This is a genomic window from Streptomyces angustmyceticus, from assembly GCF_040701845.1.
In the GTDB taxonomy this organism is placed as follows: Bacteria; Actinomycetota; Actinomycetes; order Streptomycetales; family Streptomycetaceae; genus Streptomyces; species Streptomyces angustmyceticus_A.
Window position 1 is genome coordinate 84,818 of sequence record NZ_JBFBHQ010000001.1, and the last position, 57,249, is coordinate 142,066.

General features: G+C 72.4%; 48 protein-coding genes and 2 pseudogenes (2 of these 50 only partly in view). 31 read left to right on the plus strand and 19 right to left on the minus strand.

Going from position 1 to position 57,249, the window contains the following annotated elements:
• Together AB0411_RS00395 and AB0411_RS00400 are read left to right on the plus strand one after the other, a co-directional pair.
• On the plus strand, positions 1–485 hold the end of the coding sequence (locus tag AB0411_RS00395) for a hypothetical protein (protein ID WP_366414944.1). Its footprint begins 937 nt before the window's first position; the window shows 485 of its 1,422 coding nt (coding positions 938–1,422); the start codon falls outside the window, past its left edge; it ends in the stop codon at positions 483–485.
• A 217-nt stretch (positions 486–702) separates the two neighbouring features.
• Entirely contained in the window at positions 703–1,671 is a 969-nt protein-coding gene (locus AB0411_RS00400; protein ID WP_366414945.1) for a hypothetical protein, read from the plus strand.
• Here AB0411_RS00400 and AB0411_RS00405 read toward each other — a convergent pair.
• Entirely contained in the window at positions 1,565–2,149 is a 585-nt protein-coding gene (locus AB0411_RS00405) for an NUDIX hydrolase (RefSeq protein WP_366414946.1), read from the minus strand. The genes AB0411_RS00400 and AB0411_RS00405 overlap by 107 nt on opposite strands.
• 219 nt (positions 2,150–2,368) lie before the next feature.
• Here AB0411_RS00405 and AB0411_RS00410 point away from each other — a divergent pair, with 219 nt between their 5' ends.
• A complete protein-coding gene (locus tag AB0411_RS00410) occupies positions 2,369–3,187 on the plus strand; it encodes an SDR family NAD(P)-dependent oxidoreductase (protein ID WP_366414947.1) in 819 nt (272 codons plus the stop codon).
• 156 nt (positions 3,188–3,343) lie between these two features.
• Positions 3,344–4,543: a GDSL-type esterase/lipase family protein gene (locus AB0411_RS00415; protein WP_366414948.1), complete on the plus strand. Its 1,200-nt coding sequence runs from the start codon at positions 3,344–3,346 to the stop codon at positions 4,541–4,543.
• A gap of 100 nt (positions 4,544–4,643) precedes the next feature.
• Here AB0411_RS00415 and AB0411_RS00420 read toward each other — a convergent pair whose 3' ends face one another.
• From AB0411_RS00420 to AB0411_RS00430, 3 genes are all read right to left on the minus strand, one after another.
• Positions 4,644–5,105, minus strand: a complete 462-nt coding sequence (locus tag AB0411_RS00420) for an ASCH domain-containing protein (RefSeq protein WP_366414949.1) — start codon at positions 5,103–5,105, stop codon at positions 4,644–4,646.
• A gap of 17 nt (positions 5,106–5,122) precedes the next feature.
• A complete protein-coding gene (locus AB0411_RS00425) occupies positions 5,123–5,518 on the minus strand; it encodes a DoxX family protein (protein WP_366414950.1) in 396 nt (131 codons plus the stop codon).
• A gap of 133 nt (positions 5,519–5,651) precedes the next feature.
• Complete coding sequence (locus AB0411_RS00430; RefSeq protein WP_366414951.1) at positions 5,652–7,469, minus strand: ABC transporter ATP-binding protein; 1,818 nt, start codon at positions 7,467–7,469, stop codon at positions 5,652–5,654.
• A gap of 139 nt (positions 7,470–7,608) precedes the next feature.
• On the opposite strand from AB0411_RS00430, the gene AB0411_RS00435 reads away from it, so the two are divergent.
• The 3 genes from AB0411_RS00435 to AB0411_RS00445 all read left to right on the plus strand — a co-directional run bounded on the left by AB0411_RS00435 (position 7,609) and on the right by AB0411_RS00445 (position 11,706).
• Complete coding sequence (locus AB0411_RS00435) at positions 7,609–8,067, plus strand: MarR family winged helix-turn-helix transcriptional regulator (protein ID WP_366414952.1); 459 nt, start codon at positions 7,609–7,611, stop codon at positions 8,065–8,067.
• A gap of 32 nt (positions 8,068–8,099) precedes the next feature.
• Complete coding sequence (locus tag AB0411_RS00440; RefSeq protein WP_366414953.1) at positions 8,100–11,033, plus strand: FAD-binding and (Fe-S)-binding domain-containing protein; 2,934 nt, start codon at positions 8,100–8,102, stop codon at positions 11,031–11,033.
• A gap of 205 nt (positions 11,034–11,238) precedes the next feature.
• A complete protein-coding gene (locus AB0411_RS00445; protein ID WP_366415597.1) occupies positions 11,239–11,706 on the plus strand; it encodes a GNAT family N-acetyltransferase in 468 nt (155 codons plus the stop codon).
• Positions 11,707–11,709: 3 nt separating this feature from the next.
• Here the strand turns inward: AB0411_RS00445 and AB0411_RS00450 are convergent.
• Positions 11,710–12,005: pseudogene (locus tag AB0411_RS00450) on the minus strand (IS630 family transposase); the annotation flags it as partial.
• 188 nt (positions 12,006–12,193) lie between these two features.
• Entirely contained in the window at positions 12,194–13,564 is a 1,371-nt protein-coding gene (locus AB0411_RS00455; protein WP_366414954.1) for an alpha-amylase, read from the minus strand.
• A 330-nt stretch (positions 13,565–13,894) separates the two neighbouring features.
• On the opposite strand from AB0411_RS00455, the gene AB0411_RS00460 reads away from it, so the two are divergent.
• On the plus strand, positions 13,895–15,328 hold the full coding sequence (locus AB0411_RS00460) for a Gfo/Idh/MocA family protein (protein WP_366414955.1): 1,434 nt from the start codon (positions 13,895–13,897) through the stop codon (positions 15,326–15,328).
• Positions 15,329–15,409: 81 nt separating this feature from the next.
• Here AB0411_RS00460 and AB0411_RS00465 read toward each other — a convergent pair whose 3' ends face one another.
• Positions 15,410–16,837 carry a cation:dicarboxylate symporter family transporter gene (locus AB0411_RS00465; protein WP_366414956.1) on the minus strand — a complete coding sequence of 476 codons (1,428 nt, stop codon included), beginning with the start codon at positions 16,835–16,837 and terminating at the stop codon, positions 15,410–15,412.
• Positions 16,838–17,130: 293 nt separating this feature from the next.
• Complete coding sequence (locus AB0411_RS00470) at positions 17,131–17,898, minus strand: hypothetical protein (RefSeq protein WP_437040986.1); 768 nt, start codon at positions 17,896–17,898, stop codon at positions 17,131–17,133.
• Positions 17,899–18,122: 224 nt separating this feature from the next.
• Here AB0411_RS00470 and AB0411_RS00475 point away from each other — a divergent pair, with 224 nt between their 5' ends.
• The 3 genes from AB0411_RS00475 to AB0411_RS00485 all read left to right on the plus strand — a co-directional run bounded on the left by AB0411_RS00475 (position 18,123) and on the right by AB0411_RS00485 (position 22,707).
• Positions 18,123–19,928, plus strand: a complete 1,806-nt coding sequence (locus tag AB0411_RS00475) for an ABC transporter ATP-binding protein (protein ID WP_366414958.1) — start codon at positions 18,123–18,125, stop codon at positions 19,926–19,928.
• A complete protein-coding gene (locus tag AB0411_RS00480; RefSeq protein ID WP_366414959.1) occupies positions 19,925–21,706 on the plus strand; it encodes an ABC transporter ATP-binding protein in 1,782 nt (593 codons plus the stop codon). The genes AB0411_RS00475 and AB0411_RS00480 overlap by 4 nt, the downstream gene beginning before the upstream one ends.
• Before the next feature lie 179 nt (positions 21,707–21,885).
• Positions 21,886–22,707, plus strand: a complete 822-nt coding sequence (locus tag AB0411_RS00485) for an APH(3'') family aminoglycoside O-phosphotransferase (protein WP_366414960.1) — start codon at positions 21,886–21,888, stop codon at positions 22,705–22,707.
• 27 nt (positions 22,708–22,734) lie between these two features.
• Here AB0411_RS00485 and AB0411_RS00490 read toward each other — a convergent pair.
• Positions 22,735–23,076: pseudogene (locus AB0411_RS00490) on the minus strand (transposase); the annotation flags it as partial.
• A gap of 294 nt (positions 23,077–23,370) precedes the next feature.
• Entirely contained in the window at positions 23,371–24,162 is a 792-nt protein-coding gene (locus AB0411_RS00495; RefSeq protein WP_086721037.1) for a metal-dependent hydrolase, read from the minus strand.
• A gap of 1,428 nt (positions 24,163–25,590) precedes the next feature.
• On the opposite strand from AB0411_RS00495, the gene AB0411_RS00500 reads away from it, so the two are divergent.
• Together AB0411_RS00500 and AB0411_RS00505 are read left to right on the plus strand one after the other, a co-directional pair.
• Complete coding sequence (locus tag AB0411_RS00500) at positions 25,591–28,104, plus strand: DEAD/DEAH box helicase (protein WP_366414961.1); 2,514 nt, start codon at positions 25,591–25,593, stop codon at positions 28,102–28,104.
• A 52-nt stretch (positions 28,105–28,156) separates the two neighbouring features.
• Positions 28,157–29,026, plus strand: coding sequence for an acyl-CoA thioesterase (locus AB0411_RS00505; protein WP_366414962.1), 870 nt, complete (start codon positions 28,157–28,159; stop codon positions 29,024–29,026).
• On the opposite strand, the gene AB0411_RS00510 is transcribed toward AB0411_RS00505, so the two are convergent.
• Together AB0411_RS00510 and AB0411_RS00515 are read right to left on the minus strand one after the other, a co-directional pair.
• The gene (locus AB0411_RS00510; protein ID WP_366414963.1) at positions 28,957–29,853 is read right to left on the minus strand and encodes a DUF6397 family protein; all 897 of its coding nucleotides are present in this window, start codon (positions 29,851–29,853) and stop codon (positions 28,957–28,959) included. The two genes, AB0411_RS00505 and AB0411_RS00510, sit on opposite strands and share 70 nt — an antisense overlap.
• Positions 29,854–29,932: 79 nt before the next feature.
• Entirely contained in the window at positions 29,933–30,340 is a 408-nt protein-coding gene (locus tag AB0411_RS00515) for a roadblock/LC7 domain-containing protein (protein WP_366414964.1), read from the minus strand.
• 165 nt (positions 30,341–30,505) lie between these two features.
• Here AB0411_RS00515 and AB0411_RS00520 point away from each other — a divergent pair, with 165 nt between their 5' ends.
• Positions 30,506–30,934 carry a PPOX class F420-dependent oxidoreductase gene (locus tag AB0411_RS00520; RefSeq protein ID WP_366414965.1) on the plus strand — a complete coding sequence of 143 codons (429 nt, stop codon included), beginning with the start codon at positions 30,506–30,508 and terminating at the stop codon, positions 30,932–30,934.
• A gap of 51 nt (positions 30,935–30,985) precedes the next feature.
• Here the strand turns inward: AB0411_RS00520 and AB0411_RS00525 are convergent, their stop codons facing one another.
• On the minus strand, positions 30,986–31,600 hold the full coding sequence (locus AB0411_RS00525) for a GTP-binding protein (RefSeq protein WP_366414966.1): 615 nt from the start codon (positions 31,598–31,600) through the stop codon (positions 30,986–30,988).
• Positions 31,601–31,985: 385 nt separating this feature from the next.
• Here AB0411_RS00525 and AB0411_RS00530 point away from each other — a divergent pair, with 385 nt between their 5' ends.
• Both AB0411_RS00530 and AB0411_RS00535 read left to right on the plus strand, forming a co-directional pair.
• Positions 31,986–33,470, plus strand: coding sequence for a purine-cytosine permease family protein (locus AB0411_RS00530; protein WP_366414967.1), 1,485 nt, complete (start codon positions 31,986–31,988; stop codon positions 33,468–33,470).
• A complete protein-coding gene (locus AB0411_RS00535) occupies positions 33,467–34,114 on the plus strand; it encodes a class I SAM-dependent methyltransferase (RefSeq protein ID WP_366414968.1) in 648 nt (215 codons plus the stop codon). Before AB0411_RS00530 ends, AB0411_RS00535 begins: the two co-directional genes overlap by 4 nt.
• A 111-nt stretch (positions 34,115–34,225) precedes the next feature.
• Here the strand turns inward: AB0411_RS00535 and AB0411_RS00540 are convergent, their stop codons facing one another.
• Both AB0411_RS00540 and AB0411_RS00545 read right to left on the minus strand, forming a co-directional pair.
• Entirely contained in the window at positions 34,226–35,128 is a 903-nt protein-coding gene (locus tag AB0411_RS00540) for an oxygenase MpaB family protein (protein ID WP_366414969.1), read from the minus strand.
• A gap of 176 nt (positions 35,129–35,304) precedes the next feature.
• Positions 35,305–35,739, minus strand: a complete 435-nt coding sequence (locus AB0411_RS00545; protein ID WP_366414970.1) for a hypothetical protein — start codon at positions 35,737–35,739, stop codon at positions 35,305–35,307.
• A gap of 89 nt (positions 35,740–35,828) precedes the next feature.
• Here AB0411_RS00545 and AB0411_RS00550 point away from each other — a divergent pair, with 89 nt between their 5' ends.
• Positions 35,829–36,611 (plus strand): hypothetical protein, encoded by a 783-nt coding sequence (locus tag AB0411_RS00550; RefSeq protein ID WP_366414971.1) that lies wholly within the window; start codon positions 35,829–35,831, stop codon positions 36,609–36,611.
• 361 nt (positions 36,612–36,972) lie between these two features.
• Here AB0411_RS00550 and AB0411_RS00555 read toward each other — a convergent pair whose 3' ends face one another.
• Complete coding sequence (locus AB0411_RS00555) at positions 36,973–37,155, minus strand: hypothetical protein (RefSeq protein ID WP_366414972.1); 183 nt, start codon at positions 37,153–37,155, stop codon at positions 36,973–36,975.
• A gap of 789 nt (positions 37,156–37,944) precedes the next feature.
• Positions 37,945–38,865, minus strand: coding sequence for a LysR family transcriptional regulator (locus AB0411_RS00560; protein WP_366414973.1), 921 nt, complete (start codon positions 38,863–38,865; stop codon positions 37,945–37,947).
• A 258-nt stretch (positions 38,866–39,123) separates the two neighbouring features.
• Here AB0411_RS00560 and AB0411_RS00565 point away from each other — a divergent pair, with 258 nt between their 5' ends.
• The 11 genes from AB0411_RS00565 (at position 39,124) to AB0411_RS00615 (ending at position 51,788) form a co-directional block, all read left to right on the plus strand.
• A complete protein-coding gene (locus tag AB0411_RS00565) occupies positions 39,124–39,219 on the plus strand; it encodes a putative leader peptide (RefSeq protein WP_366414974.1) in 96 nt (31 codons plus the stop codon).
• A gap of 185 nt (positions 39,220–39,404) precedes the next feature.
• Positions 39,405–40,565, plus strand: coding sequence for a dimethylsulfone monooxygenase SfnG (gene sfnG, locus AB0411_RS00570; protein ID WP_366414975.1), 1,161 nt, complete (start codon positions 39,405–39,407; stop codon positions 40,563–40,565).
• A gap of 49 nt (positions 40,566–40,614) precedes the next feature.
• Positions 40,615–41,832, plus strand: a complete 1,218-nt coding sequence (locus AB0411_RS00575) for an acyl-CoA dehydrogenase family protein (protein ID WP_366414976.1) — start codon at positions 40,615–40,617, stop codon at positions 41,830–41,832.
• Positions 41,833–41,929: 97 nt separating this feature from the next.
• Positions 41,930–42,484: an NADPH-dependent FMN reductase gene (ssuE, locus tag AB0411_RS00580; RefSeq protein WP_366414977.1), complete on the plus strand. Its 555-nt coding sequence runs from the start codon at positions 41,930–41,932 to the stop codon at positions 42,482–42,484.
• Positions 42,485–42,547: 63 nt separating this feature from the next.
• On the plus strand, positions 42,548–43,753 hold the full coding sequence (locus AB0411_RS00585; protein WP_366414978.1) for an SfnB family sulfur acquisition oxidoreductase: 1,206 nt from the start codon (positions 42,548–42,550) through the stop codon (positions 43,751–43,753).
• A 44-nt stretch (positions 43,754–43,797) separates the two neighbouring features.
• The gene (locus tag AB0411_RS00590; protein WP_366414979.1) at positions 43,798–44,961 is read left to right on the plus strand and encodes an LLM class flavin-dependent oxidoreductase; all 1,164 of its coding nucleotides are present in this window, start codon (positions 43,798–43,800) and stop codon (positions 44,959–44,961) included.
• Positions 44,962–45,078: 117 nt separating this feature from the next.
• Entirely contained in the window at positions 45,079–48,117 is a 3,039-nt protein-coding gene (locus AB0411_RS00595) for a glycoside hydrolase family 2 TIM barrel-domain containing protein (RefSeq protein ID WP_366414980.1), read from the plus strand.
• Between the two features lie 179 nt (positions 48,118–48,296).
• Positions 48,297–49,217, plus strand: coding sequence for a homocysteine S-methyltransferase (mmuM, locus tag AB0411_RS00600; RefSeq protein WP_366414981.1), 921 nt, complete (start codon positions 48,297–48,299; stop codon positions 49,215–49,217).
• Positions 49,218–49,358: 141 nt separating this feature from the next.
• Complete coding sequence (locus tag AB0411_RS00605; RefSeq protein WP_366414982.1) at positions 49,359–50,156, plus strand: basic amino acid ABC transporter substrate-binding protein; 798 nt, start codon at positions 49,359–49,361, stop codon at positions 50,154–50,156.
• A 10-nt stretch (positions 50,157–50,166) separates the two neighbouring features.
• Positions 50,167–50,952 carry an amino acid ABC transporter permease gene (locus AB0411_RS00610; protein ID WP_366414983.1) on the plus strand — a complete coding sequence of 262 codons (786 nt, stop codon included), beginning with the start codon at positions 50,167–50,169 and terminating at the stop codon, positions 50,950–50,952.
• Positions 50,949–51,788, plus strand: a complete 840-nt coding sequence (locus tag AB0411_RS00615) for an amino acid ABC transporter ATP-binding protein (RefSeq protein ID WP_366414984.1) — start codon at positions 50,949–50,951, stop codon at positions 51,786–51,788. Before AB0411_RS00610 ends, AB0411_RS00615 begins: the two co-directional genes overlap by 4 nt.
• Before the next feature lie 73 nt (positions 51,789–51,861).
• Here AB0411_RS00615 and AB0411_RS00620 read toward each other — a convergent pair whose 3' ends face one another.
• Positions 51,862–52,725, minus strand: coding sequence for a hypothetical protein (locus tag AB0411_RS00620; protein WP_366414985.1), 864 nt, complete (start codon positions 52,723–52,725; stop codon positions 51,862–51,864).
• A gap of 135 nt (positions 52,726–52,860) precedes the next feature.
• Here AB0411_RS00620 and AB0411_RS00625 point away from each other — a divergent pair, with 135 nt between their 5' ends.
• Positions 52,861–53,826: an acetylxylan esterase gene (locus AB0411_RS00625; RefSeq protein ID WP_366414986.1), complete on the plus strand. Its 966-nt coding sequence runs from the start codon at positions 52,861–52,863 to the stop codon at positions 53,824–53,826.
• 46 nt (positions 53,827–53,872) lie between these two features.
• On the opposite strand, the gene xylA is transcribed toward AB0411_RS00625, so the two are convergent.
• Complete coding sequence (gene xylA, locus AB0411_RS00630) at positions 53,873–55,036, minus strand: xylose isomerase (protein ID WP_366414987.1); 1,164 nt, start codon at positions 55,034–55,036, stop codon at positions 53,873–53,875.
• 127 nt (positions 55,037–55,163) lie between these two features.
• Here xylA and xylB point away from each other — a divergent pair, with 127 nt between their 5' ends.
• Together xylB and AB0411_RS00640 are read left to right on the plus strand one after the other, a co-directional pair.
• Entirely contained in the window at positions 55,164–56,594 is a 1,431-nt protein-coding gene (xylB, locus tag AB0411_RS00635; RefSeq protein WP_366414988.1) for a xylulokinase, read from the plus strand.
• A gap of 58 nt (positions 56,595–56,652) precedes the next feature.
• Positions 56,653–57,249 carry the 5' portion of an ROK family transcriptional regulator gene (locus AB0411_RS00640; RefSeq protein WP_366414989.1) on the plus strand. It continues 678 nt past the right edge of the window, so the window shows 597 of its 1,275 coding nt (coding positions 1–597); its start codon is at positions 56,653–56,655; its stop codon lies off the right edge, out of view.

Consider the following 57,249-nt stretch of genomic DNA (forward strand, 5'->3'; position numbering starts at 1 on the left):
GCCGCGGCAACCCGGCCCCTTCCGCGGCGCACACCGCGCGGGCGGTGGTGGCGCTGGACCGGGCCGCCCGGGTGCTGGGCGAGGACGCGCGGCAGCGCACGGTGCGCGAGGAGGGGCTGCGCTGGCTGCTGGCCGGCCCGGCGACACCGACGGGTGGCGTGAGCGACCTGCAGAACTGCCAGGAGGAGGTGCGACGGCCGGACCAGGAGGATCCGCTGCATCAAGAGCTGCTGTCGGTACGGCACTTCGCGGCCGCATGGGTGGCCCGTGCGCTGATGACGGACGGCGCCCGCAAGGTCGCGGCCGAGGACGCGGGGCCGGCGGCATGGGAGGCACAACTGACCACTGCCGTGACGCGGGTGCACGGCATGCAGCGGGGCGGGGTGTGGCGGTGGGACGACGGGCCCATGGGGCACCCGGTGTGGATGGCCTACCAGGGACTTTCGGTGCTGCGGCGGCACGCGTTGATGGTCTATCGGCCCTGAGGCGGGGTGGGTTGCGGGGGGGGCGGGGGCGGAGGCGCGGGGGCGTGGTGCCGTTCGCGACCCGGCACGGGGCGGGGCGCGGGGCGGCGCGGGGCGCGGCGCGGGGCGGGGCGCGGCGGGGCAAGAGGGCTGGCCGGTCACACGGGCCGGCTGGGCACGGGGGGACACAGGGAGAACGGGGGCGGACAGTCGGGGGCGGCAGAGGGGAGTCAGGCTCATGCAGGTCGAGGAAGCCCGGCGGCTGCTGGCGGAACGGCTGGGCGGCGGGCCGGAGCCGCCGTCGCCCGAGTCGGCACGCGCGGTGACCGCCCAACTGGCCCACCCGGACACGCTCGGTCCCCTGGTGCGGCGATTATCCGCCGGCGATCTGGACCTGGCGGAGTGCACCCGGCTCTCGTACCGCCATGTGCTGGGCTTCGACAAGCTGTTGTTGCTGGCCGGTGCGCCGCGGTTCATGCTGCGGGTCCACTTCTGGCACGGCGGGACCGGCGCGGCGCCCGAGGACATCCACAACCACCGGTGCGCGATCGCCTCGGCGGTGGTGCGCGGCCACGTCCGGATGGAGTGCTACGAACCGGCCGCGAACGGCGTGCCCGCGACCGCCTACCGGGAGACCATCGACGGCCCCGGGGGCGCCTGGCGGCTGCGGCGGGTCGGGGACGCCCGGATCCGGCTGATCTGCGCGGAGCGGTACGGCGCAGGGCGGAGCTACGGCCTGGCCGCCCGCACCCTGCACCGCGTGGTGAGCGAGGAGCCGACGGTGACGCTGTTCCTGGAGACCGCCCCTCAGCGCTCGGTGACCGATGTCTACGTCAGGCACCGCAGTGATGTGGCAGACAGCGGCGGCCTCACGGACAGCAGTGGCGTCAGCGGCCCCGGCGCCGGGCGCGGCGGCACCACCACGGACGGCGGCTCCGCCACGCACGACGACGGCAACCGGATCGGCGACGGCAACGGGACGGGCGACGGGGACCGGGCCGTCACCGAGCGCCGGACCGGCGACGAGGACCGGATCGACGCCCGCCACCGGACCGGCGCCGGCAACCGGATGGACCCCCGCGACCGGCCCGGCGGCCCGCTCAGGACCGGCGGCGCCGAGCGGGCGGATCCGCCGCCCAAGACTCCGCTGCCACCGGCCGCCTACCTCGCCGAACTCGATTCTCTGGCAGGCTCTTTGGGCTACTGAACGGGGGTGGCGCCAGGCGCCCGTAGCGGGCCGTCATGGCATGGAGCCCGACGGCGTCCAGCCGGCCGCCGAGCGCCTGGCGGATCACCTCCAGGTTGTAGGCGTCCACCCCGATCCCGGCCAGCTCGGCGGGCCGTGCCCAGCGATGGGCCTGGTCGGCGCTGGGCAGTACGACATCCAGCGTCAGAGGGCGGACGAGGAAGTTCTCCTGATGGTTGTGGACGCGGCGCCCCTGGTAGTCGCTCGGGAAGCTGGAGGATCCGGTGTGCACGACGATGGTGCCGAGGATGCCGGTCTCCTCCTTCAACTCCCGCAGGGCGCCGCTCGCGGCGGACTCCCCGCGATCGAGCTTCCCGCACGGCACGCCCCACGCGCCGGGCAGAAAACGCTCACGGTAGCTACGGCGCACGATCAGCACACGGCCGTCGTGCACCACCACCGCCGCGGCCAGATAAGTGTCGGCTGCAATCTGGTTCATCGGACATCTCGCAATCCGAAGAGACGGGCACAGGCCCGTGGCGGAGGTCCACCGTACCGGCGGAGTCCCGGCGAAGGACCGGTTCCGGGGGAGCGCGCCGGAGCACCGTACGGCGCCCCCTGCCCCGTCACCACCGCGGCGGCCTCCGGCGTCTGGTGGTGACAACACCAGGCTCAGCACACACTCCCGTCACCGCGCCGCGCCGTCAGACTGATCGTCATGAACCCACGCACGACCTTGATCACCGGTGCCACCCAGGGCCTGGGCCGCGGCCTCGCGCTCGATCTCGCGGCCCGTGGCGGCACCGTCCTGCTGCACGGCCGTGACCGCACCCGTCTCGACAGGGTGGCGGACGAGGTGCGGGCCGCCGCGCCCCGGTCCACCGTCCGCACCTACCTCGCCGACCTGGCCGACCTCGACCAGGTGCATGCGATGGCCGCCCGGATCCGTGCGGCGGAACCCCGGCTCGACGGCTTGATCAACAACGCCGTCGCGGGCGGCGGCGCCGAGCCGCACACCCGCGAACTGAGCTACCAGGGCCATGAGTTGCGCTTCGCCGTGAACCATCTCGCGCCGTACGCCCTCACCCGCGATCTGCTGCCCCTGCTGACCGCCTCGGCGCCCTCCCGCGTGATCAATGTCGCCTCGATGGGGCAGGAGGCCATCGACTTCGACAACGTGATGCTGGAGCGGGACTACGAGGGGCTGCGCGCCTACTGCCGGAGCAAGCTCGCGCTGATCATGGCGACCTTCCACCTCGCCGCCGAGCTGGCGGGCACCGGCGTCACGGTGAACACGCTCCATCCGGCCCACCTGATGGACACCCACGGAGTGCGGGAGTACGGCCTGACGCCGGTCACCGACGTCGAGGAAGGAGTCCGCCCGACCGTCCGGCTGCTCCTCGACCCGGACCTCGCCGACACCACGGGCCGCTACTTCGACCAGTTCACCGAGGCGCGGGCCCACGACCAGGCCTACGACACCGAGGCCCGGGAACGTCTGATGACGCTGACCGACGCCCTCGTCGAGCGGGACTGAAGGACGGGAGGGCCAGGTGTCCCTGGCCCTGGAGGGTGTCCCTGGCCTTGGTAGGCACCGGGTGCGTACCAAGATCAGAGGTCTGGGCAGCCTTCTCGCCCGCTCGCAGACTCTCCGTTGGCGCCGTCCGGCGAACCACAGAGAGGAACGCAGCGCATGAACCACCACCAGATCTCCCCCTCCTCCCCCTCTCCCTCCCCCTCTTGGAAGGCCGGCTGGGCCGCGGCCGTCCAGCGCCCCAGTGAGGGTTTCCACAAGAACTGGGCGCTGGACGGGTTCGCGGACCAGACCGTGCGCCAGGTCGTGCGGGTCACCGGCTCCGGCACCTCGGCCCGCATCAAGCTCTCCCACCGCTACGGGACCGCCCCGCTGGAGGTGGCGGGCGCCACGATCGCCCGTACGGACCACGACGCGGCCGAGCGGGCCGGCACGGTGCGCCGGCTCACCTTCGGCGGGGCCGACGGGGTGCGGATCCCGGCCGGCGGTGAGGTGTACAGCGATGCCGCGGAGGTGAGCGTGGCACCGTTCGCGTCGCTGACGGTGTCGCTGTACTTCGCCCGGCCGACCGGCCCCGCCTCCTTCCACGCCCAGGCGTACGCCACCGCCTACCGGGCCGCGGGCGACCAACTCGCGGCGGCCGACCCGGCGGTGTTCGGCGAGACCACGGTGTCCTGGTACTACCTTGCCGCCGTGGAACTGGCGGACGGCGGCCCGTCGCGTGCCGACACCGTGGTGGTCTTCGGCGACTCCCTCACGGACGGGTTCGCTTCGACCGTCGACGGCAACCGCCGCTACTCGGACGCGCTGGCCGAGCGACTGGCCGGCCGGGGCACCCCGCGTCCCGTGCTCAACCAGGGCATCGGGGGGAATCTGCTGCTCGCCGACTCGGCGTGGTTCGGCGAGCGGGCCACTGCCCGCTTCCGCCGCGATGTGCTCGACCAGCCGGGCGTGCGCTCGGTGGTGGTGCTGGTGGGCCTCAACGACATCGGCTTCAGTGAGGTCGAGCTGCCGACGTACCGGCCCAATCCGGATCGGACCGCCGCGGAACTCATCGCCGGCTACCGGGAGTTGATCGGTATGGCGGGCGCGGCGGGGGTGCGGGTCACAGGAGGGACGATCCTGCCGTTCAAGGGGGCGGAGTACCACACGCCGGCGGCCGAGGCGAAGCGCCGCGAGGTCAACGACTGGATACGCGCCTCGGGCGAGTTCGACGCGGTGGCCGACTTCGCCGCGGCGCTGGCCGATCCGGCGGACCCGGACGCGCTCGCTCCCGCCTATGACGGCGGCGACCACAAGCACCCCAATGATGCGGGCTACCGGATCATGGCCGAGGCCGTCGACATCGCCGCGCTCTGACGCCCGTCGGCCCGGCGCTGACGGAGTCCGGCGTCGGCGGCCAGGGTCCGGCGACCGAGGCACGGGGCAGCGGAGCCCAGGCGCCCCGTCCGCCGCCACCTCAGCTGCCGGGCGCGGCACCGCTTCCGTCCGGCAGGCGCTCGACGACCCGGAAGCGTTCGAGCACCACCGGGGTGTCGTCGTCGACGCTGAAGTCCGCATCCCCGAGTTCCCTGCGCAGGTCCGGGCCGTGCCAGAAGGTCTCGTGGTCGGCCCGCCAGGCGGCCACGGTGGTGTGGCCCTCGCCCTCGGCCCGCGCATGTGCCGGGTCGACCTCCGCCAGGCGCACCACCCGCACGCCGGTCACCTCGATCACGGCCACCGGCCGGTCGGCGGAGTCGGGCAGGACCGCGCGCCGGCCGGCCCTCGGCAGCGGTTCGCCGCCGCGCTCGTACTCGGTCAGCAGGCTCGTCGTGGTGGTCTTGGCGCCGCAGAGCACCGCGGAGACCAGCCGGTCCCGCAGCGGACCGGGGAAGCCGAGGGTGAACTGCGGGAGGTCCGAGTGTTCCTGAGGCCTGGTCATGCCGTGCAGCGTAGGCGCTACGGGCGGGGTGCGGGGGTGGTCTCGCGGGCCGTGCGGGCGGTGTGCAGGGCCCAGCCGATCAGCGGGAGCTGGCCGGGCAGCCGCGCGTAGGCCACGGCCTTGAGCGGGGCCGGGCGGTGGCGCCAGTCGTGGGCCATCTTGAGGTTGGCCGGGAAGACCGCGACGAAGAGGCCGGCCGCGGCCAGCGCACCGGCCCGGCGGGTGCGCGGCAGGGCGACGGCGGCGGCGACGGCGAGTTCGGCGACGCCGCTCGCGTAGGTCCAGGTGCGGGCGCTGCCGGGCAGGTGCCGGGGCACGAGCGCGTCGAACGGCTTCGGGGCGAGGAAGTGGAGGGTCCCCATCCCCGCCAGCAGACGGGCCAGGGCGCGGGCGGAACGGTCGTCAGCTGTCACGAAGGCCTCCCGGGTCGGACGGAGCGAGGACGGAAGGGACGGCGACGGCCGGCCGGGCCGCCGGGAAGTGGGTGCGGCGGCCACCCCGACCATTGAACTGGCCGCCGCGACTCCGACCTTACCCGCGGGTCACTTACGGGGCCATGGCTTGATCGTCCGCCGGGGTGAGGTGTGCGTCACGCCGTACCAGCGCCGCGTAGCGCCCGTCGGCGGCGAGCAGCTCGTCGTGGGTGCCGCGTTCGGCGATCCGGCCGGCGTCCAGCACCACGATCTGGTCGGCGTCGCGGACCGTGGAGAGGCGGTGCGCGATCGTCAGGGTGGTGCGGCCCGCGGAGAGCTCGTCGATGGCCTGCTGGACGGCGTGTTCGGTGCGGGTGTCCAGGGCGCTGGTCGCTTCGTCCAGGACCAGGACGGGCGGGTCGCGCAGGATGGTGCGGGCGATGGCGAGGCGCTGTTTCTCGCCGCCGGAGAAGCGGTAGCCGCGCTCGCCGACGAGGGTGTCGTAGCCGTCGGGCAGGGCGGCGATGTGGTCGTGGATCTGGGCGGCCCTGGCGGCGCGGGCGATCTCCTCGTCGGTGGCGTCGGGCTTGGCGAAGCGCAGGTTGTCGGCGACCGAGGCGTGGAAGAGGTAGGTCTCCTGGGAGACCACGCCGACCGAGCGGGCGAGGGTGTCGAAGTCGAGGTCGCGGACGTCGGTGCCGTCGAGGGTGACCCGGCCGCCGGTCACGTCGTAGAGCCGCGGCACGAGGTGGCTCAGGGTGCTCTTGCCGCTGCCGGTCGGTCCGACGACGGCAAGGCTGGCGCCGGCCGGGACGGTCAGGTCGATGCCGTCGAGGGTGGGGGCGGCCTCGGGGTCGTAGCAGAACCGGACGTTCTCGAAGCGGATCTCGCCGCGCGGCGCCGGGATACGGACCGGCTCGGCGGGCTCGGTGATGGCGACCGGCAGATCGAGGTACTCGAAGATGCGCTGGAAGAGCGCGAGCGAGGTCTGCATCTGCACGCCGGTGGACAGCAGCGAGACGGTCGGCCGCAGCAGGCCCTGCTGGAGGGAGACGAAGGCGACCAGGGTGCCGAGGGAGAAGGCCGGGCCGCCGAACTGGAGGACCATGCCCGCCGCCCAGTAGATCAGGGCGGGCATGGCGGCCATCACGATCCCGATGGTGGCCATCCGCCAGCGGCCGGCCATGTTGGCGCGGACCTCCAGGTCGACCAGGCGCTCGGACTCGCCGGCGAAGCTCTCGGTGAGGGAGTCGGCGCGGCCCATCGTGCGGCCGAGCAGGATGCCGCTGACCGAGAGGGATTCGGTGACCATCGCGGACATCGCGGCCATCTGCTTCTGCCGCTGGGTGGTGATCTTCTTGCGTTCGTTGCCGACCCGGCGGCTGATCCAGACGAAGAGCGGGAGCAGCAGCAGCGAGACGACGGTCAGCCGCCAGTCGAGGGCGAGCATGGCGCAGACGGTGGCGATGACGGAGGTCAGGTTGGAGACCAGGGAGGTGGCGGTGGAGGTGACCGTCGCCTGCATCCCCCCGATGTCGTTGGCGATCCGGGACTGGACCTCGCCCGTGCGGGTGCGGGTGAAGAACGCCAGCGGCATCCGCTGGAGTTTGGCGTAGACCGCGGTGCGCAGGTCGTGCATGACGCGCTGGCCGACGGTGGTGGACAGCAGGGTCTGCAGGACGCCGAAGACGCTGGTGGTGATCGCGGTGACGATCATGCCGAGGGCGAGCAGGGTCAGCAGCCCGGTGCGCCGGCCGGGTATCGCCACGTCCAGGATCTCGCGGAGGAGAAAGGGGGAGGCGACCGAGACCAGCGAGGAGGCGCCGACGAGCAGGCCCACGAGGGCGAGCCGGGCGCGGTAGGGACGGAAGAGGGCGAGGATCCGCCGCAGCTGGACCGGCTTGGCCGGGTCCTTGGGCGGTGGGGTCCACTGGGGTTCGTCGCTGCGCATGGGCTCCTTCGAAGGACGTACGGATTCACGGGTCGGAAACCACCGACGCGGGCGGACTCGGGGCGAGCATCGTGGAGCTTAGCTCATTGTTACCTATGCTCACAATGAACGAAGTCCTGTCATCCGCTATCCTCGCGCCATGCCCTCCCCCGAGCCGACGGTCAGCACCACCCACCTCGCCGAGCAGCTGGTACGGCTGACCCGCCGGGTGCACCGCGCCCAGAAACACCACCTGGAGCACCTGGACATCGCCTTCACCCCCGCGCAGTCGCGGCTGTTGCGGATCGTCGACCACCACCGCGACACCCCGCCGCGGATGGCCGACCTCGCCGAACGGCTGGAGGTCGTCCCCCGGGCGGTGACCACCCTGGTCGACGCGCTGGAGGCGCACGGCGCGGTGCGGCGGGTACCCGATCCGGCCAACCGCCGGGTGGTCCGGATCGAGCTGACCGATGCCGGCCGTTCCACACTGCGCGCGTTGCGCAGCGCGCGGCGGGCCGCGGCGGAGGAGATCCTGGCCCCCCTGACCGCCGATCAGCGCGAGGTGCTCGGCGACCTGCTGACCACCCTGGTCGACGGGCCGGACCGACCGCATTGAGCTGACGCGGAGTCAACCGGAGGAGAGCCGCCATGCCCCTGCTGGAGCCGGATCCCCGGGCCCTGCGCCCCACCACCGCGGCGCGCCCCGTCCACGACCGGGTGGCCGACCACCGGGCCACGGGCACCCCCGAGCCGCTGCGCGGCGAGCTGATCGCACTGCTCGGCCCGGACAAGGTGCTCCACAAGGTCTCCGACCTGGTCCGCTACGCCTCCGACGCCAGCCCGTACCGCTTCGTCCCGCAGGTCGTGGTCGTCGCCGAGGACGTCGACGACATCTCCGCGGTCTTCTCCTACGCGCACGGCAAGGGCCGCAACGTCGTCTTCCGGGCCGCGGGGACCTCCCTCAACGGCCAGGCGCAGGGCGAGGACATCCTCGTCGACGTCCGCCGCCACTGGAGCGGGGTCCAGGTGCTCGACAACGGCGCCCGCGCCCGGATCCGGCCCGGCACCACCGTGCTGCGCGCGAACACCACCCTGGCCCGGTACGGCCGGCTGCTCGGGCCCGACCCGGCCAGCGCCGTCGCCTGCACCCTGGGCGGGGTGGTCGCCAACAACGCCTCCGGGATGACGGCCGGCACCACCCGCAACTCCTACCGGACACTGGCCTCGGTCACCCTCGTCCTGCCGTCGGGCACGATCGTGGACACCGCGCAGCCGGACGCCGACACCGAACTGGCGCGGGCCGAGCCGGCGCTGTGCGCGGGCCTGCTGGCGCTCAAGGCGGAGATCGAGGCGGACGCGGAGCTGGTGGCCCGCATCCGCGCCAAGTACCGGATCAAGAACACCAACGGCTACCGCCTGGACGCCTTCCTGGACGGCGCGACACCGGTGGAGATCCTGCGCGGCCTGGCGGTCGGCTCGCAGGGCACCCTCGGCTTCATCGCCGAGACGGTCTTCGACACCCTGCCGCTGGATCGCCACACCTCCAGCGCGCTGCTGTTCTTCCCGTCGCTGAGTGCCGCGGCCGCGGCCGTCCCGCGGTTCAACGCGGCGGGGGCGCGGGCCGTGGAGCTGATGGACGGCAATACGCTGCGGGCCTCGGTGAGCGTGGCGGGGGTCCCGGCCGACTGGGCGGCCCTGCCCAAGGAGACGGCCGCGCTGCTGGTGGAGTTCCGGGCGCCCGACGAGGCCGCCCAGGAGACGTACGAACGGGCCGCGGCCCAGGTACTGACGGAACGGGAACTGGTCGCCCCGGTCGCGTCCGTCAGCAACGCCTTCACCCGGGACCCGGCGGTCATCGGCGGCTACTGGAAGGCCCGCAAGGCGTTCGTGACCGCGGTGGGCGGCAGCCGGCCGTCCGGTACGACACTGATCACCGAGGACTTCGCGGTACCGCCGGAGCGCCTCGCCGAGGCCTGCACGGCGTTGCTGGAGCTACAGGAACGGCACGGCTTCGACGCGGCCGTCGCCGGCCACGCCGCCCACGGCAACCTGCACTTCCTGCTCGCCTTCGACGCGGCGGACCCGGCGGACGTGGCGCGCTACGCCGCCTTCATGGACGCGTTCTGCCGGCTGGCCGTCCGGCGCTTCGACGGCTCGCTGAAGGCGGAGCACGCCACCGGCCGCAACATGGCCCCGTTCCTGGAACTCGAATGGGGCCCGCGGGCAACGGAGTTGATGTGGCGGATCAAGGAGACCGTGGACCCGCACGGCATCCTCGCCCCGCGCGTCCTGCTCGACCGCGATCCGCGGGCGCATCTGCGCGGGCTGAAGACCATCCCGCTGACCGAGGCCCCCGCCGACCCGTGCATCGAGTGCGGCTTCTGCGAGCCGGCCTGCCCCAGCGGGGACCTGACCACCACGCCCCGCCAACGGATCGTGCTGCGCCGTGAGATGCAGCGCCAGCCGGCGGGTTCCCCCGTCACCGCCGCACTGCTCGACGCGTACGGCTATGACGCGGTGGACACCTGCGCCGGCGACTCCGTCTGCCAACTGGCCTGCCCGGTGGGGATCGACACCGGCGCGCTGATGAAGGACCTCCGGCACCGGCGCCACTCCCCGCGCGAGGAGTGGGCGGCCGCGCGGTCCGCCCGGCAGTTCGGGGCCGTCGAGAAGGCGGCACGGCTGGCGGTGGCCGCCGCCGACCGGATCGGCGACCGGCTGACGGGAGCCCTGACCCGGGCCGCCCGCAAGGCCGTAGGCCCCGAGCTGGTGCCCGAGTGGCTCCCGCGGATCCCCGGCCCGGCGGCCAGGGCGCTGCCCGCGACACGGCGGGCGGGAGCGGCCGCGGTCTACTACCCGGCGTGTGTGAACCGGATCTTCGGCGGACCCGCGGGGCATCGGGGGCCGTCGCTGCCGGAGGCGGTGGTGGCGGTGTCACGGCGGGCGGGACGGCCGGTGTGGATCCCGCCGGATGTGACCGGTACCTGCTGTGCCACCATCTGGCACTCCAAGGGCTACGAGCGCGGCAACACGGTGATGGCCAACCGCATCGTCGAGGCGGCCTGGGGGTGGACGGCCGGCGGCAGTCTGCCGCTGGTGGTGGACGCGTCCTCGTGCGCCCTGGGACTCGCCCGGGAGGTCGTGCCGTACCTGACGCCCGGCAATGCCGCGCTGCACGCCGAACTGACCGTCGTCGACTCGGTCGTCTGGGCCGCCGAGGAGCTGCTGCCGCGCCTGGAGACGGTGCGCACGGTCGGCTCTGCGGTGCTCCATCCCACCTGTTCCCTGCAGCACTTGGGGGCGGAGGCGCAGCTGCGCCGGGTCGCCGAGGCATGTGCGCGGGAGGTGGTGGTGCCGGACGACGCGGGCTGCTGCGCCTTCGCCGGCGACCGGGGGATGCTGCACAAGGAGCTCACGGAGTCGGCCACCGCGAAAGAGGCGGCCGAGGTGACCGCGCGGCACTTCGACGCGCACCTGTCGTCGAACCGGATGTGCGAGATCGGGATGGACCATGCGACGGGGGGCCGGGGCTACCACTCGGTCCTCCTCGCGTTGGAGCAGGCCACCCGCCCGGCTCCCTAGTGCTGTGACCGCATGGGTTCGCCGGCTTCTGAGGGGCGTGGCGGCCGTTGGACGTGCAGGAGGGACACGGGGCCACTGCGAAACCCGTTGGACGCATCCTCGACGCCCCACGACGATGCGCACTGTGACAGACAGAGCCAGGCTCCGGCCCCCAGTCCCCGCCAGCCCGAAGACAGTGCGTTTCGTCGAGTTGTCGACCACGGCCATGACGGCCCTGCTGGACGACGACCTTGCTCGAGCCAGTGCCGAAGCAGGAGTCGCTCTCACCGAGTATTTCCTTACGGACCGGGCGAAATGGGTGTGGCGGTATCGGGTCCATCAGTTGGCCTCGGACCCGGGTTGCGCGGGGTGGCTCACGAACGCCGTGGTAGCCGAGCCGGAAAGTGCCGTCGTGGGTTATGCCGGGTTCCACGGGCCGCCGGATGAGGCAGGCATGGTGGAAATGGGTTACTCCGTGGCCCCCGGCTACCGTCGCCGGGGGTACGCCAGGGCGATTTTGACCGAGTTGGCGCACCGAGCCGTTGCCGAACCTCGGGTCAGGACCGCGCGGGTGACGATCAGTCCTGACAACGCCGCGTCCCTGGCGACGATTTCCGGGTTCGGCTTCGTGGAGGTCGGAGAGCAATGGGACGAGGAGGACGGCCTCGAACTCGTATTTGAAGCCCCTGCCTGATCGCGCTGCTGCCGAGAGCGGTCCGCCTCCCCGGCGAATGCCTTTCTCCCTGCGGACGCGGTCACGTGCGCGGGGTTCGGCGGCCAGGACGTCTCGGTGGCGGGCGTTGGCGTTGCGCCGGCGGAGGCCGGCGTGCGGGGCCCGGGCCTGCACGGCGTGGTGGGGGTGGTGGGAGTGGGCGATGGTGAACGCCGCAGGGGTCCGAAGCGGGCCTCGAGCGGGTTGACCCAGGATGCGTAGGCCGGGGTGAAGCCCAGCCCGACCTTGTGTGTCCCTGCCCAGCGGCGGATGCCGGCGCCTGGTCTGCGCACACGAACGGGCTCCGCCACCGCACTTCCAGCGGTCGGAACGGACGTCACCACCGTGCCACCGCCACGACCACCAACCCGGCGAACCTGTGCGGTCACGGCACCAGCCGCCCTTCCGCGCCCAACGCCGCGCCCGCCGGCCGGGAAGGCCCCGCCCGGCGGGTGCGGACACCCGGCCGTCAGCGCGTGACGTGCAGCGCCACCGCTCCCTTGGCCGGGACCGAGAGCTGCGCCTTCCCGTCGTTGCCGACGGTGACGGTGTGGCCGTCGCAGGAGGACGGCGCGGCCGCGACGACATTGCAGTACGTGCCGGCGGGCAGCGAGGTCGCAAAGGTCCGGTGCAGCTCGGCGTCGCCGTTGTTGAGGGCCACGAACCCCTTGCCGCCCCGGCCGAACGCGAGGGCGGAGCCCCCGTCGTCCCACCAGTCCGTCAGCTCGGCCGAGCCCACGGCGTTGCGGAACCCGACCATCCCGGTGATCGCTCGCTTGGCGTGTTCGTTGGTCCAGCCGCCGCTGCCTGCGGGCGGTCCGGCGTCCTTGTCGGACCACTCGTAACCGGAGTAGACGTTCGGCGAGCCGTAGGGCGAGGCCAGCATGAAGACGTTGGCGAGGGTGTAGGCGGCGCCGTCCTTGTAGGTCAGCGTGGAGCCGTTGCGCTCGGTGTCCCAGTTGTCGACGAAGGTGCGGGCCTTGTCACTGCCGAGCTTCCCGTCCGCGACGGACTTCAGCTGGGCGAGGTTGCCGCTCTGGAAGGCGCTCTTGAGGTGGGTGCCGTAGCGGAACTCGTCGACGTCGCCGACGCCGGTGTACTCCTCGGGCTGCACCGCCTCACCGGTGCCGTGGATGACCTCCTGCACCCAGTAGCCCGGGTCGCGCATCTTGCCCTTGATGGCGGCGAGGTCGGTGGCGGAGATGTGCTTGGCGGCGTCCACCCGGAAGCCGTCCACGCCCAGCGACCGCAGGTCGTCGAGGTAGTGGGCGATCGTGGTGCGGACGTGGTCGCTGCCGGTGTCGATGTCGGCGAGCCCGACGAGTTCGCAGTTCTGGACCTCGTCGCGGTTGGTGTAGTCGGAGATGCTCTTCCGGCAGCCGTGGAAGTCCTTGTCCTCGTAGGAGCCGGGGTAGCGGTACTTGCTGTACCGGGTGCCGCCGGTGCCCGTACCGGATCCGGCCGCCATGTGGTTGATGACGGCGTCGGCGATGACCTTGACGCCCGCGCCGTGGCAGGCGCTGACCATCGAGGAGAACGCGCTCCGGCCGCCCAGCCGCCCCGCGATCTTGTAGCTGACGGGCTGGTACGAGGTCCACCACTGGCCGCCCTCGATGTGCTCGGAGGCGGGCGAGACCTCGACATAGCCGTAGCCGGCCGGGCCGAGCTGCTCGCTGCAGGCCTTGGCGACATCCGCGTACTTCCACTCGAAGAGCGTGGCGGTGACGGTCTTTTCGCCGGGCGGGGCGGCTTGCGAGGACCACGGCGCGTAGGCGGCGAGGCCGGCCGCTGCCAGAACTCCGGCCAGCGCGCCGCCCAGCACACGGGAACGTTGCTGCATTGTGCGCTCCTTGTTCATGGGGCACGGCAGGACGCACCGCGCCCACGAGTGCAGCCACGCGCCAGGCTGCCATGGGGGGATTCGCCTCGGAGCCTGCCGTTTACCGCGCGGACACGTCAAGGCTTTCCGCAAGGCTTTTCAGCGACTTGCGAAAGACATCGGCGGCGGCAGCCCCGGTGTTGCCCCGAGCCGTCCGGTAGTGCGGCAAAGAGTCCAAGAATGCCGCATCAAGAGTCCAATCGGCCCTCTTGTGCCCCAGGCCGTCGGCCGACAGGGTCCTGACCGAGGTTCACGTATGCCCCGGCACACCACCGCTCCCCTGGAGGACCGATGAACGAGGCACCTTCGCAGAACCACGACCCCAACGAGGCGGGCCCGAGCCGTCGTTCGGTCCTGTGGACCGCCGGAGCGGCGGGCGCCGGACTGGGGCTCGGCGGCCTGGCCCCCGGGCAGGCCGCGGCCGCCGCACCCGCGTCGGCGGCCTCCGCGGCGGCTGCCGACGCGTCCCCCGGCACCCGGGACAGGACCATGATCGGGGTGCCGTTCGAGCGGCGCAGCACCGTACGCGTCGGCATCATCGGGCTGGGCAACCGCGGCGGCAGCATGATCGACCTCTTTCTCGCGATGCCGGGCGTCCGCGTCGTCGCGCTGTGCGATCCGGTGAAGGACAAGACCGCCAAGGCCGCCAAGAAGGTCACCGCCGCGGGGCAGCCCGCGCCCGCCGTCTACACCAACGGCGACCACGACTTCGAAAACCTCTGCAAGCGCGGCGACATCGACTTCGTCTACGCGGCCACGCCGTGGGACTGGCACTTCGAGATGGCGAAGACGGCGATGCTCAACGGCAAGCACGTGGGCGTGGAATGCCCCCTCGCGCTGCGCCTGGACCAGCTGTGGGAGCTGGTCCACCTCTCCGAGCGCACCCGCAGACACTGTATGCAGCTGGAGAACTGCTGCTACGGCAGGAACGAGATGCGGGTGCTGCGGATGGCGCATGCGGGCCTGTTCGGCGAGCTGCTGCACGGCGCCGGTGCGTACATCCACGACCTGCGCGGCCTGATGTTCGACCCCACGTACTACGAGGGGCCCTGGCGGCGGCTGTGGCACACCCGGCTGCGCGGTGACCTGTACCCCAACCACGGTTTCGGCCCGGTCGCCAACTACATGGACCTCAACCGCGGGGACCGCGCCGTGCGCATCTCCAGCGTCGGCACCCCGGCCCTCGGGCTGGCCGCGTACCGCAAGGAGCACATGCCGGCCGGCGACCCCAGCTGGAAGGAGTCGTACATCGGGAGCGACCGGACGATCAGCCTCGTGCAGACCGCCAAGGGGCGGGTGATCCGGCTGGAGCACGATGTCTCCACCCCGCACCCCTACAGCCGGATCAACAGCCTCGGCGGCACCAAGGGCCTCTTCGAGGACTACCCCGAGCGGATCTATCTGGAGCCGGACCAGCACAACGACGAGTGGGGCGACTTCGCCAAGTACGCGGAGTGGGACCACTGGCTCTGGAAGGAGCACGCCAATCCGCCCGGCGGGCACGGCGGCATGGACTACATGCTGGTCTTCCGGCTGATGCAGTGCATGCGGCTCGGCCTCGTACCGGACTTCGACGTCTATGACGCGGCGACCTGGACCGCGCCGGTGGCGCTGAGCGACCTCTCCCTCAAGGCGAACGGCGCCCCGCAGGAGATTCCCGACTTCACCCGCGGACTGTGGAAGAAGGCGCGGCCGGGGATGGATTCGGCCAAGCCGGAGGAGTGAGGGACGGGGACGGGCCGGGCGCCCTGCGGCGGTGCGGGCCCGGCGGGCGGCGGTGCGCCGGCCGGGCCCGTCGCCCGTCGCTCAGGTGTCGCGGGCGGTGACGGAGGCGGCGCCGCCCGGCTCGGCCGTCGCCTCCCGCGGCTCCGCCGGGACCGGCTCCGCCCGCTGTGCGCCCCGCTCCTGCCGGTCGCCCGCCCGGTCGGACGGCGCGGCGCCCGGCAACTCGCCGTTCAGGACCTGCTTCGCGGTCACCCGGTCCAGTGCGCCCTCCCAGCGGGAGACCGCGAAGACCGCGACACAGTTGCCGAGCAGGTTGGTCGCCACCCGCATCGAGTCCATGATCCGGTCGACGCCGAGCAGCAGGGCGACCGCGCCGGCCGGGATGACGCCCAGCGCCGAGGCCGTCGCGGACAGCGCGAGGAACGCCGAACCCGGCACGCCCGCCATGCCCTTGCTGGTCAGCATCAGGACCAGGACCACGGTGATCTGCTGGCCGAGCGAGAGATCGACGCCCACGGCCTGGGCGATGAAGAGCGTGCCGACGGAGAGGTAGATCGAGGCGCCGTCGAGGTTGAAGGAGTAGCCGGTCGGCAGTACCAGACCCACCGCGTCGTCCCGGCAGCCCGCGGCGCGCAGCTTCTGCATCATCCGCGGCATCACCGTCTCGCTGGAGCCGGTGCCGAGCGCCAGCAGCAGCTCCTCGCGGGTGTAGCGGACGAACTTCCACAGGCTCAGGCCGGTGACGACCCTCAGCGCGCAGCCGAGCAGGACGAGGAACGCCAGCGCGACCCCGTAACAGACCGCGATCAGCTTGCCGTACGTCGACATCGCCCCCAGGCCGTACTCCCCCACCAGGTGGGCGGTGGCGCCCAGGACCGCGAGCGGGGCGAGCCGCATCAGGAAGCCGACGATGGCGAACACCACGTCCTGCGCCTGCTCGATGAGCGGCAGGATCTGCGGCACCTTCGTCTGCCCGAGGTGCAGCAGCGCGGCGCCCACCAGGCAGGCCAGCACCAGGACTTGCAGCAGCGAGTTCTCGGCGAACGCGCCGACCGCGCTGTCCGGCAGCGACTCCAGGACGAACTGGGCGGCGGAGGGCAGGTGCCCGCCGCCCGTCTCGGCGTCCACCGCGCCCTTGTCCAGGGAGGCCGGGTCGATGTGCATCCCGGCTCCGGGCGCGAAGACATTGCCGGCCAGCAGGCCGACGACGAGCGCGAGGCTGGTCGCCACCTCGAACCAGATCAGGGCCTTGACCCCGATCCGGCCGAAGGCCTTGAGGTCGCCCGCCTTGGTGATCCCGGCGACGACCACGCAGAACACCAGGGGCGCGATCATCGCCTTGATCAGGCGGACGAAGCCGTCGCCGAGCGGCTGGAGCGAAGATCCCGCCTGCGGCCACAGGCGTCCGACGAGGACACCGAGGAGCAGGCCGATGAGCACCTGCGCGAACAGGCTGGTGCGCAGGAGGCGGCCTGCGCGGCGGATGAGGCTTCCGGTGGCGTGCGGCACGGGCACTCCTCCATGGACGGATTCTGTGATGCGGAAGTGGACTTCCGCGATCCGCCACTATGGCCGCTTGTTGTTCACCACGAAAGAGGTCGGTGTAACTTCCCGGGAAATCTTGGAGCTTGATCCAAGGAGGTGCGCGGGCCCTCCGCCCGCGGGCAGCGGTGACCGCCGCACGGACCACCACGCGGCCGGTCGTCCGCGGACGGCCCTCCGCGCGCCCGGCCATCCGCGCACCGGCCGACCGCGCGCCAGGCCGTCCGCCCGCCGCGCCCCGTACGCCGCGCCCCCTGCGCTCAGGCCGCCAGGTGCGCCCTGTCCCCCATGACCACCACGGGGCGCCGCGCCGGATCGAGGGTGCGCAGCAGCGCCCGCATCCCGGCCTTCGGGATGCTGACGCAAGCGGACGTCCCGCTGCCGTGGTCCAGATGGAGCCAGACGCCGCCGCCCTTGGACTGGCCCTGCGGGCGTGACGGGTCCAGCGGGGAGGTCCCCTTGACGCGGTTGTAGTTGATCGCGACGACGTAGTCGAAGTCGTGCCGGGTGCTCTTGGCCCAGTACGAGGGCGGAGTGAACGCCGAGGAGTGCGTATAGGGCAGCTTGGCGCCGGGGTCCTGGAGCACACCGCCCGCGTCGGTCAGCGAGAACACCCCGACCGGGCTCCGCTTGTCACCCTCGTGATGATCGGCCGTCCAGCCGCGCCGGCCGTTGTGGGCGGACCAACCGCCCTTGCGGTCCCAGCCCTTGGCGCCCTTGTCGTACAGGACGACGGTGGCATCGGCGGAGTCCACACCCTTGCCGTAAACCGCCACGACCTGCCGGGAGCCGGCCGGGATACGTGACCGCAGGGCGGTGCCGACGTCGGGGATGTTCTTGAGGTGGGTGGTGGCCGAGGCGCCGCGGGCCGGGCCGCCGGGGCGCTCCCCCTTGCCCGCGCCGTCCCCCTTGCCGTCCCCGGCCTTGCCGCCGCCCGCACCGCCGCCGCAGCCCGCCAGGAGGACCAGCCCCGTCGCGACCGCCGCCGTCATCCGCATCGCACTGCCCGCTGTTCGCATGACCCCCATGGTCGCACCGTCGGCCTGACGGCCTTTCGGCACCCGGCAGCCGTTCACGGGCCGCCGCACGATTGTCCGGATCAGGGGGTCACAGCGGAAAAACCGTTTGAAATCAACCCAGGCCGCGGGCCAACCTTCCAGGACCTCCGCCGGAGACGAGACGGACGAGAGGGCATTCCGCCTGCCGCAACGGCCTGTTGCCGCCCACCCACCACGACTTCGCCTGGGGCATCATGCACATTCGCGACCTTCCGCATCCCGACCCGGGCGTCCCGGACGTCCGTACGGGCGGTGCCTTTCTCCTGTGGCTCTGCAGGCAGCAGCTCGGCGGGCAGTTCAAGGCCCTCGCCTGGGGGCTGGTGAACGTCGGCGCCATCGCCGCCTCACCGGTGCCGGTGGGCCTTGCCGTGCAGGCCGTGGTGGACCGCGACGCCGGCCGGCTCCTCCTGGCCGGCGGCCTGGTGATGGCCCTGGGCGCGCTGATCGCGCTCGGCGGCATGATGCTGCACCGCGCGGCCGTCACCAACTGGATCACGGCGGTCGCCCGGATGCAGCAACTGCTCGCCCGCAAGACCACGGAGCTCGGCTCGGCGATGACCCGGCGGGTGGCGGCCGGGGAGATCGTCGCGGTCAGCACCGGCGACCTGGAGAAGATCGGCTGGTTCGTCGAGGCGCTCTCCCGGTTCGCCGCCGCCGCGGTCGCCGCGGCCGGCGTCTCCGTTGCCCTGGTCCTCTACCGGCCGGAGCTGGGAGTACTGGTCGCCGTCGGCGTACCCGTGATGGCGCTGGCCGTGCTGCCGTTGCTGCCGCACGCCACCCGCCGCGCCGACGCCCAGCGCGAGAAGGCCGGCCAGGCCACCGAGCTGGCCTCCGACACCGTCGCCGGCCTGCGCGTCCTGCGCGGCATCGGCGGCGAGGAACTCTTCCTCGGCCGCTACCGCAGCGCCTCCCAGGAAGTGCGCAGGGCCGCCGTCCGCAGCGCCCGGATGTGGTCGCTGATCTCGGCCGTCCAGGTGCTGCTGCCGGGCCTGCTGCTCATCGCGGTGGTCTGGTACGGCACCCGGCTCGCCCTCGACGGCACGATCGCGGTCGGCGATCTCGTCACGGTCTACAGCGCCGTCACCTTCCTGCTCTTCCCGCTCCGGCATTTCGAAGAGATCGCCCAGGCCTACTCCTTCGCCAAACCGTCGGCGAAGCGCACGGCCCGCGTCCTGGCACAGAGCCGGCCGGCCGGCGACCACGCCCCGGGCCCGGCGCCGACGCCCACCGGCGATCTGCACGACCCCGTCAGCGGCCTGACCGCCCCCGCCGGCCGGCTGACCGCGGTGGTCTGCGGCGACCCCGACAGCGCGGGGCGGCTCGCCGAACGCCTCGGCGGACACCCGCCGCAGCACGAGGAGGGCGGCGGCGACGGCACCGGACTGGTGTCCGTCGTGCTCGGCGGCACCCCGCTCAACGACCTGTCCCGCGACGCCGCCCGGGCGGCCGTACTCGTCCAGGACAAGGACCCGATGCTGCTCTCGGGCACGCTCGGCGAACTGCTCGACGTCCCGGCGTCCGGCCGGGTGGGCGCGGCGGCGGCGCTGGCCGCGGCACAGTGCGGCGATGTGCTGACCGCGCTGGCACAGGCGTCCGTCGACGGCTCGGGGGACCCGATGCAGACCCACATCACCGAGCGCGGCCGGTCGCTGTCCGGCGGCCAGCGCCAGCGGCTCGCGCTGGCCAGGTCGCTGGTCACCGACCCCGAGGTACTGGTGCTCGACGAGCCGACCAGCGCCGTCGACGCGCACACCGAGGCCCGGATCGCCGACGGCCTGCGGGAGCTGCGGACCGGCCGGACGACCGTCGTCCTCACCTCCAGCCCGCTGCTGCTGGACCGGGCGGAACGGGTGGTGCTCCTCCAGGAGGGGAAGGCCGTCGCCGAGGCCACCCACCGCGAACTGCTGCACACCCACCCCGCCTACCGCGCGATCGTCACCCGCGCGTCGGACCCCGAGCCGGCGATGTCGGCGGGCCACCGGACCGAGGAGACCGCATGATCGGCCTGGCGCCGCCGGAGCACGATCCGGACGCCCCGCAGACCCTCACCACCCTTCCCGTCGGCTCACCGGCCACGGTCCGCGGCTACGTCCGCGGACTGATCCGCCGGCACCGCGGGGCGTTCACCCTGCTGGTCGCCGTGAACGCGGCCGCGGTGATCGCCTCCATGGCCGGCCCGTACCTGCTCGGCGGGGTCGTCGAGAAGCTGTCCGCAGGAGCCCGGGACCTTCAACTGGAGCGCACCGTCGCGCTGTTCGCCGTGGCGCTGGCCGTCCAGACGGTGTTCGTCCGGATGGTCCGGCTGCGCGGGGCGATGCTCGGCGAGCAGATGCTCGCGGATCTGCGCGAGGACTTCCTCGTACGGTCCGTGGCGCTGCCGCCGGGCGTCCTGGAGCGGGCCGGCACGGGCGACCTGCTGTCCCGCATCACCACCGACATCGACCGGCTCTCCAGCGCGATGCGCGAGGCCGTACCGCAGCTGTCCATCGGCGTGGTGTGGGTGGCGCTGCTGCTCGGCGGGCTGACGGTGACCGCACCGCCGCTCGCGCTGTCCGCACTGATCGCGCTGCCGCTGCTGATCGCCGGCTGCCGCTGGTACTTCCGACGCGCACCGAGCGCCTACCGCTCCGAGGCGGCCGGTTACGCCGCGGTGTCCGCGGTGCTCACCGAATCCGTGGACGCGGGACGCACCGTCGAGGCCCACCGGCTGGGCGCACGCCGCATCGCCCAGTCGGAACGCCGGATCCGGGAGTGGACCCAGTGGGAGCGCTACACGCTCTTCCTGCGCACGGTGCTCTTCCCCGTCGTCGACATGACCCATGTGCTGCTCCTGGGCTCGGTGCTGCTCCTCGGCGGAGCCTTCGTCATCCAGGGCTGGATCACCCCGGGCCAGCTGACGACGGGCGCGCTGCTGACGCAGATGATGATCGAGCCGGTCGGCATGGTCCTGCGCTGGTACGACGAGCTGCAGGTGGCCCAGGTGTCCATCGCGCGGCTCGTCGGGGTCCGGGAGATCGAGCCGGAGGCCGTGGACACCGAGCGGCTCCCGGACGGCCGGGACGTCCGCGCCGACGCGGTGAGCTTCGGCTACCGACCGGGCGTCGATGTGCTCCGGGAGGTCTCGCTGCGGGTCCGCCCCGGAACCCGGCTGGCGCTGGTCGGACCGTCCGGCGCCGGCAAGTCGACGCTGGGCCGGCTCCTGGCGGGCATCTACGGACCGCGGGCCGGCAGCATCACCCTGGGCGGGGCCGAACTCTCCGCGATGCCGGCCGAGCGGATCCGCGAGCAGGTGGCACTGGTCAACCAGGAACACCATGTCTTCGTCGGCACGCTCCGCGACAACCTCCTGCTGGCCCGCAGCGGTGCGGACGACGCCGAGCTGTGGGCGGCGCTCGCCGCGGTGGACGCCGACACCTGGGCGCGGGCCCTGGACAAGGAACTGGACACCGAGGTGGGCTCCGGCGGCCGCACCCTGACACCCGCTCAGGCCCAGCAGATCGCACTGGCCCGACTGGTCCTCGCCGACCCCCACACCCTGGTGCTCGACGAGGCAACCTCCCTCCTCGACCCACGGGCGGCCCGCCACCTGGAACGCTCACTGAGCAAGGTCCTGGACGGCCGCACCGTCGTGGCGATCGCCCACCGCCTCCACACCGCCCACGACGCCGACGTCATCGCCGTCGTCGAAGAGGGCCGCATCAGCGAACTGGGCAGCCATGACGAACTGGTGGCCGCCGACGGGGCGTATGCGGCGCTTTGGAGGTCTTGGCACGGGTGAGGGGGCGCCGTGGGGCCCGGTGGCGGGGGCCCAGAAGCAGAGGGCTGGAGGCGCCGCGCAAGAGAACGAAGCTCCTAGGCCGTTTCGTTCGGATCACGCGTTGCTGCACGTCGGGCGCGCTGTAAGGGTAGAGATCTGCGGTCCAGATCCCATATACCGGACTGGCTAGAGTGGCAGCCATGAGCGATCGCCGCGGAACTCGGACCGTGTCGCCGGTGCTGCTGGGCGTGGAGGACGGCGGCTGGTTGCCTGTCACCGCGGGTGAGTCGGGAGCGACTGTCTTTCGCAGCGCAGACGCCACTCGGTACGCCAAGTGCGTGCCCGCTGCGAATGCAGCCGACCTGAAAGCCGAGCGCGACCGGGTCACATGGCTGAGCGGTCAGGGTGTACCTGGTCCCCGAGTGCTCGACTGGCAGTCTGGTGACACTGGCGTCTGTCTGGTGACGAGTGCTGTCTCCGGCATGCCTGCTGATCAGGTGCCCGCTGAGGACCTGCGGGTCGCCTGGGAACGCATCGCGGACGCGGTCCGCCGACTGCACGAGGCGCCCGTGTCTCCGTGTCCCTTCCGCCGGGGTCTGGACGCTATGGTCGCCGTGGCGCGCGACGTCGTGGCGCGTGACGCCGTCAACCCCGAGTTCCTCCCCGTCGACCAGCAGCAGACGCCCACCGCGGAGCTGCTGGACCGCCTCACCCGGCAGGTCTCACGACGACGGGAGCAGGAAGCCGCCGACATGGTCGTTTGCCACGGGGACCTGTGCCTGCCCAACATCATCCTCGATCCGCAGACCCTGGACGTGTCAGGCTTCATCGACCTGGGCCGCCTCGGACTGGCCGACCGCTACGCCGACCTGGCGCTGCTACTCGCCAACGCGCGAGAAACGTGGACGGACGAGGAGCAGGCTCGGGGTGCGGACCTGGCCTTCGCCGAGAGGTACGGCATCGCCCTCGACCACGACCGCCTGCGCTTCTACCTCCATCTCGACCCGCTCACCTGGGGCTGATCGATTTCGTGGGGAGCATCGGGCGGGCCAGAGGAAGATGCCGGCGATGCGGAGGCCGGCCAGGTAGACGGTCGCGGTCTTCTCGTGGCGGGTGGCAATACCGCGCCACTGCTTCAAGCGGTTGATGCACCGCTCGACGGTGTTGCGCTGCTTGTACGCCTCCCGATCGAAGGCTGGCGGTCTGCCACCGGCCTGTCCACGTCGCACCCGGTTGGCCTGTTGATCCGCCCGTTCCGGGATCACCGCTCGGATGCCGCGTTGTCGCAGGTGGCCCCGGATCTCCCGGGAGGAGTACGCCTTGTCGGCCAGGACCATGGCGGGTCTGGTGCGGGGCCGTCCACGGCGGCGGGGAACCCGCAGCCGCGAGAGGGTCTGAGCAGCAGGGGCATCAGGGCTCTGGACACCGTGGGTCTGAAGAGACGCACGCCCAGGGCGTGAAAGAGCCTGAGCAACCGGGCCGAAGGGCCCCGCAGGGGGCCTGCAAGGGGGGCCTGCGCGCCTAGGACCGCGAAGAGGCGCGAGCAGCAGAGGTGTTAGGGAGCCCTGGACACCAAGAGCCTGCGCCCCTGCGCAGGGACGGATCACCCCCGGTGACCGGGTACCGCCTCGCACCTCTTCACACGTCCTCACACGTCGCCGCACGTCCCCACACGTCCTCGCACGTCAGATGTAACCGAGCGCGCTCAGACCGCCGACACCGCCCAGCACCATGAACACCGGCATCAGCACCCTCAACTCCACCCAGCTGCCGGCCTTGAAGCGCATGCCCTTGGGCGGGCCGACCGGGTACCAGCGCTTGCGGCCTATTGGAATGGGCCACAGGATGGGGCAGCCCGAGACGGTCAGGGCATCGCCGATGTCGTGGACGAGCGCCCCGAGAACGACCGGGAGGCCCAGCCAGAGGTACTGCTGCCCCGGTTCGCTGAACAGCCAGCTCGCGCCGTTGCCCGGCTGGTCCAGAACGCCGGCCAGGATCCATGCCGAGGCAGCGCCCAGCAGCCACACCAGCACATCGCTGGAGACCCGCGCCGCCCGCCACAGCAGTCCTTCGATGGCGAGCACCATATGGACGAAGAGGATGCCGAGCACCGCCCAACGGCCCCCCTGCATCGCCAGCACGGACATCCCGGCGCCGACCAGCACGGCCCAAACCCAGGTGTGGGTGAGCGTGCGGTGACCTCCGTTGCGGTTCGAGTCGCCACGCATCTTTGTCGCCTTGTAGACGGCGTGCGAGATGGCGTCGACCACTTCGCACAGCCACCGCGAAAGCGGCCCGAAGGCCCGCGAGATGGTCGCGGACTTGTGGTCGAGGTCCGGGGCGAGTGCCGCACCGGCACAGATCAGGGCTCCGCAGACGAGCACCGGCCAGGGCATCGGATGTCCGGCGGCAGCGGCCGCCGCACCCACCCCCAGCCAGGCCGCGGCCCCGGACAGCGAGTGCGCCGGTCCCATCATGGTTGTTCCCACCCCTTGTTCTCTTGCGCTCGTTGTCCCGCGCGGACGATGTGCCCCGCGCACTGCTGAGCCGCGCCACTGACGCCCGGTCGGCGACTCAGCGTAGCGTCAGATGATCTCCATACGAGGAGGGGGTGAGCCAACCACCAGTCATGAGCACGGCCCCGTCCGCCGGCAACACCGACCACCGGCTCCGGCCACCGGACACGCCCGGCCAGCGGGACAACTGCCCGCCACAGCGCTCTCCCTGGCCTTCGTCACGGACGCCTCCCCCGGAGCCCGACCCACGCGTTGCGCCAACTGCCTTCGCGCGCAATGCGCTTGGCGACGGACGGCTACCACCCTGGCCCTCCACACCGCCTTCGGGCCGTCCGGCGAGACTCTTCCGCCGGTCGGGGGCGTTGCGGTGCGGGTACGGGGCCTCTCCCCCGCGAGGCCGCCGACCGCCGCCGGGCGGAGGGGGAGGGGGGAGGCCACGCCGCCGCCCACGCCCTGCACCCGCCGAGCCGTTCCCTTCTCTCCCCCTCCCCCTCCCCCTCCCCCGGCCCCGCCCCACCCCTCCTGCTTCGCCCCCCGCACTTCGCTCCTCGGTGCACTTAGCTGCTTGGGGTGCTCTCTTCGCCAGGCCGCCCCCACCGAGGTGTTGATCCCGCTTCTTCGGCAGGTCGCCGACCGGGATGCTTGCTCCCGTTACTTCGGCCGACCTCTCCGTCCAGATCCCCTTGATCCTGTTCCCGCTCCCGGTTCTGGATCTCGCTGCCGGATCTTGTTCATCCGTCGCGCTTCCCCATCCGGACGTGAGGAGGAGCGGCCGCCACCTCCCTGCGCGCGGTGTCCATCTCCCTGCTGAGCCTCCCTGCCTGCAGCCTCCCTGCTGGGCCTTCCCTGCCTGCAGCGCCCACCTGCCGGCCGCGCAGCCGCCGCGCCCACCCCCGCCCCCGGCCGCGCGTCCGCGCCGACCCGAGCCGCCTGCCCCGCCTCCGTCCCCGCCGCCTCGCCCTCCTTATCCCTTGCCGACTCGCTTCGCCCTGCCGACTCGCTTCGCCTTGCCGACCCGCCGTCCCCCTGCCCATGCCGCCGCCCCGACCATCCACGTCATCCACCCACGCGGTGCGCACGCTGCGTGATCTCCACCACGCGCCAGCTCTACGGCGGCGGAGCGGAGGACGGTCGATGGCAACAACGCGCCCCCGATGTCACACGGAGGGTGAGGGTGCCTTCACCCGCTCCCCTCCGGCCTGCGCCGAGACCGGACCCATATCCGCAGGTCAGGGCCGCCAAAAGGGCCAGGGGAGCCGATATCGGAGGTGTGGCGACGGGGTCCGCGGGCCTTCCGGGCGGGCAGCCGAGGGCGTTATCGATCTTCAGCTGATCTCCGGCCGGGTCGCCGGTTCCCTGATCCGGGCCGAAGGCAGGCAGTATGGGGGCGTGACCCTCATCGATCATCTCCCGAACGACGCCGATCCCGATGCCCTCTTCGAAGCCTTTTCGGGCTGGGCCGAGCAGCAGGGCATTGCGCTCTACCCTGCCCAGGAGGAGGCGCTGATCGAGGTGGTCTCCGGGGCGAACGTCATCCTGTCCACCCCGACCGGCTCGGGTAAGAGCCTCGTGGCGGCCGGCGCGCACTTCACCGCGCTCGCCAATGATCAGGTCACCTTCTACACCGCCCCGATCAAGGCGCTGGTCTCGGAGAAGTTCTTCGACCTGTGCAAGCTGTTCGGCACCGAGAACGTCGGCATGCTCACCGGTGACGCGTCGGTCAACGCCGACGCACCGGTCATCTGCTGCACCGCCGAGGTCCTCGCCTCGATAGCGCTGCGGGACGGCAAGGACGCCGACATCGGCCAGGTCGTGATGGACGAGTTCCATTTCTATGCCGAGCCGGACCGCGGCTGGGCCTGGCAGATTCCGCTGCTGGAGCTTCCGCAGGCGCAGTTCATCCTGATGTCGGCGACGCTCGGCGACATGTCGCGCTTCGAGGAGGACCTGACCCGGCGCACGGGGAAGCCGACGTCGGTGGTGCGCTCGGCGACACGACCGGTGCCGCTGTCGTACGAGTACCGCACCACGGCGCTGACGGAGACCCTCACCGAGCTGCTGGAGACCCGCCAGTCCCCCGTCTACATCGTGCACTTCACCCAGGCCGCCGCCGTGGAACGGGCGCAGGCGCTGATGAGCATCAACATGTGTACGCGTGCCGAGAAGGACCAGATCGCGGAGCTCATCGGGAACTTCCGGTTCACCACGAAGTTCGGCCGCAACCTGTCGCGGTATGTCCGTCATGGCATCGGCGTGCACCACGCCGGCATGCTGCCGAAGTACCGCAGGCTCGTCGAGAAGCTGGCGCAGGCGGGGCTGCTGAAGGTCATCTGCGGCACGGACACCCTGGGCGTGGGCGTCAATGTCCCCATTCGCACGGTGCTGTTCACCGCGCTGACGAAGTACGACGGGTCGCGGGTGCGGACACTGCGGGCGCGGGAGTTCCATCAGATCGCGGGCCGCGCAGGACGGGCCGGGTTCGACACCGCGGGCTTTGTGGTCGCGCAGGCCCCCGAGCATGTCGTGGAGAACGAGAAGGCGCTCGCCAAGGCCGGCGACGACCCCAAGAAGCGCCGCAAGGTGGTGCGCAAGAAGGCGCCGGAGGGCTTCGTCAACTGGGGTGAGAACACCTTCGAGAAGCTGATCGCTTCCGATCCGGAGCCGCTGAACTCCCGCTTCCGGGTGACCCACGCGATGCTGCTGTCCGTGATCGCCCGGCCGGGCAATGCGTTCGAGGCGATGCGCAAGCTGCTCGAGGACAACCATGAGCCGCGCAGGAATCAGCTGCGGCACATCCGGCGGGCCATCGCGATCTACCGTTCGCTGCTGGACGGCGGGATCGTGGAGCGGCTGCCGGAGCCGGACGCGGAGGGCCGGATCGTCCGGCTGACCGTGGATCTGCAGCAGGACTTCGCGCTCAACCAGCCGCTGTCGACATTCGCGCTGGCCGCGTTCGACCTGCTCGACCCGGAGTCGCCGTCCTACGCGCTGGACATGGTCTCGGTCGTGGAGTCCACGCTGGACGATCCCCGGCAGATCCTGGCGGCGCAGCAGAACAAGGCACGGGGCGAGGCGATCGCCCAGATGAAGGCCGACGGCGTCGAGTACGAAGAGCGCATGGAACGGCTCATGGACGTCGAGTACCCCAAGCCGCTGGAGGAGGTGCTCTTCCACGCCTACGGCCTGTACCGCAAGAGCCACCCGTGGGTCGGCGACCACCCGCTGTCGCCGAAGTCGGTCATCCGCGACATGTACGAACGCGCCATGACCTTCACGGAGTTCACGTCCTTCTACGAGCTGGCGCGCACGGAGGGGATCGTGCTGCGCTACCTGGCGAGTGCGTACAAGGCGCTGGACCACACCGTGCCGGACGATCTGAAGTCCGAGGACTTCGAGGACATCATCGCCTGGCTGGGCGAGATGGTGCGGCAGGTCGACTCCAGTCTCCTGGACGAGTGGGAGCAGCTGGCCAACCCCGAAGTGGAGACGGCGGAGCAGGCCGCGGAGCGGGCCGATCAGGTCCGGCCGGTCACGGCCAACGCGCGGGCGTTCCGGGTGCTGGTGCGCAACGCGATGTTCCGGCGGGTGGAGCTGGCGGCGCTGGACAAGGTCGAGGAGCTCGGCGAGATGGATGCCGAGTCCGGCTGGGACGCCGATGCCTGGGGCGAGGCGATGGACGCCTACTGGGACGAATACGACGAGCTGGGCACCGGTCCGGACGCGCGCGGCCCGAAGCTGCTGCAGATCCAGGAGGATGCCGAGCACGGGCTGTGGAAGGTGCGGCAGACTTTCGCCGACCCGAACAGTGATCACGACTGGGGCATCTCCGCGGAGGTGGATCTGGCCGCCTCCGACGAGGAGGGGCGCGCGGTGGTGCGGGTCACGGATGTGGGTCAGTTGTGAGGCGACGGCTTCGACCGAGGCCGCCGATGGATCTGACGGAGGGCCACCGGTCATGACCAATCCCGCCGAAAAGCTGGTCGATCTGCTGGATCTGGAGCAGATCGAGGTGAACATCTTCCGGGGCCGCAGCCCGCAGGAATCGCTGCAGCGGGTCTTCGGCGGGCAGGTCGCGGGCCAGGCGCTGGTGGCTGCCGGGCGGACCACGGAGGGTGACCGCCCGGTCCACTCGCTCCATGCGTACTTCCTGCGGCCGGGCCGGCCAGGGGTGCCGATCGTGTACCAGGTCGAGCGGGTGCGCGACGGGCGGTCCTTCACCACCCGCCGGGTCGTCGCCGTCCAGCAGGGACGCACGATCTTCAATCTGACCGCCTCCTTTCACAAGCCGGAGCCCGGCTTCGATCATCAGTTGCCTTTGCGTCGGGTGGTGCCCGACCCGGAGGAGCTGCCGACGGTCGCGGAAGAGGTCCGCGAGGCCCTGCACGATCTGCCCGAGTCGCTGGAGCGGATGGCGCGCAGGATGCCGTTCGAGATCCGCTATGCCGACCGGCTGCGCTGGACGCCGGACGAGATCGAGGGCGCGGAGCCCCGCAGCGCGGTGTGGATGCGCGCGGTCGGGCCGCTGGGCGACGATCCGCTCGTGCACACCTGCGCGCTGACCTACGCCAGCGACATGACGCTGCTGGACGCCGTCCGCATCCCGATCGAGCCGCTCTGGGGGCCGCGCGGGTTCGACATGGCGTCGCTCGACCATGCGATGTGGTTCCACCGTCCGTTCCGCGCGGACGAGTGGTTCCTCTACGACCAGGAGTCGCCGATCGCCACCGGAGGTCGCGGCCTGGCCCGCGGGCGGATCTACGACCGGGAGGGCAGGCTGCTGGTCTCGGTCGTCCAGGAAGGGCTGTTCAGAAAGCTCGGGGACTGACCCGGGCGGGCGGCGGAGGACGCGGCGGCGGGTGTCCGCACCCGTCCCGGTTCCTCCCTGCGGGCCCGCTCCAGGCAGCGGGAGAGGTGGACGCGGTACCAGAGCACTTCGTCGAAGTCCTCCGCCGTCAGTACGCGCTCGAAGGATTCGCGGGCGGCCGGGGTCACCGTGATCACGGAGGCCATGGCGGGCCTGAGCCGGCGCAGCAGGGACCGCTCCAGCGGGTTCTCGGCCACCGAGGCGAGCTCCTCCGGCGGCAGCACGGCGGCGATCACCGCTGCCGTTTCCCAGGGGTCGTCGGTCTGGCCCATGAGCTGGGTGACCCGCCTGCTGCGCCACTGGCGCGCCCGCCAGTCCTGCCCGCTGTCGAGCATCACCCGCATCGCCGCGGGAGTGTTGCCCCGCATCAGGTCGGGTTCACGGTCGGCGAAGTCGGCCACCTCGGCCGCGAGGTAGAGCCAGACCACCGCACCGAAGCGGTTCACATAGAACCGGACGGGGCCGAAGCAGCCGGCCCGGGTCAGTCGCACCGCCCGACCGGGCCCGATGCCCATGAGCGCCGCGGCCTCGGTCGTACTGACCGTGCGGACCCGTTCGCGCAGCGCTTCCGGGAAGTCCGGCTCGGCCTGGAGCCGGGCGATCTCCTCCGCCGGGACCCGGCGCCGGCCGAGCGATCCGGCGCCTCCCGCACGGTCGTCGGCCCCGGCCGCGACCGTCCGTACTTCTCCGAGCTGGGTGGCGAGCTCGAACTCGCCGGTCCTCAGCTCCAGTTCACGGGCCGCTCGTCCCGCCGTGAACGTCTGCCGCCCGTCGCACACCACTGTCATGTCGCTTCCCCCGCAACTCGATCAATCACTGACAGTGACGACCATAGCCGCGAGCGGTGACAGCGGGTCAAACCCCGCCTCAGGCCTGTGGATAACCTTCGGGCTGGCGGGCCGCCACGCCCAGATGCTCCCCGACGCGGTTGACCAACAGCGTCATTTCGTAGGCGATCTGGCCCATGTCGGCGTCGGCGCCCGCGAGCACGCACAGACAGCTGCCGTCCCCCGCCGCCGTCACGAACAACACCCCGTCGTCGAACTCCACCATGGTCTGGCGCACCCGGCCGATCCCGAAGTGGAGCCCCGACCCCTTCGCGAGGCTGTGCAGCCCCGAGGCGACGGCCGCGAGATGCTCGGCGTCCTCCCGCGCCAGCCCCTCGCTCGCCCCGGTCACCAGCCCGTCGTTGGAGAGCACCAACGCGTGCCGTACCTTCTGCACCCGCTTGGTCAGATCGTCCAGCAGCCAGTCGAGTCCGCTGCTCAATGCCATTGCTGCTTCCTCCCCGTGTCGCCGTCCGCACTCGTGGCCGGACGTCAGCCCGCGGTCCGCGAACTGCCGTGCCAGCCTGTCCCACCTCCGCCGTCTCGGCAAGCGGCCCTGCGGCCCGGCGTGCCACACGGCGCGTGCGTGTACCGCATGGATGAGAATGTCGGCATGGCACACAAGATGACGAAGGATGAGTGGCAGAGGTTCCTTTCCGAGGGCACGCGTACCGGCAAGCTGGCGACCGTACGCGCCGACGGCAGCCCGCACATCGCCCCGGTGTGGTTCCTCCTGGACGGTGAGGAGCTGGTGTTCAACACCGGCGCCGACACGGTCAAGGGCCGCAATCTCGCCCGCGACGGCAGGCTGGCGCTGAGCGTCGACGACGAACAGCCGCCGTTCGCTTTCGTGTCCGTGCAGGGAACGGCGCGGATCGGCGACGACCTGGCGGAGGTACGTCACTGGGCGACCCGGATCGCGGCCCGCTACATGGGCGAGGACCGTGCGGAGGAGTACGGCGCCCGCAACGGCGTGCCGGGCGAGGTGGTCGTCCGGGTCAGGATCGACAAGGTCGTCGCCTTCGCGGGCGTCGCGAGCTGAGGGGTGCGTGGCGCGCGCCGTCCGGCCTCCGCGCCACCTCCGCCCGCCGGTTCAGCCCACCGAGTCCAGCACCCGGCCCGAGTGCCGCCGCCCCGCATGCTCGACGAGCCGGACCAGCACTTCCTTGCCGGAGTCGCGGTCGCGCGCGTCGCAGAGCACGACCGGGGTGCCGCGGTCCAGGTCCAGCGCCCGGGACACCTCGTCGGCCCCGTAGGACCGCGCCTCCGCAAAGCAGTTGACGGCCACCAGGAACGGGATGGCGCGACGCTCGAAGTAGTCCACGGCCGGAAAGCAGTCCTGCAGCCGCCGGGTATCGGCCAGCACCACGGCGCCCAGCGCCCCCTCCGACAGGTCGTCCCACAGGAACCAGAAACGGTCCTGCCCGGGGGTGCCGAAGAGGTAGAGGGACAGCCCCTGCCTGATGGTGATGCGGCCGAAGTCCATCGCCACCGTGGTCGTGCCCTTGCTGTCCACTCCCCCGGTGTCGTCGACCGTCTCGCCCACCTCGCTGAGCCGCTCCTCCGTACGCAGCGGGTGGATCTCGCTGACCGAGTCCACCAGGGTCGTCTTGCCCACACCGAAGCCGCCCGCGACTAAGATCTTCAGGGCCAGTTCGGCGTCGGGGTCCGGGGCCGCGCCCTCCGGGGCCCCTTGTGCGGCGTTCATCTGCCGTCTCCTCCAGGATGCAGGGTCCTGCGCGTCACGGGGTATACGGATCCACGGCTCGACGAGAGGAGCCTTCGGCGGCGGAGGGCCGACCGAAATCCATGGCGAGGACCGTACCCCCCGCTGATCGGGATTTCCCCGGATTCGCCAAAGCCGCCACGTCTTCGGATCAAGAAGCTCATCAACCGGCATATTTGTGGTAGTTGGGGCGGGCTGGGGCGGCATCACGCGGGCCCCAGGGGGCGGGAGTCGCGGAGCGGGGCGGGCCGGCGGCGTCGGTTCTGTCGGCCCTCTCGGACCCGTCGGACCCGTCGGACCCGTCGGACCCGTCGGCCAGGATGCGGCCGATCGGTGACTCGTGTGGCGGGTGCGGAATCATGGCCGCATGACGCAGCAGCAATCGCGGGGGCGGGTCGGTTCGGCGGCGGCGCCGTCTCCTTCGGTGGGTGCCGTGGAGCGCCACGGCATCGACCCGGTGCCGGATGCCGAGCGGCACGGCAGCCCCAGGTCCCTGTTCTGGCCGTGGGCCGCCTCCGGGCTGTCCTTGCTGTCCGTCGCGTACGGCGTCTACCTCATGGGCCTCGGGCTCGGCCCGTGGCAGACGATCGTCACCGGTGCGCTCGGCTACGTGCTGTCCTTCGTCCTGGTCGGCCTGGTCTCGGTCGCCGGGGCGCGCACCGGCGCGCCCACCATGGCCGTCGGCCGGGCCTGCTTCGGTACGCAGGGCAACAAGCTGCCCACGGTGTTCAGTTATGTCTCCAACGTCGGCTGGGAGACCGTACTGGTCGCGCTGTCGTCGCTCGGCGGCTCCGCGATCCTGGCGCGCGTGGCGCCCGACGCGTTCGCCCGCGCCGACGGCCGGACGCCGACGACGGCGGCGCAGGCGCTGTGCTTCGCGGTGACCGCCGTCTCGGTCGTGGTCGTCGGGATCGTCGGGCACGCACTGATCATGAAAGTGCAGAAGTACCTGACCGCGGCGATCACCGTGCTGACCGTGGTGTACGTGGCGCTGATGGCCGGCCGCATCGATCCGTCCGCCCTGGGGAAGGGGCCCTCCGCCGGCTTCGGCACCTGCGTCGGCGGCGTGGTGTTCGCGATGACGCTGCTGGGTCTGGGCTGGGTCAACTGCGGTGCCGATTACAGCCGTTATCTGCCCCGTACCAGCAGCGGCCGGGCGATCACGGGGTGGACCACAGCGGGCGGGGTGCTGCCTCCGCTGGCGCTGCTGGTCTTCGGCGTGCTGCTCAACGCCGGCGACCCGAAGCTCGCCGCGGCGGCGGCCGCCGACCCCGTGGGCGCGCTCGCGGCCGCGCTGCCGACCTGGTTCCTGGTGCCGTATCTGCTCACCGCCATCGGGGGCTTCGCCTCCGGGGCGATCATGGACATCTACAGTTCGGGCATGTCGATGCTGGCCCTGGGCATCCCCGTCCGCCGGCACCTCGCCGTCTTCGTGGACGGTGTGCTGATGGCCTTCGGCGGCTGGTACGTGCTGTTTGTGTCCCCCAGTTTCTTCGCCACCTTCCAGGCGTTCCTGTCCATCATCGGGGTGGCGATGGCCGCCTGGACTGCGGTCTTCCTGGTGGAGCAGTGGCGCCGCCGCCACACCGGCTTGGCGCCGGCGCCCGTACGGGCCTTTGGCGGCCCCGCGGTGTTCTCCCTCACCGTCGCCACCGTCGTCGGGCTCGGCCTGATCACGTCCGGCGATCCCCATATCGCCCGGGTCGTGGGCTTTCTGCTCACCGACGGCGCCGCGCGGGGCACGCTGGGGACCATGAACCTGGGCGTCGTGGTGGCCCTCGCCGTGGCGGGGGTCCTGTATGCCTGTACTGCCCCGCTCGCCGACCGCTTTGCCCCCGGAGGAGCCCGATGACCGGCCACCGCGACGACCACCACGCCGACCGCCCCGCGGACCACCATGCCGACCGCCCGCACGAGGTCCGGGCGTTCTTCGCGCCGCGCGCCGCCGGCTGGGACGCGAAGTTCCCCGACGACGGTCCCGCGTATGCGGCGGGCGTCGCCGAGCTGGGACTCCAGGAGGGCGACCGGGTGCTGGACGCCGGGTGCGGCACGGGGCGCGCGCTGCCGGCGCTCAGGGAGGCCGTGGGGACGCGCGGGACGGTGCTGGGCGCCGATCTCACGCCCGAGATGCTGGCGGAAGCCGTACGGGCCGGACGCGACCGCTGTGCGGCGTTGCTGCTCGCCGACGTGACCCGGCTGCCGCTGGCCGATGCCGCGCTGGACGCGGTCTTCGCCGCCGGGCTCGTCTCCCATCTGCCGGACTCGGCGGGCGGCCTCACCGAACTCGCCAGGACCATACGCCCCGGTGGCCGGCTGGCCCTCTTCCATCCCATCGGGCGGGCCGCGCTCGCCGCCCGCAAGGGGCGTCCGATCACCCCCGACGACCTGCGGGCGGAGCCGAATCTGCGGCCCCTTCTGGCGGAGTGCGGATGGGAGCTGGTGCGGTACGAGGACCGTGACGCGCGGTACCTGGCGGTGGCGGTGCGGCGGGGGTAGCGGCTCGGTGAGGTTGCGGCTCGGGGCCCCGGAGGGGGGCCGGGGGGGCCGCGGCTTCCGTGTCGGTGAGGTCCGCCTGCCGCGTCGGCAAGTCCCGGGGGGCTCCGCCCCTCACGCCGGTGGCGGCGTCGTGCCCTCCCCGTGCGGCACCGGGCAGCTTCCCGTGCGGCCGGAGGTGGGGAAAGTGCCGAGTCCGGACACCCGGAAGCCGTTCGGGTAGCCCTTGATCTCGGGGTTCTGGCGGGCGTAGTGGGGGGTGCGGCGGGGTGGCAGCAAGCGCACGGCCTTGGCACGCAGCTTCAGGGCGGTGCGGACCGTCTTTGTGACCGCCGGTTTGGGCTGCTCGTACCGGAACGCCTCCAGCAACGTGTCGTCCAGGAGGGCCATGCTCGCTCCCCGCACCACCGGGGCGAGCGGGCCGTACCATCCGGCCATCAGGTCCAGCGTGGCGTCCGACACCCTCCGGGCGCCCTCGTCCCAGCCGAAGTGCGCCTCCTCGTAGGCGTCGAGGTGACGTTCGAAGTCCTCGTAGGTCTGCGGGAGTTCGGTGATGCCCATATGGCGGCCGAGGGTGCGGTAGTAGACGGCGACGGCATGCTGCTCGTGTGCGGACAGCCGCCGCCAGCCGTAGGCGTCGAGCCACCGCTTGGGCATCACCACGAACGTGCACAGGACGTAGCGCATGTCCTCGTTGCTGATGTCGTAGCTGCGGTGCATCTGGTTGATGCGGCGGATCGCCGTCCGGCCGTCCTCGCTGTCGAAGCCGTGCTCGACGACGGCGTCCAGGAGGAGGGCGGTGTCGTCGTAGCGCTTTTGTGTACGGTCCGTCAGCTCGGCGGTCTCGGCCAGCAGGCGGCCGATGCTCGGTACGGCGTAGGTGCGGTAGAGCGCCAGCTCCAGGGCCCTGGTGAAGTCCCAGGGGAATTCATGGGTCGCGGTGATGCGGTAGATCCGCAGGAAGTCGCGCTCCGGGTCGAGCCGCCGGATCTCCCTCAACCAGTCGTAGCGCCGCACCTGGTCTCCGTCCCTTCCCTCGCCGACGGCCAATTTTAGGGGTGCGGGGAGCAGTTGAGGCGTGTGGCGGGCGCCAGATCGGGGGCTGCGGTGGCTGGATCGTGTCGTCCCGGGAGGCCTCCCGCGGTGGGGCGAGACGTCGGTCGGGCGGGGGGAGGTGGCCTGGTTCTGAGATGTCAGGGCGTCTTCGGGGAGCGGTGGGGCACGTCGGTCGTGTGCCGTGTGGTGCGGGCGCGCCCCGGGGTGCGGGCGGTGGCGCCGTAGCGGTCCGTGACGGTCGGGTCCGCCACGGCGAGGGCCCTCTTGACGGGCAGGCCGGTGCGGTCGGCGAGCGCCAGTCGTTCCCGGACCTCGCGCGGGGTGCGCGGGCGGTAGCCGGGACCCGTGCCGCAGCAGCCGCCGTGGAAGGTCAGTCCCGCGCGCAGGACGGCCTCCAGGGCGCGCCAGCCGGCGTGGTCGCGCCGCTTGGGGACCGCGAGGTCGGCGCCCGCGTCGATCAGCCCGGCGCGGCACTGCGGGCAGCGGCCGGGGCCCCGCGCGGCCGTGGTCTTCTTCCACGCGGCCCGGCAGGACAGGCACACGACGTGCATCCGGCTGCTGTGAAAACACATCCGCGCAGCGTACGGCTGGTGACAAGGCCGCACCAAGCCAATTAGGGTGCGCCGACGTACTCCGCGATGGATTGGATGGGGAGGCCCGCGTGCCCACGACCGAGAGCGCCGACAACGACCAGTTGTTCGTGCTGACGGCGGTGCTGCTGACGCCCGCGCAGTTCCCGAGCGTGCTCGGCGACGACTACCCCGAGGTGTGTGCGGGCCTCGGCCTCGAACCGTATGCGGAGGGCTACGGGCTGGTCCTGGGTCAGGACGGTGACGGCGCGCGCTGGACCGTGGCGACGGAGGACGTGTCGCTGGTGGCCTGTGCGATCGCGGCCTGGGACTGCGGGATGGAGTACGACCTCTCCCCCGGGGAGGACAGCATCGTCGGGGCGCTGCCGGGCTGGCCGCTCTCGCTCGCCGTGTCGGCGCCGGAAGTGCCGCAGCCGCACGATCCGGAGCCGCAGGAAGGCGATCCGGAGCCGCTGACGCCGCCGGACGCCGAGGAGTGGGGGCCCGCGCAACGGCGGCTCGGCGCGGACGAGATCGCCATGCAGTGGGCGGCCTGGCGCGAGCAGGTGGATGACGAGGACAGCTTTGCCGAGCCCGGGGATCATGCGCACAAGGGGGTGCGGCGGGTGCTGGAGGAGGCGCGCGGCTATGTGAACGAGCCGCCGCCGCCCGGGCGGGTGCGGTCGTCGTTCGCGGCCGGGGAGGCACGGACGCTGCGGGTCGACGGGCCGGGCTGGAGCATGGTGGCTCGTACCGATGACATTGCGTTTGTGTTGTTGGACGACGAGCCGGGGGAAGTGCATCCGGTGGGGCGGGGGCCGGAGCTGCCCGGGTTGTTGGCGTCGCTGGAGGAGTTGGCGGCCCGGCCGGTTTGAGTGCCTGAGGGGGGCGTTGCCGGCTGGTGGTGAGGCGTGCGTGCCCGCCGGCCGCCGCGGCAACCACCGCCCCCGCACGGCACCAGCGCCCACCAGGCATCCGCATAACCGAGGCCCACGGCCCAAGCCTCATACCGATCACCCACGGCGGCTCCGGCCGGGCCTCGCCCCCGGCGCGGGCCCGGCCGGATGACCGCCGGCTGGGGCGGTCAGGACCGTGCGCCCGGCCCCACGCCGGGCCGGTGGGGCGGATGGGCAGCCGGATCCGTCGTCGGGTCGGTGGGATGGGTGAGAGGCGGGCTCCTCCGGGGGCAGACCGGTCGGGTGGCTGACGTGGGGGCGGCGGGGTAGGGGCGCTCGGTCAGCGGCCGATCTGCTTGCGGCTGACGCGGCGGAGTCGGCGTCGTTGGGAGGAGTCGAGTGTCAGATACGCGACGGCCGGGACTCCGACTATGACCAAGAGGGCCGCCCAGAAGGGCAGCAGCCACAGCAGGATCACTCCCACCGCGACGCCGCCGACTGCGACCTTCGCCTGTGTGGACATCCTTCACGCCCCTTCCGCGGCGTACGCCGCATCTGTGTACTCCATTGAACGCCGATTTCGTCCCGCAGGTTCCAGGTGTGTGAGCCGTCCCGTGCTCTCGGCTCCCGTCGCAGTAGTCAAATTTGAGTAGTGGCCTCCTGGGGCGTCCCCGTCGTTCCCCCTGACGGCGACGGTGGGTGTCCCTGTGCGAGGTCCCGGCCCCTGCCCTGGCGGTTGCGGAGGCGGTGCCCGTGATCACTCGCGCGTGGGCGGCTCGGGGCACCCGTCCGGCTGCCGCCTTCCGGGGGGGGGCCGCGTCCGCGGCATCGGGCGTCTGGGTGATCTCGTCGCGGCGATACCGCGGTATGCGCACGCCGTCCCGTTGGCGGAGATGCCGAGCCGTGGACGCTGCCCACCCCGGAAGCCGCTGGTGCGGCCTTCCTCGACGCGGCGGTGGACGCGCTGCCGCGGTCGACCGGTGCGGAGGTGGTCACCGGAGCGCCGGCCTTCGCGGTGTGCGCGCCGTAGTGCGTCCCCGAGCAGTGTCCCGGGCCACGCCTGGCGCCGCGGGGCATGAAGCGGGCGTCCGGATCTCGCGGCGGGTGGAGGCGGAGGTGGGGGCGTGAGAGTGGGGGTTTCGAGTGAGTGGGTGAGGCGGCAGTGCCCGGCGCGGGTCGCTGATGCGGCTGTGGTGCGGGCGGGGACGTCATCCGCCGCCGGCAGTGGGTGCCCGCGGGGACGGCCACGGACGATCCGGCGGGACGCCGGCGGGCTTCTCGGCACAGGAGTACGGCGTGGTGGCGGCGCCCGTCAGTTTCCGGTACCCGCTGACGCGTGGTGGGCCGCGGCGTGGCGTACGAAGAGGTCATGCAGGTCGCGGGCGGCTTTGGGGACCGAGCCGGAGCGGCGGCGCTGGATCACCATGAGGACGTCGGTGTGGTCGGCGGCCAGAGGGCGGTGGGTGATGGTGCCGCTGCGTTCCAGTGGGTCGCCGATGATGCTGAAGTCGGGCAGGACCGTGGCCCCGAGGCCCTCGGCGACCATCAGTTTGCCCATTTCGGCGCCGTCGGTGGAGTACGAGAAGGAGGGGGTACGGCCCTTGAGGAGCCGGTGGACGTAGCGGTGCATGACGTACCCGGACCGCATCACGATCAGTGGCTGGGCGAGCAGTTCGGTCACCGAGATCTCGGTCAGGTCGGCCAGCGGGCTGTCCGGCCGGATGCACACCACCGGGCGGCCGCGCAGGAGTTCGGTGGTGTGGACGTCCGGCGGGAGGTCATCGCCGCGCAGGTAGTTGACGAGTCCCAGGTCGAGGCTGCCTTCCAGCAGTGCGCGGTGGATCTCGGTCTGCTGGGCGGCGAGCACCTCGACCTGGGTCAGCGGATGCCCGGAGCGGAACTCGCCGATGGCCGGTACCAGCAGCGGAACCGTGGCGGCGTTGACCGTGCCCAGGCGCACCATCCGGCTGATGTGGTGCTGGTCGTCGGCGGCCCGGCGGAGCTTGTCGACCGCATCGAGCACCCCGACGATATGCGGGAGCAGCTCCCGGCCGTCGTCACTGATCTTCGCTCCGGAGCGCTTTCGGTCGAGGATGTCCACGCCGAGTTCGCGTTCCAGATTGCGGACGGTTTCACTCAGTGCGGGCTGGGACAGGTGGAGTTCTTCGGCGGCTTTGCGCAGCGAGCCGAGGCGGGTGACGGCCGCTATGTATTCGAGTTGCTCGATCCGCACGGAATACGCACCCCGGTGATCCGATACCGGTGAACCTCGGTGGATTCACTCGCCTTTGACGCCTTCTCCAGGAGATCATCCCCTGGTCTCACTCTTGTTCAAGGGGGACCCTATCACCACCTCGCTTATGCCGTATCGACGCTGCGCACTTCGGTCGCTAAACTCGACGGAGAGGCGGCCGGATTGATCGGAAAAGGCCGCGAGGGCCGTCGCCCATTGGCCGGCGCGGCGCAATTGTTGCGAGGAGGTGACACGTTGATGAACGGGCAACAAAAGCAGCTCACCCAACGGCGTCACGTCGATCTCGCACGGATCTCCAGTTCGCTCTGTCGCGGTGTCGCCCGCGAGCGCTGACGGCTGAGAGCACGGCCGCACAGTCGTCGATTCCCTTGCCGGTCCGGCATTTTGCGGTGATCGCTCATGGCCGGTCGGATGCGCTCCGTTTTCGTCCGGTGCCGCGCGTTTTCCCGTGAGGACTTCGCGTGGCTGCTGTGACGCGTCTTCTTGTTCGCGGCTGCCTTCACCACCGGGAGATCCTGATGTCCGACCTGCCCGCCCCCGGCCCCGCACGTTTTGCCTATTGGGTGCCCAATGTCAGTGGCGGCCTGGTGACCAGCACCATCGAGCAGCGCACCGATTGGGGCTACGACTACAACCGCAAACTGGCGGTACTGGCCGAGAACAACGGTTTTGAGTATGCACTGAGCCAGGTCCGGTATATGGCCAGCTACGGTGCCGAATTCCAGCACGAGTCCACCAGTTTCAGCCTCGCGCTGCTGCTCGCCACCGAGCGGCTCAAGGTCATCGCGGCGGTGCATCCGGGGCTGTGGCACCCGGGAGTGCTGGCGAAGCTCGGCGCCACCGCCGATCAGCTCTCCGGCGGGCGCTTCGCGGTGAACGTGGTCAGCGGATGGTTCAAGGGGGAGTTCACCGCCCTCGGCGAACCGTGGCTGGAGCACGACGAGCGCTACCGGCGGGCGGAGGAGTTCATCGAGGCGCTGCGCACCATCTGGACCGAGGACCACGCCGAACTGGCCGGGGACTTCTACCGCATCCGGGACTTCTCGCTCAAGCCGAAGCCGCTGCAGTACGCCGGGCGCCCGCATCCGGAGATCTTCCAGGGCGGCAACTCCACCGCGGCGCGGGCGATGGCCGGCCGGGTGTCCGACTGGTACTTCAGCAACGGCAAGGACTTCGACGGGGTCACCGAGCAGCTCGCGGACGTCCGGGCGTCGGCCGCCGCCGCGGGCCGGGCGGCACCCCGCTTCGGGCTGAACGGCTTTCTGATCGCGCGGGACACCGAGGCCGAGGCCCGGGAGGTGCTGCGGGAGATCATCGCCAAGGCGGACACCGAGGCCGTGCACGGCTTCGGCGCGGCGGTCCAGCAGGCCGGGCGGTCCACGGCCGATGGCACCGGCATGTGGCAGGACTCCTCGTTCGAGGACCTGGTCCAGTACAACGACGGCTTCCGTACGGGCCTGATCGGCACGCCGGAGCAGATCGCCGAACGGATCGTGGCGTACAAGCGGCTGGGCGTGGACCTGTTCCTGCTCGGATTCCTCCACTACCTGGAGGAGGTCGAGTACTTCGGCGAGCGGGTGCTGCCGCTGGTGCGCGAGCTGGAGGCGCAGGAAGCGGAGGAGCCCCCGGCGGACGCCGTGTCCTTGCCGGGCCCGGTTCCCGCCGTTGCCAGGCCCTGAGCGCGCCGAACGCCTTCGCCACCCCACCACACTTCCAGGGAGACTTCGTATGAGCACCGTCGCACCGTCCGACTGGGCCACCCGGCCCGCACCCCGGGGCCCGCAGGGCTGGATCGAGCGCGCGGCGGAGGTCGCCGCCGTCCTCGCCACCGACGCGGTCGCCCGTGACCGCGCGGGCGCCACCCCGTACGCCGAGGTCCAGTTGCTCAAGGACTCCGGGCTGGTCACGCTGCTCGGGCCCGTCGGGCACGGGGGCGCGGGCCAGGACTGGCCGACCGCGTACCGGGTGATCCGGGAGGTCGCCAAGGCCGACGGGTCCATCGGGCAGCTGCTGGGCTATCACTATCTGTGGAACTGGGCCGCGCGACTCGTCGGCACCCGCGAGCAGTGGGAGCAGGTGGAGGCCGAGGCCGCCCGGCACCAGTGGTTCTTCGGCGGCGCGGTCAATCCGCGCGACGCGGACGTGGTGGTGCGGGACGAGGGCGGGACGCTGGCCTTCACCGGCCGGAAGTCGTTCTCCACCGGGAGCAGGGTCTCCGATGTGACCGTGCTGGAAGGGGTCCTGGAGGGCACCGACGACCATGTCTTCGCCATCGTGCCGTCCGACAGCGACGGGCTGGTGTTCCACGACGACTGGGACAACATCGGGCAGCGGCTCACCGAGAGCGGCGGCGTCACCCTGGACGGGGTGCGGGTGCCGTGGTCCGCGGCCGCCGGGTACGTCGGCAAGACGTTCGTGCCGCGTGTCTACAACACCCTCAACGTGCCGACCATCCAGCTGGTCTTCGCACACTTCTACCTCGGCATCGCGGCGGGCGCCCTGGAGACGGCCGCGGCCTACACCCGTACCAAGGCGCGCCCCTGGCTGCACGGCGGGCACGAGCGGGCGGCCGACGAGCCGTACGTCATCGACCTCTACGGCGATCTGACGGGCAAGCTCTGGGCGGCCGAGGCGCTGGCCGACCGGGTGGCCGAGGAGGGGCAGCGGCTGCACGACGATCCGGAGGCGGTGACGGAAGCGGACCGTGGTGAGTTCGAGGTCCGGGTCGCCGCGGTCAAGGCCCGCGCCACGGAGGTGGCGCTGGAGGTCACCCAGCGGATCTTCGAGGTGACCGGGGCCCGGTCCACCGCCTCCGCCGAGGGCCTGGACCGCTTCTGGCGCAATGTCCGCACCCACACCCTGCACGACCCGGTGGCCTACAAGCGCCGGGAGATCGGCCGGTTCGTGCTCGACGGCGCCCTGCCCGAGCCCACCTGGTACTCCTGACCGGCTCCGCGCCCGGAGCCCCCGGTTTCCGGGGGCTCCGGGAGCCCCTCCCCCACGTTCCGCACTCCCCCTCCCGCACTTCGAGGTGATCCTCTCCATGGCCACCGTGCTGTCCGTCTCCGGCAGTCCCTCCGCGACCTCGCGCACCGCGCGCCTGCTGCGTCATCTGGACGCGCGGCTCACCGAGGAGGGACACCACGTCCTTCCACTGGACGTCCGCACCCTGCCCGCCGAGGCGCTGCTGGGGGCCGACTTCGGCCATCCGGCGATCGTCGAGGCGACCGAACTGTTCGCCCGCGCCGACGGCGTCGTCATCGGCACGCCGGTCTACAAGGCCGCCTACTCCGGTCTGCTCAAGTCGCTGCTGGACCTGCTGCCGCAGTACGCGCTGACGGGGAAGACCGTGCTGCCGCTGGCGACCGGCGGCAGCACCGCCCATGTCCTGGCGATCGACTACGCGCTGCGGCCGGTGCTCTCGTCGATGGGGGCCGCGCACATCGTCCAGGGCTGGTTCGTCCTCGACCGGCACCTGGCCGTGCGGGAGGACGGCGCGTTGAGCGTCGAGCCGGGCGCGCAGGAGGGGCTGGACCAGGTGCTGGCCCAGTTCTCCGGTGCGCTCGGGCGCAGCCCGCTGCTGTCCGTCGCGAGCTGACCGCCGCTCCCCGCCCCGTTTTCTGATCCCCCTTCCTTCCCCGCTCCCGTAGGAGGCAGCACCGTGACCGCTCCCCCGCGGCCCGCCACCGCCCATGTGATCGCCGATGATGCCGAGGCCCTGGCGGTCGCGGCCGAGTTGGCCGCGGAGTTCCGGACCGGTGCCGCGGAGCGGGACGCCGCCCGCCGGCTGCCGCACGCCGAGCTGGCGCGGCTGTCGGCGAGCGGGCTGCTGGCCGTCACCGTGCCGCGGTCCCATGGAGGCGCGCAGGTGCGGACCGGGACGCTGGCCGAGGTGGTGCGGCTGCTGGCGAGCGGGGACGCCAGTCTGGCGCAGATCCCGCAGAGCCACTTCGTCTACCTCTCGGTGCTGCGCCGTCAGGGCACCGCCGAGCAGCAGGCGTTCTTCTTCGGTGAGGTGCTGGCGGGGCGGCGGCTGGGCAATGCGCAGTCGGAGGCGGGGACCCGGCATGTGCAGGACATCCGTACCCGGCTGGCACCCGCGGCGGATGGTTCGTACGTGCTGAGCGGGGTGAAGCACTATGCGACCGGGGCGTTGTTCGCCGACTGGATCCCGGTGCTGGCGCGCGGCCGGGACGACGAGCTCCATGTGGCCTATGTGCCCAAGGAGGCGCCGGGGGTGCGGGTCGTCGACGACTGGGACGGGATGGGGCAGCGGACCACGGCCAGCGGCACGGTGCACCTCGTGGACGTGGCGGTGCCGGCCGACCGGGTCGTACCGCACCACCTCACCTTCCGCGGCCCCCAACTGCACGGCGCGGTGGCCCAGTTGCTGCACGCCGCGATCGATGCCGGGATCGCCGCCGGCGCGCTCGCCGAGGCCGTCGGCTTCGTGCGCACCAAGAGCCGGCCGTGGTTCGAGAGCGGCCTGGACAGCGCGGCCGGGGACCCGCTGCTGATCCAGCGGTTCGGGGAGCTGGCGGTCCGGGTGCGGGCCGCCGAGTCGCTGCTGGCCACGGCGGCGCGGACGGTGGACGACGCGGGACGGGCGCTCACCGACGACTCGGCGGCCGAGGCGTCGGTGGCGGTGGCCGCGGCGAAGGTGGTGGCCGCGCAGGCGGCGGTGGAGACCGGCAGTGCGCTGTTCGACGTGGCCGGGACCCGGGCCGCGCTGGACGGGCTGAACCTCCACCGGCACTGGCGGGACGCGCGCACCCACACCCTGCACGATCCGGTCCGCTGGAAGGTGCAGCACATCGGCCGCTATGTCCTCAACGGCACCCGGCCGCCCCGGCACGGTCTGCTCTGACCACCGTCCCCGCCCCACCCCTTCTCTTCCCCTTCGGAGCCCGCATGTCCCCCCTCACCTTCCATTGGTTCCTGCCCACCTACGGCGACAGCCGTCATGTCGTCGGCGGTGGGCACGGCGTGCCCACCGGGTCGGCCGGCGGGGAGCGGCCCGCCACCCTCGGCTATCTGACGCAGATCGCCCGCGCCGCCGAGGACCTGGGCTTCGAAGGGGCCCTCACCCCCACCGGGGCCTGGTGCGAGGACGCCTGGCTCACCACGGCCATGCTGGCGCGCGAGACCGAACGGCTGAAGTTCCTGGTGGCGTTCCGGCCGGGGATCGTCGCGCCGACCCTGGCCGCCCAGATGGCCGCCACCTTCCAGCGGCACTCCGGGGGACGGCTGCTGCTGAACGTGGTCACCGGCGGCGAGAGCCATGAGCAGCGCGCGTACGGGGACTTCCTGGAGAAGGACGACCGGTACGCCCGGACCGGCGAATTCCTCGACATCGTGCGGCAGTTGTGGGACGGGAAGACGGTGGACTTCGCCGGGGAGCAGCTGCGGGTGGCCGGCGCCCGGCTGGCCCGGGTGCCCGATCCGGTGCCCGCGGTGTACTTCGGCGGCTCCTCCCCGGCCGCGGGGCAGGTCGCCGCGCGCGCCGCCGACGTCTATCTGACCTGGGGCGAGCCGCCGGCCGAGGTGGAGCGGAAGATCGCCTGGATCCGGGAGCTGGCCGGCCGCGCCGGGCGCCGGGTGCGGTTCGGCATCCGGCTGCATGTGATCACCCGGGACACCGCGGAGGCGGCCTGGGCCGAGGCACAGCGGCTGCTGGACGGCTTCGGCCCGGAGGCGATCCGTGCGGTGCAGGCGGGGCTGGCCCGCAGCGAGTCGGAGGGGCAGCGCCGGATGCTGGCACTGCACGGCGGCCGGACGGACGGGCTGGAGATCGCGCCGAACCTGTGGGCCGGGATCGGGCTCGTACGGGGCGGGGCGGGCACCGCGCTGGTCGGCAGCCATGCGGAGGTGGCGGAGCGGATCGTGGAGTACCACCGGCTGGGCATCGAGGAGTTCATCCTCTCCGGGCACCCCCACGTCGAGGAGGCGTACTGGTTCGGGGAGGGGGTGCTGCCGGTGCTGCGGGACGCCGGGCTGTGGCGGCATCCGGCCGCGGGCGAGGGGGCTTCCCCGGCCGCCGCCCAGGTTCCGTTCGCCGCCGGGGTGGGCCGCTGATCCAGGGGCCCGCGGCGGCTCCGGCCGATCCGCCCCAAACGGCTGCGCCGCGGGTCCGCACATGATTCGCTGAGCTGATCCCCCACGCCAGGCACCTCGCCCGCAGCAGGAGGACCAGTGACCGGCACCCCGCCGCACCACACGTCGTACGCACCTCCACCACGGACCACCGAAGCGGCGGACGGCACACCGCACCGCCCCGGCCGCCTCCCGTACTACGAGGACCGCTCGCCGGGAAGCGGGGTCCTGCCGCCGCGTGCCTGGTACGCGCGCTCGGACGCCGCCCGCCTCCCGCTGCACGGCCGCTGGCGGTTCCGGCTCTCGGCGGGCGCCGCCGCGGAGGACGACGCGTTCGCCCGTCCGGACTTCGACGACACGCAGTGGCAGGAGCTGCGGGTGCCCGGCCACTGGGTGCTCCAGGGGCGCTTCGCCGCCGAGGGCTCCTACGGGGGCGGCGCCGCACAGCCGAGCGGGGCACCCGCGTACACCAACACCGCCTACCCCTTCCCGGTCGATCCGCCGCGGGTGCCGGACGAGAACCCGACGGGCGATCACCGCCAGGTCTTCGACCTGCCCGAGGGGTGGGGCGCGGGGCCCGCGGTGCTGCACTTCGCCGGGGCCGAGTCCTGCGCCCGGGTCTGGCTCAACGGCCAGGAACTGGGCCATTTCAAGGGCAGCCGGCTGCCGCACGAGTTCGCGGTCGGGCCGCTGCTGCGGCCGCGCGGCAATGTGCTGGCGGTCCGCGTCCACCAGTGGTCGTCGGGCAGCTATCTGGAGGACCAGGACCAGTGGTGGCTGCCCGGCATCTTCCGGGAGGTCTCGCTCCACCGGCGTCCCGAGGGCTCGGTCGCCGACCATTTCGTCCACGCCGGGTTCGAGCACCGCACGGGGCTCGGCACCCTGCGCGTGGAGTGCGAACCCGCGGGCCGGGTCACGGTGCCGTCGCTCGGCCTCGACCTGGCGACCGGGGAGAGCGCGACGGTCCCGGTGCGCGGCTGGACGGCCGAGGAGCCGCACCTCTACGACGGGGAGCTGGTCACCGCCGGCGAGCGGATCCCGCTGCGGATCGGGTTCCGTACGGTCCGCGTCGAGGACGGGCTGCTGAAGGTCAACGGCCGCCGGATCCTGCTGCGCGGCGTCAACCGCCATGAGTTCCATCCGCGCCACGGCCGGGCCCTCGACCCCGCAACGATGCGCCGCGATCTGCTGCTGATGAAGCGGCACAACATCAACGCGGTGCGCACCAGCCACTATCCGCCGCACCCCGCCTTCCTCGACCTCTGCGACGAACTGGGCCTGTGGGTCGTCGAGGAGTGCGATCTGGAGACCCACGGGTTCGGCGGGCAGGGCTGGCGGGACAATCCGGTGGACGACCCGCGCTGGGAGCCGGCGCTGCTCGACCGGGCCCGGCGGATGGTCGAGCGGGACAAGAACCACCCCAGCGTCGTGCTGTGGTCGCTGGGCAACGAGTGCGGCACGGGCAGCGGGCTGTCCGCCATGGCCGCCTGGATGCGCGAGCGCGACCCGTCCCGGCCGCTGCACTACGAGGGCGACCCCAGCTGCGCCGACACCGACGTCTACTCCCGGATGTATGCCGACCACGCCGAGGTGGAGCGCATCGGGCGGCGTGCCGAGGCGCCGCTGCCCGATCCGGAGCTGGACGCCCGGCGCCGTCGCCTCCCCTTCCTGCTGTGCGAGTACGCGCATGCGATGGGGAACGGGCCGGGCGGCCTCGCCGAGTACCAGCGGCTGTTCGAGCGCTATGAGCGCTGCCAGGGCGGCTTCGTGTGGGAGTGGATCGACCACGGGCTGCGGCAGCGGACGCCGTCCGGCGAGGTCTTCCACGCCTACGGCGGGGACTTCGGCGAGGAGCTGCACGACGGGAACTTCGTCTGCGACGGGCTGGTCCTTCCCGACCGGGCGCCCTCCCCGGGGCTGGTGGAGCTGAAGAAGGTCGTCGAACCGGTGCGGATCGAGCCCGCGGGCGACGAGGACGGCACGGCGGGCGCGGTGCGGATCACCAATCTCCATGACTTCGCCGGCCTGGGGCACCTCGACTTCCTGTGGACCTACGAGGTGGACGGTGCCCCGCGCGGGCACGGCCGGCTGGAGGTGCCGCCGCCGGGACCCGGCGAGTCGGTGGTGGAGCGGCTGCCGGCACCACCGCCCGAGCCGGACGACGACGGGGAGGCGTTCTGGACGGTGCGGGCCGTGCTGCGCCGGGACACCGCCTGGGCGCCGGCCGGGCACGAGGTCGCCTGGGGCCAGCTGCCCGCGGCCCCGCGTCCGGTCGCCGCTCCCCCGGCGGCCACCGCCGTACCGCGCCGTGGTGAGGGCAATGTGATCGTCCTGGGCCCGGGGACCTTCGACGCCGGAACGGGGGCACTGGCCTATCTGGACGGCGTCCGCATCGGCGGCCCCCGGCTGGACGTCTGGCGGGCGCCGACCGACAACGACGAGGCCGCGCCCTGGCAGCCGGAGCCGCGGCCGGCCACCGAGTGGCGGCGGGCCGGCCTGCACCGGATGCGGCACCGTGTCGATGCCGTCGATGCCGGTCCCAACGCCGTGGTGGTACGGACCCGGGTCGCTCCGGCCGGTTCGCCGCTGGCGCTGCGCGCGGAGTACCGCTGGACGGCACGAGAGGGGCTGCTGCGGCTGGAGTTGAGCGTCGATCCCGAGGGCGAGTGGCCGGTGCCGCTGCCGCGGCTCGGGGTGCGGATGCGGGTGTGCGGCAGCCTGGGCCGGGCCGAGTGGTTCGGCGGCGGGCCGGGCGAGGGCTATCCGGACACCCGGGCGGCCGCCCGGGTCGGCCGCTGGTCGATGCCGGTGGACGCGCTGCAGACGCCGTATGTGCGGCCGCAGGAGAACGGTGCGCGGCCCGGTGTGCGCTGGGCGGAGCTGACCCGTTCGGACGGCTCCGGACTGCGCATCGAGGGCGCTCCGGACTTCTTCCTCACCGCCCGCCGGTGGTCGACCGAGGAGCTGGCCGCGGCCCGCCACACCACGGACCTGCGGCCCGGCGAGCACCTGTGGCTGCATCTCGACCACGCCCAGCACGGCATCGGCAGCCAGTCGTGCGGGCCGGGGGTGCTGCCGCGGCACCGGTTGGAAGTGGCCCCGGCCCGTTTCTCGTTCGTGTTCGCGTCGCTGCGCTGAGACTCGTACCGGGCCCGCGCCGGCCGCCGCGCCCTGGCGGCCGCCGCGCCCTGGCGGCCGGCGCACCCCTCCGCGCCCGGCGCACCCCCGCGGCCAGGGGCGTTGTCACCGGCCGGGGATACGATCCGAGGTGAGGCGTGAGCACCCACGCGTCCCGCAGCACCGAGAGGCTACGCACCATGGTCAGCACGTCCCCGCCGCTCGCCGACGCCCTCGCCGCGGGGCCGGTCGTCCTCGACGGCGGGCTGTCCAACCAGCTGGAGGCCGCCGGGCACGACCTCGGGGACGCCCTGTGGTCGGCGCGGCTGCTGGCCGAGGAGCCGGAGGCGGTGGTGCAGGCGCACCTGGCGTACTACGAGGCCGGGGCACAGGTCGCGATCACCTCCAGTTACCAGGCGACGTTCGAGGGGTTCGCCCGGCGCGGTATCGGCGAGGAGCGGGGCGCGGAGCTGCTCGGCCGGAGTGTGGGGCTGGCCCGCGAGGCGGCCCGGCGGGCGTCGGCCGGCGGGGTGGCCGGGCCGCTGTACGTGGCTGCTTCGGCGGGCCCGTACGGGGCGATGCTGGCGGACGGCTCCGAGTACCGCGGCCGCTACGGCCTGTCGGTGGACGAGCTGGAGCGCTTCCACCGGCCGCGCCTGGAGGTGCTGGCGGCGGTGCGGCCCGATGTGCTGGCGCTGGAGACGGTGCCGGATGCCGAGGAGGCCCGCGCGCTGCTGCGGGCGGTGCGCGGGCTGGGAGTGCCGGCCTATCTGTCGTACAGCGTCACGGGGGACCGCACCCGGGCCGGGCAGCCGCTGGCGGAGGCGTTCTCGGTCGCGGCCGGCGCCGACGAGGTGATCGCGGTGGGGGTGAACTGCTGCGCGCCGGACGACGCGGACCGGGCGGTGCGCCTGGCGGCGCAGGTCACCGGCAAGCCGGTGGTGGTCTACCCCAACAGCGGGGAGAGCTGGGACGCCGGGGCGCGGACCTGGTACGGCGAGGCGGCGTTCCACGCGGACCGGGTCGCCGGCTGGGCCGCGGACGGCGCCCGGCTCATCGGCGGCTGCTGCCGGGTGGGCCCGGACGCCATCGCGGCGCTGGCGGCGGGGCTCGGCCGCTGACGGGACGGCCCGGTTGCGGGCCGAAGGCGTTACACAGACGCAACCGACGCGGCGGAGACAGGGCCCCGGGCCGGTGGCAGGATGCAGCCACATCGCAGCACGCATGGCTTGGTTGATATTCATCCTGCCCCTGGAGGGCCCGTGTCCGCTCGCTCCGCGTTGCCTGTCATAGCCGTTGCCGCGGCCGTCGCCGTGCTGGCGGGGTGCAGCAGCACCACGTCCGGCGGGAAGAAGGGTTCCGGCGGCCTGGAACTGGTCTCCTCCGGGACCTTGAAGACCTGCACCCACCTTCCCTACGCCCCGTTCCAGGTGAAGAAGGACGGCAAGGTCGTCGGGTTCGATGTCGATCTGGTGGACCTGGTCGCCAAGGACCTCGGGGTGAAGCAGGAAATCGTCAACACGCCCTTCGAAGGCATCGAGACCGGCCAGGACTTCACCATCCGCAAATGCGATCTGGCCGCCGCCGGCATGACGATCACGCCCGCGCGGGACAAGGTCATGGATTTCTCCGACCCGTATTTCAATGCCACCCAGGCGCTGCTGACGAAGAAGGGCAAGCCCTTCAAGAAGGTCGAGGACCTCAAGGGCAAGAAGCTCGGTTACCAGAAGGCGACCACCGGCGGGATCTACGCCAAGAAGCACGGCAAGGGCGTCGAGCTGGTGGAGTTCGAGGACCTGGGGCTGCTGCTGACCGCCGTGAAATCCGGACAGGTCGACGCCGGCATCAATGACAACGGTGTGCTCTTCGACTATGTGAAGCAGAACCCGGACACCGCGGTCACCGCGGAGTTCAACACCGGTGAGCACTACGGCATCGGCGTGCGGACCGGGAACGACGCACTGCGGAAGAAGATCAACGAGGCGATCGGGAAGGCGAAATCGGACGGGACGTACGACCGGATCTACAAGAAGTGGTTCGGCACCACCCCGCAGAGCTGAGGCCGCCGTCATGTCCTTGTCCAAACGACAGCGCGCCCGGGCGATCCGCGGTGTGCAGTACGGCGTGCTGGTCCTCGCCGTGGTGGTCTTCGCCCTGATCGCCGACTGGCATCAGCTGCGGATGGCGTTCTTCGACATCGAGGTCGCCAAAGCGCTGTTCCCCGACATCATCACCACGGCGCTGGTCAACACCGTCCTCTACACCCTGCTGGGCTTCGGTTTCGGGCTGGCGCTCGGCCTGGTGCTCGCGCTGATGCGGCTCTCGTCGGTGCCGCCCTACCGCTGGATCGCCGTCACCTATATCGAGTTCTTCCGCGGGATCCCCTGTCTGCTGGTGTTCATCGCGCTCGGCTTCGGTGTGCCGCTGGCCTTCGAGGTCGCGCTCGACATGAACATCACGGTCATGCTGTCGCTCGGGCTGGTGGGCGCGGCGTACATGGCCGAGACCATCCGGGCCGGAATCCAGGCGGTTCCCAAGGGGCAGACGGAGGCGGCACGTTCGCTGGGGATGTCGCACGGGCGGGCGATGATCTCGATCGTCATTCCCCAGGCGTTCCGCATCGTGCTGCCGCCGCTGACCAACGAACTGATCCTGCTGACCAAGGACTCCTCGCTGGTGTATCTGCTGGGGCTTTCCCTCACCCAGTTCGAGCTGGCCAACTTCGGCCGGGACGCCCTCAACGAACACAAGAGCCTGACCCCGATCCTGATCGCCGGGCTGCTCTACCTCGTGATCACCCTCCCGCTCGGCCAGCTGGTCCGTCGGCTGGAGGCCCGTACGGCGAAGGCCAGGTGAGCGGCGTGACGACCGACCAGGCGGCACCGGAGACGACGGATGCGAAGGCCATCGACGTGCAGGGCCTGCGCAAGGCGTTCGGCGAGCTGGAGGTGCTGCGCGGCATCGACTTCTCGGTGGCCCGCGGCGAGGTGGTGTGTGTCATCGGGCCCTCGGGGTCGGGGAAATCGACCCTGTTGCGCTGTGTGAATCTGCTGGAGGAGCCGAGCGCGGGCCGGGTCACGGTGGCCGGCACCGAGGTGACCGACCCGGACGTGGACATCGACCGGGTCCGGCGGCGGATCGGGATGGTCTTCCAGGCCTTCAACCTCTTTCCGCATCTGACCGCGCTGGAGAACCTGACCATCGCCCAGCGGCGGGTGCTGCGCCGCGACCGGGACGAGGCGGAGCGGATCGCCCGCGCCAACCTCGAACGGGTCGGGCTCAGCGACAAGGCGTCGGCCTATCCGGCGCAGTTGTCCGGCGGGCAGCAGCAGCGGGTGGCCATCGCCCGCGCGCTGTCCATGGACCCCGAGCTGATGCTCTTCGACGAGCCGACCTCGGCGCTGGACCCGGAGCTGGTCGGCGATGTGCTGGCGGTGATGCGGGCGCTGGCGCAGGAGGGGATGACGATGCTCGTGGTCACCCACGAGATGAGCTTTGCGCGGGAGGTCGCCGACCGGGTGGTGTTCATGGACGGCGGGGTGATCGTCGAGGAGGGCACTCCGGAGCAGGTGGTGGGCGCCCCGCGGCACGAGCGGACCCGGACGTTCCTGGCGCGGGTGCTGGATCCGGCGGCCGCCGAGGTCGGGGAGGTCGCGGACACCGGAGCGGCGGGCAAGCGCGCCGATCGCTGACGGCCCCGGGGCGTGCGGACGCCCCGGGGCCGTCCGGTCGGCGTCGCGGTGCCCGCGACGGTGACCGTCCGGCTCAGGACAGCGGCTTGGTGAGCTTCTTGGTGCCGGTGCTGTTGCCCGTCAGGCTGCAGGTGACGGTCTTGATCCCGATCTTGTAGCCGTTGAGGGTGGGGTACTGGACGTAGGTGCCCTCGGCGGTGCCTGCGGGCTGCCGGGCCGCTGTGCGCTCCAGCTCGTGGCGGCACAGCGAGGAGGCCTTGGACCTGATGCCGGTTTCGGTCGTCAGGCCGGATGCGAGGCGGTGGACGGTGACGACCTCGGCGTCGTGCGGGCCGCGGCAGGAGGCCCTGTCGTTGTTGCCGCCGCCGCCCTCCCGCAGGTCGTAGCAGTCGCCGGTCTTCAGCAGGTAGAAGGGTATGCGGCCGTCGGCGGGCGTCGGCAGGCCGCTCTCGAAGTCGCTGCCGGTGGGCGTCGCGGTGGGCGTGGGGTCGTAGGAGGGCGTCGCGGAGGCGCTCTCGGACGGTGTGGCGCCGGCGCTCGAACCGGACGGCTGGGCGCGGTTGTTGCTGCTACGGCCGTCACCGCTGTTGTTGATCACGATGACGGCGATGACGACGGCCAGGACGACGGCACCGCCGCCGATGATCGCCGCGATGGTCTTGCCGTTGCCGCCGCCGGGCGGGCCGGGCGGCTGCTGCCAGCCGCCGGGGCCGCCGGGTCCCGCGGGACCGTAGCCGCCCGCGGGCGGGCCGAAGCCGCCGGCGGGCTGAGTGCCGCCGGGCGGACCGTAGGCGCCCGGGCCGTACCCGCCCTGGCCGTATCCGCTCTGGCCCTCACCGCCGGGGCCGGGGCCGCCGGCCGGCGGGCCGAAGCCGCCCGGGGCGCCGTGGGGCGGCTGATGCGGCTGGTTCGGCGGCGGAGGCGGAGGAAAGCTCATGGTGGAGGTGATCGCTTCTCTGCTCGGTTTTCGGGGACCCGGCGACCGGCCCGGCACATTTCGGGTCTGAAACATCCGGCCCATGGGCACCGTTGGCGACAGTCAGCAAGCCACCCTACGGCTCGGAGGTTCTCCGTGTTCACCGACCTGTCCCTGGACGAGCTGCGCGCCTACCGCCCGCCCCGCCCCGAGCCGGCCGGGTTCGACGCCTTCTGGCAGCGCACCCTCGACGAGGCCCGCGCCCATGACCTCGATGCGCGCTTCACCGAGGTCGACGCGGGCCTTGCGCTGCTGCGCACCCAGGACGTGACGTTCTCCGGCTTCGGCGGGCACCGTATCCGCGGCTGGTTCCTGGCCCCGCGCGCCGCCGACGGGCCGCTGCCGTGCGTCGTGCAGTACCTCGGCTACGGCGGCGGCCGGGGGATGGTGCACGACTGGCTGCTGTGGCCGTCCGCGGGGTACGCCACGCTCGTCATGGACACCCGCGGGCAGAGCGGCCCCAACCGGCCCGGTGACACCCCCGATCCGGTCGGCTCCGGCAATCCGGGCGTGCCCGGCAAGATGACGCAGGGACTGCTCTCCCCCGAGGACTACTACTACCGGCGGCTGTTCACCGACGCGGTGCGGGCCGTGGAAGCGGCGCGGGGGCATGCGGCGGTGGACGCCGGCCGGATCGTGGTCGCCGGCGGCAGCCAGGGGGGCGCCGCGGCCCTGGCGGCGGCGGGGCTGGTCCCCGGCCTGGCGGGCGCGCTGGTCGACGTACCGTTCCTGACCCATGTCCGCCGCGCCGTCGAGATCACGGACAGCGGGCCGTACGGCGAACTCACCCGCTACTTCGCGGGTGAGCGCGGCCGGATCGACACCGCGCTGGACACCCTGGACCACTTCGACGGCCTGAACTTCGCGGCCCGCGCCACCGCCCCGGCACTCTTCGGCACGGCGCTGCGCGACGAGGTGGTGCCGCCGTCCACCGGCTTCGCCGTCCACCACCACTACGCGGGCGAGAAGGAGCTGAAGGTGTGGCGGTTCAACGCCCACGAGGGAGGTGGCGGCGAGCAGCGGGCGGCCGAAATATCCTTCCTGCGCACGCTGTTCGGCTGAGCGGCCGGGCGGGCGGAGCGCAAGGGCGGGCGCGGGGCGCGGGCCCTCAGAAGGCCCCCATCAGGTGCTCCAGGGCCAGCTGGTCCAGATGCTCGAAGGCCATCCCGCGGGCGGCCGCCGCCCCGGCGTCGAAGGTCTCGTAGGCGGTGCGGTCGGCGAGCAGCCCGGCCAGGCCGTCCTCGGCGGTGGGCAGGCCCAGCTGGTCCAGTCGCGCGGCGTGCAGCGCGTCCTGGACGGCCGGGTCGGCCCGGAAGGCCGCGGCGCGCTCCTTGAGGAGCAGGTAGTTGCGCATGCAGCCGGCCGCCGAGGTCCACACGCCGTCCAGGTCCTCGGTGCGCGGCGGTTTGAAGTCGAAGTGCCGCGGCCCGTCGTACCCGGCCCTCTCCAGCAGGTCGACCAGCCAGAACGCGGACCGCAGGTCGCCCGCGCCGAAGCGCAGGTCCTGGTCGTACTTGATCCCGCTCTGGCCGTTGAGGTCGATGTGGAAGAGCTTGCCCGCCCACAGCGCCTGGGCGATGCCGTGCGGGAAGTTCAGCCCGGCCATCTGCTCGTGGCCCACCTCGGGGTTGACGCCGTACAGCTCGGGGCGCTCCAGCCGCTCGATGAAGGCGAGGGCGTGGCCGACGGTGGGCAGCAGGATGTCGCCGCGCGGCTCGTTGGGCTTGGGCTCGATGGCGAACCGCAGGTCGTAGCCCTGCTCGACGACGTACTGGCCGAGGAGGTCGAACGCCTCCTTCAGCCGGTCCAGGGCGGCGGGCACGTCCTTGGCCGCGCCGGACTCCGCGCCCTCCCGGCCGCCCCACGCGACATAGGTGCGGGCGCCCAGCTCGGCGGCGAGGTCGATGTTGCGGAGCGTCTTGCGCAGGGCGAAGCGGCGGACGTCGCGGTCGTTGGCGGTGAAGGCGCCGTCCTTGAAGACGGGGTGGGTGAAGAGGTTGGTGGTGGCCATCGGCACGACCAGGCCGGTGGCGTCCAGCGCCTGCCGGAAGCGTGTGACGGCCGCCTCGCGCTCGATGTCCCCGGCGCCGAAGGGGATCAGGTCGTCGTCGTGGAAGGTGACGCCGTAGGCGCCGAGGTCGGCGAGGCGCCGGACCGATTCGACGGGGTCCAGCGCGCGGCGGGTGGCGTCCCCAAACGGGTCACGGCCCTGCCAGCCGACGGTCCACAGGCCGAAGCTGAATTTGTCCTCGGGCACGGGCTGGTGGCTCATCGCGGCTCCCGGTGATTTCGTCAACGCGCTTTACAAATTCCGCCGCGGCCAAACTAATATGCGGCAGCACACCGGGGAACCCCCCAGGCCGGGGCCCTGGAGACGGGCCGCCGAGGGAGAGTGCACGATGGGCGCACAGTCAGCCGGACCGCTGGTCGTCGGGGTGGACAGCTCGACACAGTCCACCAAGGCCCTGGTCGTGGACGCGGCGACCGGTGCGGTCGTCGCCCGCGGCCAGGCACCGCACACGGTCTCCGGCGGCGACGGCAAGGAGAGCGATCCCGCGCAGTGGTGGCGGGCGCTGGGCGAGGCGCTGGCCCAGTGCGGCGACGCGGCACGGCAGGCCTCGGCGGTGTCCGTCGGCGGCCAGCAGCACGGCCTGGTCACCCTGGACGCGGCCGGCTCGCCGGTGCGTCCCGCCCTGCTGTGGAACGACGTCCGGCCGGCGCCCCAGAGCGAGCGGCTGATCGCGGAGCTGGGCGGCGCGCGGGCGTGGGCCGAGCGGGTGGGGAGCGTGCCGGGTCCCGCCTTCACGGTGGCCAAGTGGGCCTGGCTGCGGGAGCACGAGCCGGCCGCGGCCGCCGCCACCGCCGCGGTACGGCTGCCGCACGACTACCTCACCCAGCGCCTGACCGGCGAGTCCGTCACCGACCGCGGCGACGCGTCCGGCACGGGCTGGTGGGCGTCGTCCACCGGGGCCTACGACCCGGAGATCCTGGAGCACGTCGGGCTGTCCCCCGACGCGCTGCCGCGGGTGGCGCTCCCGGGCGAGGCCGCCGGGACCGTGCACGCCGGTGATCTGCCGCTGCCCCACGGCGCGTTGGTGGCCGCCGGGACGGGCGACAACATGGCGGCCGCGCTCGGGCTGGGGCTGCGCCCCGGACAGCCGGTGCTGAGCCTGGGCACGTCGGGGACGGTCTATGCGGTCTCCACCCACCGGCCCGCCGATCCGACGGGCACCGTCGCGGGCTTCGCCGATGCCCGCGGCGACTGGCTTCCGCTGGCCTGCACCCTGAACTGCACCCTCGCCGTGGACCGGGTGGCGGCGCTGCTGGGACGCGACCGGGAGGCGGTGGAGGCGGGCGGCGAGGCGGTGATGCTGCCGTTCCTCGACGGCGAGCGCACCCCGAACCTGCCGGGCGCCTCGGGCCTGGTCCACGGCCTGCGGCACCACACCACGGCCGGTCAGCTGCTCCAGGCCGCCTACGACGGCGCGGTGTTCACGCTGCTGCAGGCCCTGGACCGGGTGCTGGACGCGGACGCCGCGCCCGATGCGCCGCTGCTGCTGATCGGCGGCGGGGCGAAGGGGCAAGCCTGGCGGGAGACCGTCCGCCGGCTGTCGGGCCGCCCGGTGGTGGTGCCGGAGGCGCAGGAGCTGGTGGCGTTGGGCGCGGCGGCGCAGGCGGCCGGGCTGCTGTTGGAGGAGGACCCGTCGGCGGTGGCCCGTCGCTGGGGGACGGCGCGCGGCGCGGAGTACGAGGCGCTGCCGCGGGACGGCGCCGCCTGGGACCGGCTGGCGGCCACCCTCGCCGACGGTGCGGCGCTGCTGCGGCGGTGACCTCGGCGCCGCAGCCGTACCCCGGAGGGACCGCCCTCCCGACCCTTAGGAGACCCCTGTGACGGCGCCCGGCGGCGACACCCAGCACGGCATCCGGCGGCGCAATCTGGCCCGGGTGCTGCAGACCGTGGCCGCACAGGGGCCGCTGTCCCGGCCGGCGGTCGCGGCGCGGATCGGGCTGACCCGGGCGGGGGTGGCGCCGCTGGTCGACGAGCTGCTGCGGGCCGGTCTGCTGGTCGGGACGGGGCGGGCGGCGCCCAGCGGCCGGGGCCGGCCGGGCGGTGAACTGGCGGTCAGCGACCGCGGCCCGGCCGGGATCGGCGCCGAGATAGGCGTCGATCACCTGGCGGTGTGCGCGGTCGATCTGCGCGGACGGGTACGGGCCCGGGTCGCGGCCGACGCGGCGAACCGGCAGAGCGCTCCCGGGCCCGTGCTGCGGCGGCTGTCCGCGCTGCTCGCCGAGGTCACCGACCGGATCGCCGCCGAGGGGCTGCGGCCGGCCGGGCTGGCGGTGGCCGTGCCCGGTCTCGTGGCCCGGGGCGCGACGACCGTGGTGCACGCCCCCAACCTCGGCTGGCGGGCCGTCGATCTCGCACCGGAACTCGCCGGGGCGACCGTCCCCGCGGACGGCTCCCCGGCCCTCCCCCTCACCGTC

Coding starts and splice junctions, on each gene's coding strand:
- AB0411_RS00505 (WP_366414962.1), top strand. CDS start 28,157: ATGACCAATCCCGCCGAAAAGCTGGTCGATCTGCTGGATCTGGAGCAG.
- AB0411_RS00545 (WP_366414970.1), bottom strand. CDS start 35,739: ATGTGTTTTCACAGCAGCCGGATGCACGTCGTGTGCCTGTCCTGCCGG.
- AB0411_RS00470 (WP_437040986.1), bottom strand. CDS start 17,898: ATGGGGGTCATGCGAACAGCGGGCAGTGCGATGCGGATGACGGCGGCG.
- mmuM (WP_366414981.1), top strand. CDS start 48,297: ATGGTCAGCACGTCCCCGCCGCTCGCCGACGCCCTCGCCGCGGGGCCG.
- AB0411_RS00555 (WP_366414972.1), bottom strand. CDS start 37,155: ATGTCCACACAGGCGAAGGTCGCAGTCGGCGGCGTCGCGGTGGGAGTG.
- xylB (WP_366414988.1), top strand. CDS start 55,164: ATGGGCGCACAGTCAGCCGGACCGCTGGTCGTCGGGGTGGACAGCTCG.
- AB0411_RS00445 (WP_366415597.1), top strand. CDS start 11,239: ATGACGGCCCTGCTGGACGACGACCTTGCTCGAGCCAGTGCCGAAGCA.
- AB0411_RS00525 (WP_366414966.1), bottom strand. CDS start 31,600: ATGAACGCCGCACAAGGGGCCCCGGAGGGCGCGGCCCCGGACCCCGAC.
- AB0411_RS00420 (WP_366414949.1), bottom strand. CDS start 5,105: ATGACCAGGCCTCAGGAACACTCGGACCTCCCGCAGTTCACCCTCGGC.
- AB0411_RS00455 (WP_366414954.1), bottom strand. CDS start 13,564: ATGCAGCAACGTTCCCGTGTGCTGGGCGGCGCGCTGGCCGGAGTTCTG.
- sfnG (WP_366414975.1), top strand. CDS start 39,405: ATGTCCGACCTGCCCGCCCCCGGCCCCGCACGTTTTGCCTATTGGGTG.
- AB0411_RS00590 (WP_366414979.1), top strand. CDS start 43,798: ATGTCCCCCCTCACCTTCCATTGGTTCCTGCCCACCTACGGCGACAGC.
- AB0411_RS00405 (WP_366414946.1), bottom strand. CDS start 2,149: ATGAACCAGATTGCAGCCGACACTTATCTGGCCGCGGCGGTGGTGGTG.
- AB0411_RS00485 (WP_366414960.1), top strand. CDS start 21,886: ATGAGCGATCGCCGCGGAACTCGGACCGTGTCGCCGGTGCTGCTGGGC.
- xylA (WP_366414987.1), bottom strand. CDS start 55,036: ATGAGCCACCAGCCCGTGCCCGAGGACAAATTCAGCTTCGGCCTGTGG.
- AB0411_RS00435 (WP_366414952.1), top strand. CDS start 7,609: ATGCCCTCCCCCGAGCCGACGGTCAGCACCACCCACCTCGCCGAGCAG.
- AB0411_RS00535 (WP_366414968.1), top strand. CDS start 33,467: ATGACCGGCCACCGCGACGACCACCACGCCGACCGCCCCGCGGACCAC.
- AB0411_RS00575 (WP_366414976.1), top strand. CDS start 40,615: ATGAGCACCGTCGCACCGTCCGACTGGGCCACCCGGCCCGCACCCCGG.
- AB0411_RS00565 (WP_366414974.1), top strand. CDS start 39,124: ATGAACGGGCAACAAAAGCAGCTCACCCAACGGCGTCACGTCGATCTC.
- AB0411_RS00440 (WP_366414953.1), top strand. CDS start 8,100: ATGCCCCTGCTGGAGCCGGATCCCCGGGCCCTGCGCCCCACCACCGCG.
- AB0411_RS00410 (WP_366414947.1), top strand. CDS start 2,369: ATGAACCCACGCACGACCTTGATCACCGGTGCCACCCAGGGCCTGGGC.
- AB0411_RS00530 (WP_366414967.1), top strand. CDS start 31,986: ATGACGCAGCAGCAATCGCGGGGGCGGGTCGGTTCGGCGGCGGCGCCG.
- AB0411_RS00515 (WP_366414964.1), bottom strand. CDS start 30,340: ATGGCATTGAGCAGCGGACTCGACTGGCTGCTGGACGATCTGACCAAG.
- AB0411_RS00610 (WP_366414983.1), top strand. CDS start 50,167: ATGTCCTTGTCCAAACGACAGCGCGCCCGGGCGATCCGCGGTGTGCAG.
- AB0411_RS00620 (WP_366414985.1), bottom strand. CDS start 52,725: ATGAGCTTTCCTCCGCCTCCGCCGCCGAACCAGCCGCATCAGCCGCCC.
- AB0411_RS00460 (WP_366414955.1), top strand. CDS start 13,895: ATGAACGAGGCACCTTCGCAGAACCACGACCCCAACGAGGCGGGCCCG.
- AB0411_RS00495 (WP_086721037.1), bottom strand. CDS start 24,162: ATGATGGGACCGGCGCACTCGCTGTCCGGGGCCGCGGCCTGGCTGGGG.
- AB0411_RS00520 (WP_366414965.1), top strand. CDS start 30,506: ATGGCACACAAGATGACGAAGGATGAGTGGCAGAGGTTCCTTTCCGAG.
- ssuE (WP_366414977.1), top strand. CDS start 41,930: ATGGCCACCGTGCTGTCCGTCTCCGGCAGTCCCTCCGCGACCTCGCGC.
- AB0411_RS00510 (WP_366414963.1), bottom strand. CDS start 29,853: ATGACAGTGGTGTGCGACGGGCGGCAGACGTTCACGGCGGGACGAGCG.
- AB0411_RS00430 (WP_366414951.1), bottom strand. CDS start 7,469: ATGCGCAGCGACGAACCCCAGTGGACCCCACCGCCCAAGGACCCGGCC.
- AB0411_RS00400 (WP_366414945.1), top strand. CDS start 703: ATGCAGGTCGAGGAAGCCCGGCGGCTGCTGGCGGAACGGCTGGGCGGC.
- AB0411_RS00415 (WP_366414948.1), top strand. CDS start 3,344: ATGAACCACCACCAGATCTCCCCCTCCTCCCCCTCTCCCTCCCCCTCT.
- AB0411_RS00480 (WP_366414959.1), top strand. CDS start 19,925: ATGATCGGCCTGGCGCCGCCGGAGCACGATCCGGACGCCCCGCAGACC.
- AB0411_RS00475 (WP_366414958.1), top strand. CDS start 18,123: ATGCACATTCGCGACCTTCCGCATCCCGACCCGGGCGTCCCGGACGTC.